Genomic DNA, 55463 nt, shown 5'->3' with positions numbered 1-55463 from the left:
GCCGGGCCGAAGCGGCAGGCGCTGGGTATCGACGTCAGCGCGACACATCACCGGGCCATCACCTCGGGCACTGTGACCGGCACGTGCACGGCCATCCATCTGGGCCGCACGCTCACCACGCACGAGGTCGTTATGACGGACGAGCACGGCCGCCGGCTGTCCACCGCGCGCATCACCAACCTGATCCGCGACATCGGCGCGTAGGCACTGGAGCGCCCAGGCGCTAGGCCGGGCTGCTCCCGAAACGGTAGCGGAGCTCCACGATGCCCCGGCCCAGGGTGTGCGAGGAGATCAGCTCAAGCGGCGCCGTCGGGCCGGTCATCGGCAGGACCGCTTTGCCGCTGCCCAGCACCACGGGAATGATGGAGATGATGATCTCGTCCAGCGCGGAGGCGTCCGCGAACTGGGCCGCCAGGACTCCGCCGCCGACGATCCAGACGTTCCGTTCTCCCGCGGCGGCCCTGAGATCCTCGACGAATTCCGCCACCGGCCCGCGGACAAAGGTCACGTCCGCGCCTTTGGGCACGGAGTGCTCGTGGTGCGTGAACACCCAGCACGGGGTCGCCGGATACGGCCAATTGTCAGGTTCGTGTTTCCGCAGCCAGGCGTAGGTATCCCCGCCCATCACGATGCAGCCGACATCCGCCATAAACGCGTCGTAGCTTTCCTGGCCGCCGGCGAAACCGTCGAACTGGAGCAACCAGTCCAGGTTGTCGTCCCGGGTGGCGATGAATCCGTCCAGCGAGGACCCCACAAAGTACTGGAAATCAGGCATGGCCCCAGCCTAGCCATTCCCGGCCGGGCTGCCCATCCCATCATCCGGAGCGCCGCGGCGCCCCTCTCCGGCTACTTGCTGAAGTAGGGAATGATCAGGTAGAGCCCGAACAACACGGCCAGGCCACAGAGGCCGAAGCACACGTAGGCGAGCGGCCGCACCCACGACGGCTTCGTTTCGTTGACGTCACCGGCGATAGCGGTCAGACGCACCCCGAGGGAGTACAGGACCACGACGGTCACTGCCGCGACGAGCGTTGCGCCCGCCACCTGAACCAGTTCCAGCCACTTCATTACAGTCCGCCCTTCGGCTCGTCCTTGGAGCTACTGACCGACATAGCCTTCTTTTTCTTGCGGAACCGCACAGCCTGGCCGGCTTGATCGACCTCGACGGCGTTGTGGTGTCCCACATGAGACTTCTTCGAGCGCAGGAACATGTACAGCACCGCGGCGGTGCCCGCTACGGCGGCGATGACCACACCCACGACGCCGGTCTGCACCAGCATGGCGGTGAGGGCCCCCACGATTCCCGCGGCGGGGAGGGTGAAGAGCCAGCCGAGCGCAATCCTTCCGGCCATTCCCCAGCGGACGCTGGTGCCACGCCGTCCCATGCCCGACCCGATGACGGAGCCGGAGGCCACCTGGGTGGTGGACAGCGCAAACCCAAGGTGCGAGGAGGCAAGGATGGCCGACGCTGTGCTGCTTTCGGCCGCGAAGCCCTGGGCGGGCTTGACCTCGGTGAGGCCGGAGCCCATCGTGCGGATGATCCGCCAGCCGCCGGAGTAGGTGCCGATCGCGATGGCTAAGGCGCAAGAGGTGATGACCCAGAACTGGGGACCGGAACCAGGGTCCTGGAGGCCCGCGGCGATGAGCACGAGGGTGATGATACCCATGGTCTTCTGTGCGTCGTTGGTTCCGTGCGCCAGGGCAACGAGGCTGGAGGTGAAGATCTGGCCGGTGCGGAAGCCTCCGCGCTTCTGCGTGAGTTTGCTGCCCGATTCCGGGTCGTGGCGGGAGGTCAGAGCATACGCGAGCTTCGTGCAGAGGTAGGCCACGGCGCCGGCGATGATCGGTGCGAAAATCGCGGGGAGGATCACCTTCTGCATGAGGCTCTCGAAGTTGATCGAGTGGATGCCGATGCCTGCGATGGCGGCGCCGATCAGGCCGCCGAAGAGCGCGTGCGAGGAACTCGAGGGCAGGCCCTTGAGCCAGGTGATCATGTTCCAGAGGATGGCGCCCATCAGCCCGGCGAAGATGATCTCCGGGGTGATCTGGATCCCGTCGGACCCTTCCTTGATGATGCCGCCGGACACGGTCTTGGCCACTTCCGTGGAGAGGAATGCCCCCACCAGGTTCAGCACCGCCGCGAGGGCGACAGCCGTTTTGGGTTTGATGGCACCGGTTGCGATGGGTGTAGCCATCGCGTTGGCGGTGTCATGGAATCCGTTGGTGAAGTCAAAAAAAAGCGCCAGCGCTATAACCAGCGCCACCATGATGGTGATTTCCACCTGTTGCCCAATCTGCAGAGTCGACGGTCAGAGGTTTCATTCCCCGCTGCCGGCATCGTTCACCCGGGATATTCCGGGAGGATGTGTGGCGTTCAGCAAAGTTGCCTGACGCGTTAAAGCGTACGGGGCATTGTCATCAGTGCAAAACAAGGCCAGCCGACGGCGCCGGCGCACTTCAACTGCCCGGCACTTCAACTGCCCGGCGATTCCGTCAGCCCTGGTGGAGGTCGGGCGTGCGTCCGGCGTCGATCATCCCGGCGATCTTTTCCTCCAGTGCGGCGAGGGTGGCGTCGGGGAGCACGATCAGTCCGTCCAGTTCGCGCCGCGCCCGCTTGTAGGCCGTCTGCCGCTCCGCCGGTGTCGCGGCGGCATCCGACGCGATCCGCAGCAGCTTCCGGGCCGTTGCGAGGCGTTCCCGTTCCGGTCCGGTGAAGTTGCTGTCCTTGATCCGCCGCGCCTCCCGCTCGGCGACGTCGAACGCCAGCTCGTAGCTGGTGACGGCCTCACGGTACTCCGCCAGCCGCGCCGGCGTCGTGATGTCTTCCGGCGTTCCGGGACGCAGTCCGTCGGCCAGCCGCTTCGCCCGGAGGAATGCGACGGTCAGGGGTTCGCGTACATCGGTCATGACTGGAAACTCGATGAGTTTGCCTACATCAAGCTCGTAGTCGAGCCACCGGCGATTGACAGTGTCGTGGCTGTCCATGAGCTGCAAGACCTGGGACCGGCTGGCCCGTTCCGCCTCCACGGCATTGTTGCGGAGTTTGTAGAGCTCCACCCGGCGCCGGTGCCGGCGTTCGCTGGCCTTGGACCATGACCGCGCCCAGCCGCCGAACAGACCGCTCAGTGGGAAGACAAGCCACCAGAAGTGGCCCACGAAATCGAAGAAGGGCTCCACTGCATCATCCTCCCATCCGGCCCGTGCAGGCTCAAGGGTCCGTCACGGGGAGAGCCCCCTCGGCTGAGGAGGCTCTCCGAGGGACAGCTGCCTGCCCCGGCGGTCAGGCCTCGTGCTTCACCTTGTGCACCCGGGTGACGAGGGTCGGGCACGGCACGTTGAGGAGAACGGCGTGGGCCGTGGAGCCGAGCATCATCCGGGAGAAGCCGCCGCGGCCGCGGCTGCCGATCACAAGGAGGCGGGCATCTTTGGCGGCGTCGACCAGTGCTTTGGCGGGTTCGGTATCAGTCTCCAGCCGCTGGTGGACGACGAGGTCCGGATACTTGTCGCCGAGCCCGGCCACGGATTCTGCCAGGACGATCCGGTCCTCCTCGAGGATCGTTTCGGCGAGGCCGCTCTTCGGCAGCTGGTTTTCGACCCAGCGCGCCGGCCGGCGGAAGGCGAGGACCACGGTCAACTCGTCGCCGCCCTTGTCCGCATCCGCGGCGGCGACGTCGACCGCCTGCAGGGACTCTTCGGAGCCGTCCACGCCGACCACAACGCCGGCGGCCCCTGCTTTGCCCTTCAGCGGGATCACGGCCGTGGGGATTTCCGAGGCAGAGACGATCTGCAGGGCCCGGTCCGTCAGCGGACCGCCGTCCATCCAGTGCTTGTCATGTTCGCCCACTACCACCATGGAGGCCTCGGTGGACACCTCCCGCAGCACGGATCCGCCGCTGCCATGGCGAAGCTGGATGTCAACCTTCACGTCGGGAGCCTGCTCGTTCGCGTCGGCCTGCGCTTTCTGGAGAAGCTCCATGCCTGCTTGCCTGATGACCTCGTGGTACTGGAAGTCCGGCGAAATCCATCGGTCATCCACCGCATGAATGATGGTGACAGGAACCTTGTCCCGGGTGGCCCGCTGCAGGGCCCACGTCAGCGCGGCCTCACTTCCGGCTGATCCGTTGATACCAACGACGATTGGTTTGCTCATTCTGAATCCTGCTCTTTTCCATGGCGCGGTCAATTCTGCATCGCATGATCGGGGCGGCGCGTCCGTAGTCGTCCGCCACTTCAGTGTGCGCCGGGGGGTCACCGCCGGTTAGGGCCTTAAGCCCCTCACTCCCCCTTGCCCGCCCGCATAGCGTCGAGCCATGAAGCAGGCCCCGCTGCCGGAACGCCTGCCGCAGCAGGCCGCTCCGCCCTCAGGACTGTTCCTCGTGACGGGAGCCCTCAGCGGCCTGCTCGCCGCCGCCCTGGGAGTGGCCGGCGGGATGCTGGAAATGGCGCTGACGGGCCCATGGCCTGACGCCGCAGACCCTGGCTACGCAGGGTATCTGGCGGCGAACCGGGCCCCGGTCCTTGCCCAGAGTATGTTGTTCGTCTTCAGCTCAGCTGCTCTGCTCTGGTTCCTCGGCTTCGTCCGGGCCCGGCTGCTGCGGGCGGAACCGGCGCCGGGCGCCGTATCCGGCATCGCCTTCGGCGCCGGCGCGCTGGCCGTGGGCCTGAATATCCTGGGCCAGGCAGCCCAGATCACTCTGACGCTCCCCTCACAGGCCCGGATTCCCACGGACGTCGCTGCCGCCGTGGCGGATCTGTGCCTCGTCACCCTGAACCTGGCCAACCTGCCGGCAGGAGTGATGTTCCTGGCCATCGCACTGCTGTCCTTGCGGTTGGGTGCCTATCCCCGGTGGCTGGGCTGGATTGCCGCGGCGGCGGCCACGGCGGCGTTCGTTTCCACGTTCTCACTGATTCCCGCGGAAGGCCCGCTGTCCCCGACAGGCGCCCTGACAACGGCGCTGCGGCTGGTGCCGCTGCTCTGGTACGTGCCGGCCGCCGTCGTGATGCTGCGCCGGCGCGGCGTCCGGTCGACGACGGCGGATTAGAAGCCGGTGGGCTGGGTTTCGAATTCCGGTTCCCGCGGCGGCCCTTCATGGTGCACGGGCCGCAACGCGGCGGTGTGCTCGAACCAGATCAGCGCGTCGTAGCGCTCGCCGATCCGGGTCGGAACGTAGTTCCCCAGCTCACGCCCGGGATGGTAGACCACGCCGATCGCCCGGTGGCCGAGCCAAGTGGAAAGCCACGGCCCGGACCTGTCCTCACCAAACTCCAGCACCGACGCCACGCCCAGGGCCTCATGCAGGAAGTCCTCGTGGCTGCCCGGGCGCGCCGGCGGCACCGGGAAGATCCTCTCCGGGTGGCCCCACGCTTCCGCGGCGAGCACTTCACCACGGTGCGAGGCGAGGCCCACCAGCATCACACCGTCCGCGGCGTGCCGTTCACGCAGCAACTGCCCCACGTTGACCAGCCCATCCTGGGCCATGTCCGTGGCCCGGGCGTCCCCCACGTGCGTGTTGTGCTCCCAGATGAGCCCCTTGGACTGCGGACCGAGATGCCGGCTGAGCCGGTCGATGGTGTCTGCCATGTGATGGTCACGGATGTTCCAGGACTGGCGGTCACCGCGGACCATGATCCGGTAGTAGTGCTCGGCGTTCGCCGCCACCTCGGCGTTCTGCACTGCATCGAAGGCGGCCTCGTCGTGGTCCCCCGGACCGGACACCCTGTTCCGGACTTCGGTGAGGAGGGCGATCACTTCAGCTTCACAGGACTGTGGCACCAGCCGGGTGCTCCAGGCGTACTGATGCGGATCCTCGTGATGGGGCAGGAAGCACTGCCAGGCGCGCTTGGCTGCCGGGACGGCGTCGGGGTCGTTCTCCTCCAGCCAGCCGATGATTTCGCGAAGCGAATCCCACAGGGAGTACACATCGAGTCCGTAGAAGCCGACCCGGCGGCCCGGCGGCCGGCTGAGATTCCACGTACGGAGCCAGTCCAGGAATGCGGCGACTTCCTCATTTGCCCACATCCACGTGGGCCAGCGTTCAAATCCGGAGAGCAGGGCATGGACGCCCTGGTCCCGCCCGGTCTCGCCGCGCACCCAGCCGTTGATGCGCCAGCAGTCGGGCCAGTCCCCCTCCACCCCGATCCAGTTGTAGCCTTCCTCCTCGATCAGGCGCCGGCTGAGGGTGTCACGCCACGTGTAGAACTCGTGCGTGCCGTGGGAGGCTTCGCCGATCGCGACGAAACGGCAGTCCGCCGCGCGCCGGACCAGCCCGTCCAAGTCCCGGTCGGACGTCAGCGGCCGCGCCAGCGAATGGATCTCGGCGAGGACGGCGGACTTCCTGACGCCGGACGTCACCGGGGGTCCTCGAGTGAGATCTTTTCAAGGTGCTCCGGAACCCTGGCGCGCCATCCCGGTTCGCGTTTGATCCGCAGGCGCAGGGCATCCGATGCGTCCGGTTCGCCGTGGGTGATGTACGTCATCCGGGGTTCCCTGGCGGCCGTCTTCATCCATGCGATGATGCCGTCCGCGTCAGCATGCGCCGACAGGCTTTCCATCTGGATGACCTCGGCCCGGATCGTGATGTCCTCACCGTAGATGCGCAGCTCGCGCCCGCCGGCCGCGAGGGCGGCGCCGCGCGTGCCGCCGGCCTGGTAGCCGCTGAGGATAACGGCGTTCTTCGGGTCCGGCCCGTAGGCGGCCAGGTGGTGCAGGATCCTTCCGCCGGTGAGCATTCCGCTGGCGGAGATGATGATCATCGGGCCGCCCCGCAGGTTCAGCAGCTTGGACTCATCCACCGAGCGGGTGAGCTTGGCCACCTTGTACATGTTCAGGTACTCCTGTTCTTTGAGCCGGTGTTCTTCCGGATGCCGCTGGTACATGCCGGAGGCGTCAATGGCCATGGGACTGTTGAGGTACACCGGGATGTCCGGGATCAGGTGTTTGCCGCGGAGGCGGGACAGGTGCAGCATCAGTGTTTCGGCGCGGCCGACGGCGAACGCGGCGAACAGGACCACGCCGCCGCGCTTCGCAACCCGGTTGATGATGTCCCCCAGCTGGTGTTCGGGATCGGTGGTGTCGTGTTTCCGGTTCCCGTAAGTGGACTCCGTGACCAGGACATCGGCCTCCCCCAGGGGCCGGGGCGGGTTCATCAGCGGGTCGTCCGTCCGGCCCAGGTCCCCGGTGAAGTGCACGGCGTGGGATCCGATCCGCACGCGGACCTGGGCGGCGCCGAGGATATGCCCGGCCGGCAGGAACGTCATGTCCATCCCGCCGCCGAGGTCCAGCGGATCGTCGAAATCGTGAATCTTGAAGCTGTTGAGGGACTTGACGGCGTCGGCGGCGGTGTACAGCGGCAGCGCCGGACTGTGCCTGGACGATCCCCGGTGCGTCGCGTACCGGGCCTCCTCCTCCTGCAGGTAGCCGCTGTCGGGCAGGAGGAGCTTGCACAGGTCCGTGGTCCCGTCGGTGGCGATGACCGGCCCGGTGAACCCGTCCCGCACCAGCGCGGGAACGTAGCCGGTGTGGTCCAGGTGCGCGTGCGTCAGGACAACGGCGTCGATCGAGTGCGGCGGGACGGGGAAGGGCGCCCGGTTGCGTTCACGGCTGCGCTTGTAGCCCTGGAAAAGCCCGCAGTCGACCAGCACCCGTTTCCCGCCGGCCTCCAGCAGGTACCTGGAGCCGGTGACGGTGTCCGTGGCTCCGAGGAAACGCAGGGTGGGCTCCTGATGCTTCATGACGCTCCCGTTCCCGCATGGAATGACCTGCCCCGGGACGCAGGAGCACAGCTGACACGCGGAGGTGATGTACACCCAGCTTCCGCCCGCGCCGCACCCGCACCTAGGGCCGAAAGTCACGAACGCCGCGCGGCCGCACCGGGCCCGCGGCAGGCTCGGCGGCGGCCGCCGCCGCACGCAGTCTCCGGCATCCCCGCGGCCGCCGCCGCATGCGGCCGTGGGCACCGGTAGGATTTTCCGGCGGGCCCTTTGGTTCGCGGACACCCGGCGGATTGAAGCGGCAAGGACTGATCATGAAGAAGAAATCCACGCGGGCTGGCGCCAATGCCAGCGCCGCGGCCCCGCCTGCGGACGGCGCGGGCCACCAGCCGGAGCCCCGCTGGAGCGACCGCCCGTGGACCCGCTCCTACGGGCCCGGTGTGCCGGCGCGCCCGGCCCTCCCCAAGGGGTCGCTCGTGGACCTCGTGGACAACTCAGTGCGCCGCTACGGGTCCAAGGCCGCCCTGGAATTCTTCGGCGCCCGCACGAGCTACCGCGAGCTGGGCACCCTGATCAGCCGGGCCGCCGCCGGCCTGCAGAAACTCGGAGTCAAAGCAGGTGACCGGGTGGCCCTGGTCATGCCGAACTGCCCGCAGCACATCGTTGCCTTCCATGCCGCCCTGCGCCTCGGCGCCGTCGTGGTCGAGCACAATCCCCTCTATACCGACCGGGAGCTGCGCCACCAGTTCGAGGACCACGGCGCCGTCGTCGCGATCGTCTGGGACAAGGCAGTGGAGCGGGTCCGCCAGCTGCCGGCCGACGTCGGGCTCCGCAGTATTGTCTCGGTGGAACTGATCCCGGAGATGCCGCTGCTGCAGCGCCTGGCGCTGCGGCTTCCGGTCCCGGCGGCCCGCAAGGCCCGCGCCGCACTGTCCGGCGGCACGGGGCAGCGGAAGGGCGGGCCGGCTCCTGCCGCGCGGCCGGTGCTGCCCTGGCGCGAGCTCCTTCACGCCGGCGAACTCAAGAAGCGACATCCGCGTCCCGCGGCGCAGGACCTTGCCGTCCTCCAGTACACCTCCGGCACCACCGGCCAGCCCAAGGCCGCCATGCTCAGCCATGCCAATCTGCAGGCCAACGCCGCACAGGGCCGGGCCTGGGTGCCGGGACTCAAGGACGGCCGGGAAACCGTGTACGCCGTGCTGCCGATGTTCCACGCCTACGGACTGACGCTGTGCATGACCTTTGCCTTGAGCATCGGCGCGAAGCTGGTCCTGTTCCCCAAGTTCGACGTCGATCTGGTGCTGAAGGCGCTCAAAAGGTCACCGGCGACCTTCCTGCCGGCGGTGCCGCCGATCTACGACCGGATCGCCGCCGCGGCGGCGGAACGAGGGATCGGGCTGGAAAGCATCCGCTTCTCGATCTCCGGCGCCATGAACCTGCCGGCGGCGACGGTGGAGACCTGGGAGAAGGCGACCGGCGGCTACCTGATCGAGGGCTACGGATTGACCGAAACGTCGCCCATCGCGATCGGCAACCCCTTCGGCCCCAGCCGCAAACCGGGAACGGTGGGAGTGCCGTTCCCGCTGACGGACATCCGGGTGGTGGACCCGAAGAACACCGCCCTGGACGTGGCGCCAGGCGAGGAAGGCGAACTCCTCATCCGCGGCCCCCAGGTGTTCAGCGGCTACTGGAACCGGCCGGACGAAACGGAGGAGGCACTCCTCGACGGCGGCTGGTTCCGGACCGGCGACATCGTCTCGGTCGACAACGACTACTTCGTGACGATCCGGGACCGGATCAAGGAACTCATCATCACGGGAGGCTTCAACGTCTCCCCCAGTGAGGTGGAGGATGTTATCGCCACCTTCGCGGGCGTCTCAGACGTCTCCGTGGTCGGGCTGCCGCGCCCCGGGGGCGGCGAGGACGTAGTGGCCGCCGTCGTGCCGATCCCGGGAACCACCCTCGATCCTGACGCGCTCCTCGCTTTCGCCCGGAAACACCTGACCGCCTACAAGGTGCCGCGCCGGGTGGTGGTGTTGGATTCCCTGCCGCGCTCGCTGATCGGGAAGGTCCTCCGCCGGGAGATCCGGGACACGCTTGTGGCAGGGCGCTGAGGCGGCGGCCTATCCCTGCCGGCCGGCCGCCCGCGGATTGAGTGCCGCGATTGCCGTCGACAGGACAGTGGCGAAGCCGCACCACAGAGCGTAGGGGGCCAGGGACGCCCCGGCGCCGCGGTTGAGTCTGTACGTCCGCCGCACCAGGTCGGCGCTGCTGGCCGTCAGCACGGCGCACTCCGCCGCAGCCAGCCACGGCTGGCGGCTGCGCCAGAAGAGCCAACTCCACGCTGCGTTGAGGACGAGGTTCGCGGCCAGGGCACCCCGGTAGGCGCGGATCTCCTGCTCCGCGGTCTTGCCGCCGGGGACGTCTGGCACATCGTTGCTGTCCAGCGCGACGGCCGAACTCACGGCGAGGTCCGCGTAGAGCGCCGTCCAGACCACCGGGAAGGCGATGGCGGGCGGCTGCCAGTCCGGTTTGCGCAGCCGCCGGTACCAGGCACTCTCCGGATCCGTCGCCACTCCGCCGGCCGCCGCCGTCGCGGCGGTCGCAGCCGCCGTCCACACCACTGTCATCAGTTTCATCACTTCTCCTCGGTTTTCGTCGTTGACGCGGGCTCAGGGTGCAGGCGCTCGCCGATGAACTCGATGGTCCTGTCCAACGCGGCCTTCGTCGGGTGGCCCGGGGTGTCTACCAGGTCCACTGTCAGGACGCAGTGCGCGGACTGGGCGATCCCGAACGGGTTGCCCGGCGAGGAGTCGATTTCGATGCTTTCGAAGCTCTCACCGAATTCGCGCCGCATGGTTGCGAAACGGGCCGCCGGACACCCCCGGTCATTGCTGAACCGCAGTCCCAGGATTCGAAGCCCCTGGCTGGTGCGGTCCTTCATCCGCGCCAGCTCCTCGTCATCCAGCCCGACGGCGGCCCGCCGCCGCGCGGTCAGGCCCGCCGGCAGCGCGGGCTGGCTCATGACCGGCGCCAGGACGGCGGGTTCGAGGGCCATGGCGAGGGCGAAGCTCCCGGTCATGCACATGCCGATCGCTCCGACGCCGGGACCGCCGCATTCCCGATGCGCCTGGGCGGCGAGGGCGCGCAGCCAACCCGTTGCCGGACTGCTCCGGTCCGCCAGCACGGCGAATTCGCGGGCAATGCACACTTTTGCGATGGACTTCGCGATGGCACGGCCGCCCGCTGCTTCGCCGGGCTTCCCGAACATGGAGGGAAGGTAGACGGTGTAGCCCCGCCCGATCAGCCGCCGGGCGAGGTCCAGCACGCCCGGATGGATCCCGGGAACTTCGTGGATCAGGACCACGGCCGGGCCCGCTCCCGCCCGGAAAACCTGGTGGTGGATGCCTCCGTGGCTGAAGGTCGACTCTGTGAAGCCCTCCAGCGTTTCCTGTTGCTCCGGCATGCAAGGCCCCCTTCGGTTCCGGGGCGGCACTGTCCGGTTCACTTCAGCCACCGCGCGTACCGCACATGCTACGGAACAGCGGGGCCGCCGTCGACGGCACTAATCCCTTGCGGCACTCCCGGCCACCTGATAGGCCTGCAATGGGCCTAAAGGTAGGGTGCTTGGTAGTAGAGACGCGCCGGCCTGAACAGGCGGTGGTTGCAGAAGGGAAGTTCACGTGACCCGCAAGAATCCCATGGTCGAGGATAACGACGAAAAGGACCTCGTGGTCGGCGACGGTCCAAAGGACTGGGCCGCCGGCATCCCGGGGGTGCTGCACTCCATGAAGCCCGCGATCGAACACATGGGCCTGAACCGCACACGCAAGACCGTCCTGGCGATGAACCAGAAGGACGGTTTCGACTGTCCCAGCTGCGCGTGGCCGGACCCCAACCACCGCAAAGCCTTCGAGTTCTGCGAAAACGGCGCCAAGGCCGTCACGTGGGAAGCAACGCCGGTGGTCATCGCCCCGGAGTTCTGGGCGGAGCACTCCGTCAGCGAACTGCGGACCCGCTCCGAGTACTGGCTGGGGATGCAGGGCCGACTCACCGAACCGGTGCACAAACCGGCCGGCGAGGACCACTACAAGCCGGTGAGCTGGCCGGAGGCGATCCGGATCATCACGGACAAGCTCAAGAGCCTGGACTCGCCCGACGAGGCAGCCTTCTACACAAGCGGCCGCACCTCCAACGAGGCCGCCTTCCTGTACCAGCTGATGGTCCGCGGCTACGGCACCAACAACCTGCCGGACTGCTCCAACATGTGCCACGAGTCCTCGGGCTGGGCCATGGGCCAGACCATCGGGATCGGCAAGGCCACCGTCAATTTCGACGACTACGCCCACGCGGACCTCATCATCGTTATGGGCCAGAACCCGGGCACCAACCACCCGCGCATGCTGACCGAACTCGAGGCGTGTAAGGACAACGGCGGCGAAATTGTCGCCGTCAATCCCCTGCCGGAGGCCGGCCTGCGCCGGTACAAGAACCCGCAGAAGGTCAAGGGCATCATCGGCCGCGGCACGGAGATCGCCGACCAGTTCCTGCACATCCGGATCGGCGGCGACATGGCGCTGCTGCAGGCCCTCTCCAAGCGGGTGCTCGACGCCGAGGACCGCAACCCGGGCACCGTCCTGGACCACGCGTTCCTCGCCGAGCACTGCGAGGGGCTGGAGGAACTCAAGGAACACCTCAGTCTGCTGGACGAGGACGCTGTGCTGGCTGCGACGGGCCTGCGGACCGAGGAAATCGATGAACTCGCCGCCCGCTACCTGAAGGCCGAGAAAGTCATCATCACCTGGGCCATGGGCATCACGCAGCAGAAGAAGGGCGTGGCCACCATCAAGGAGATCATCAACCTGCTCCTGCTGCGCGGCAACATCGGCAAGCCGGGCGCCGGCGCCTCCCCCATCCGGGGCCACAGCAACGTCCAGGGCGACCGCACCATGGGCATCTGGGAGCAGATGCCGCAGTCCTTCATGGACTCCCTCGGCGAGGAGTTCGGCTTCGAACCGCCCCGCGAACACGGCGTGGACGCCGTGGAAACCATCAACAAAATGCGCGACGGCGGGATCCGGGCCTTCGTCGCACTCGGCGGCAACTTCGTCGGTGCCATCTCGGACACCAACGCCACCGAGGCGGCCATGCAGAACACCGAACTGTCGGTCCAGATCTCCACGAAACTCAACCGGTCCCACACCGTGACCGGCGCGGAAGCGCTGATCCTGCCCACGATGGGCCGCAGCGAGATCGATATCCAGGAGTCCGGCCCGCAGTTCGTCTCAGTGGAGGACACGGTCTGCGCCGTGCACCCCTCCTGGGGCCGGGTCGAACCGGTCTCGCACCACCTGCTCTCCGAGCCGGCCATCGTCAGCCGGCTCGGCAAAGCGCTGGTCGGAGACAAGATTAAGGCCGACTGGGACGGTTACGAGAAGAACTACGACCTGATCCGGGACCACATCTCGCGGGTCGTCGGCGGCTGCGAGAACTACAACGAGCGCATCCGGCAGACGGGCGGCTTCATCCTGGCGAACGGGCCCCGGGACTCCAGGACCTTCCCCACCCCCACCGGCAAGGCGGTGCTGACCGTGAATCACCTGGAGCACGTGGAGAAGCCGGAAGGGACGCTGATCCTGCAGAGCATGCGCTCCCATGACCAGTTCAACACCACCATCTACGGCCACAACGACCGGTACCGGGGCATCAAGAAGGGCCGCCACGTGGTGTTCGTCAATCCGGAGGACATCGCCGAACTGGGCCTGGCCGACGGGATGTTCGTGGACATCCGGGGCGAGTACAAGGACGGTGCTGAGCGTATGGTCCGCCACTTCCGCGTGGTTTCCTACCCCACGGCCCGCGGCTGCGCGGCCGCCTACTACCCGGAAGCCAACGTGCTGGTCCCGCTGAACCACACGGCCGAGGGCAGCAACACGCCCGTCTCCAAGGCCGTGATTGTCCGGCTCGAACCCAGCGCGGACCAGACCCCCGACGGTGCGGCTGCCGTGGCATCCGGCGCCGCCAGGACGCACTAGGGCACCGGCTCCCCCGCGCGCACTCCACGGGACATGCCCCGTCTTTGACGCGACCACTGGACAGAACACCAATATGTCCAGTCCGGCGCGCACAGGCAGGGCATGTCCCGTGTGGCCCAATTCCGGCTCCACGGGACATGCCCCGTCTTTGACGCGACCACTGGACAGAACACCAATATGTCCATCCCGGCGCGCACAGGGAGGGCATGTCCCGTGTGGCCCAATTCCGGCTCCACGGGACATGCCCCGTCTTTGACGCGGCCACTGGACAGAACACCAATATGTCCATCCCGGCGCGCACGGGGAGGGCATGTCCCCCCGGGGCCGGCTCGCGGCCGGGGTTATTGGGCCCGCTTGGCCCAGCCCTTTTCGTCGGGGCCGCCGGACTCGCCATGCTCGCACAATTCGAGGACCTTGTTCGATGCGGCGTGCACGGCGTCCTGCGTGCTCTTCCGGCCCTCGGTGGACGCGGTTCCTGCGGCGTAGCCGACGATGAAGGCGCTGATGGCGTCCGCGTGCGGTCCGACGGATTTCAGTGACTCATCCGCGACCTGGACGATCTTCTCGTGGTCCACTTCGAGGTCAAGGATCTGCAGCGCCTGGATCAGGCGGGCGCTCCAGTGCCGCAGCGTGCTGTCTTCGTCCCGGGGCAAAGTCATTGTTACTCCTCTTCGTAGGGCGCGTCAGTCGATCGCGTACCCCCACAAGGGTTAGCACCGACACCTGCGTTCCGCAACGCGACACAGGCACACCGCGTAGCGAAAAGTCCGTAGCGAAAAATCCGCAGCGAAAAGTCCGCAGCGAAATGTCCGCGACAAAAGTCCGCGGCGAAAAGTCCACAGGGACAGTCCGACGCCGGAGCGGCCTTGTGGAGTTGCCTCAGCTCCACAGCGCGACGTGGAACTTCGACCCGCGGCGCTCCAGGCCCCGCGAGCCGCCGGGGGCCACCATCGCGGCCGTCGCATCCGCGGTCCCGGCGAAGCGCTGCAGCGTCCTGGCCATGGTGGTGGTCCGGCGGTGGTCCAGTGTGCTGGCCCACCACAGGCCGGTGACCGGTGTCCCGACGACGGGCAGCCGCACCAGGACCCCGGCCTGGATGTCGGCCCGGACAATGTGGCCGAGCGCCAGCATGATGCCTTCCCCGGCCCGCACCGCCGCGAGGGCTTCCGTCTCGCTGCTGAGCCTGATGATCTCCGGCGCCACTCCCATGGACGCCAGCCAGCGTCCCTCTTCCGAGCTGTCCTGGATCCCCGCCGGTCCGGCAAACCACGGCCGGTCCAGCAGCCGGGCGACGGAGACCGGTCCGTGCAGCGGAGCCAGCGGATGCGCCGCCGACGCCACCAGGGCGCGCTGGTAGCGCAGGAACGGAACACACTCCAGGCGCAGCTCCGTAACCGCGGTACCGGCCGGCGCCGTCGGCCGGGCACCGAGGGCAATGTCGTAGGCGCGTTCCTGCAGGAGCGAGCCCAGGTCCTCCGCGGACTCCACCACCACGTCCACCGACGCGCCGGGGACGCGCTTGGTGAAGAGGTCCAGCAGCCGGCCCGCCGCGTGTTCGGCAAAGGGAGCCGTCGAAACGATCTTCAGCCGTCCGGCGTCGTTCTGGGCGTTGGACACTTCCCAGCGGGCCTGGTCCGCCAGCCCCACGATGTCCTGGGCGTAGTCGGCCAGCGCCCGGCCGCCCGGGGTCAGCGCGATCCCGCCCCCGGCCCGGACGAACAGCGGATCGCCGAGGTCCTGCCGGAGTGCCGCCAGGGCCGAGGACACCGCCGGTTCGCTGACGCCGAGGGCCTCCGCGGCAGCGTGCAGCGAGCCCAGGCGGGCGACCAGGGCGAACGTGCGGAGCTGGCTCAATGTCATCGACACGGCGTCATAACCTTTCGCTTATGACGATATTGACACTCCGTATCAGGCGGGGCAAGACTGACCTCACACCGGTGCTGCGCGACGTTGCCAGCGCCCTGGAGTGAGGTAGGGACAATGCAGATTCCGGCTCCTTTCGACTATGTGCGGGCCACGTCCGTGGACAACGCACTCGAACTCCTCGCACGCCACGGCCCGGAATCGAGGGTCGTCGCCGGGGGCCACAGCCTCCTGCCGATGATGAAACTCAGGCTCTCCCGGCCCGAGTGGCTGGTCGACATCAATGACCTCTACGAACTCGACTTCATCCTGCGCGACGGCGACAAACTGCGCGTCGGCGCGCTGACCCGGCACACCACGCTGCTGGAGTCGGACGAAATCGCGGCGCTTTTCCCCATCGTCCGGGACGCGGAGGCCGTGATCGCGGATCCGATCGTGCGGAACCGGGGAACCATCGGCGGCTCGCTCTGCCAGGCCGACCCGGCCGAGGACCTTTCCACGGTCTGCGACGTCCTCGGCGCGGAAGCCGTGATCCGCGGACCGGCCGGCGAGCGCATCCTGGCGATGGCGGACTTCCACCGCGGACCCTACGAGACGGCGGTGGGCCAGGACGAACTGCTGTGTGAGCTCCGCTTCCCCGTCCGGCCCCGGTCCGGCAGCGCCTACGAGAAAGTCGAACGCCGCGTGGGCGACTGGGCCGTCGGCGCCGCCGGCGCGTCCGTCACCCTTGCGGAGGACGGCACCATCGCCGACGCCGCCGTCGGGCTCACGGCCCTCGGGCTCGACCACACGGTCGCCGGGGCCGCGGAGCTTCTCCGCGGCCGGCAGCCCGGGGAGGAACTCTTCGCGGAGGCGGCACGGCTGTCCGCGACGGCCTGCGACCCGGTGGCCGACCAGCGCGGCCCGATTGACTACAAACGGCATCTCGCCGACGAACTCACCCGGCGGGTCCTGCGACAGGCCTGTGCCCGCGCCGCCCAGACACAGGAAGGCTGAAGCGGATGCAGATCAGCATGACCGTCAACGGCAACGAAGTCACGTCCGACATTGAGCCCCGCGTGCTCCTGGTCCACTACATCCGCGAGGTCCTCGGCCTGACCGGCACCCACTGGGGATGTGACACCAGCAACTGCGGCACGTGTGTGGTCCTGATGGACGGCCAGCCGGTGAAGTCCTGCACGGTGCTCGCGGCCATGGCCGCGGGACACGACATCCGCACGGTGGAGGGGCTCGCCAGCGGCGGAACGCTGGATCCCGTCCAGCAGGGCTTCATGGAGGAACACGGGCTGCAGTGCGGCTTCTGCACCCCCGGCATGATGCTGACCGCCCGCGCCCTGCTCGACAAGAATCCGCACCCGGACACCACGGAGATCCGGCAGGCTATTTCTGGCCAGATCTGCCGGTGCACCGGCTACGCCACCATCGTCCGGTCGGTGCAGTGGGCCGCCGCCCACCCGGCCGGCGGCGACAGCGACGCCACGGCAGCCGACGTCATCGACGGCACGGACACCGTCATCGAGGACATCCCGGCGCAGACACAAGACACAGAGGTGAAGGCATGACCGTCATCCACGAACGCCCCGTCAACCCGGCGGCCGGCGACGAGAACCGCCCGATCGGCTACGGCCGGATCCAGCGGAAGGAAGACCCGCGGTTTGTCCGCGGCAAAGGCAACTACCTGGACGACATAGTCCTGCCCGGCATGCTGCACGGGGCCATCCTGCGCGCCCCCGTGGCGCACGCCCGGCTGGTCTCCATCGACACCACCAACGCCCTGGCCCACCCCAAGGTCCTCGCCGTAATCACCGGCAAGGACCTGCTCGGCCTCAAGCTCGCCTGGGCCCCCACCCTCTCCGCGGACGTCCAGGCCGTCCTCGTGACCGACAAGGTTCGCTTCCAAGGCCAGGAGGTCGCCTTCGTCGTGGCCGAGGACCGCTACGCCGCCCGCGACGCGCTGGAACTGATCGACGTCGAATACGACGTCCTCCCACCGGTCATGGACGCCCGGAAAGCGCTCGACGCCGATGCCCCCGTGATCCGCGACGAGATCGAGGGCCGGACCGACAACCACATCTTCGACTGGGACATGGGCGACAAAGCCGAAACCGAGGCCGTGTTCGCGAGCGCCGACGTGGTCGTCTCCCAGGAGATGGTCTACCCGCGGGTGCACCCCGCCCCGATGGAGACCTGCGGCGCGATCGCCGACTTCGACGCCGTCGACGGCAAACTGACCCTGTACGAAACCACCCAGGCCCCGCACGCCCACCGCACCCTGTTCGCGATCGTCGCCGGGATCCCCGAGCACAAGATCCGCGTGATCTCCCCGGACATCGGCGGCGGGTTCGGCAACAAGGTGGGGATCTACCCGGGCTACATCCTCGCCGTCGTCGGCTCGATCGTCACCGGCAAGCCGGTGAAATGGGTGGAGGACCGCTCGGAGAACCTGATGTCCACCTCCTTCGCCCGCGACTACATCATGCAGGGCGAGATCGCGGCCACCAAGGACGGCAAGATCCTCGCGGTGCGCACCAACGTCCTGGCCGACCACGGCGCGTTCAACGCCACCGCCCAGCCCACCAAGTACCCCGCCGGTTTCTTCTCCATCTTCACCGGCAGCTACGACATCAAGGCAGCCTACTGCTCCGTCACGGGCGTCTACACGAACAAGGCGCCAGGCGGCGTCGCGTACGCATGCTCCTTCCGCGTCACCGAGGCCGTCTACCTCGTCGAACGGATGGTGGACATCCTGGCCCGCAAGCTCGAGATGGATCCGGCGGAACTGCGGCTGAAGAACTTCATCAAGCCCGAACAGTTCCCCTACGCCAACAAGACCGGCTGGGTGTACGACTCCGGCAACTACGAACCCGCCATGCGGCTCTCCATGCAGCTGGCCGGCTACGACGAGCTCCGCCGCGAGCAGCGGGAAAAGCGCGAGCGCGGCGAGCTGATGGGGATCGGCGTCTCGTTCTTCACGGAAACCGTGGGCGCGGGCCCGCGCAAGCACTTCGACATCGTGGGACTCGGCATGGCCGACGGCGCCGAACTGCGGGTCCATCCCACCGGCAAGGCCGTGGTCCGGCTCTCCGTGCAAAGCCAGGGGCAGGGGCACGAGACCACCTTTGCGCAGATCGTCGCCGAGGAGCTCGGCATCCCGCCGGAGGACATCGACGTCGTCCACGGCGACACTGACCAGACGCCGTTCGGCCTCGGCACGTACGGGAGCCGCTCGACGCCGGTGAGCGGCGGCGCTGTCGCCCTTGTGGCCCGCAAGGTGCGGGAGAAGGCGAAGCTGATCGCCGCGGCCATGCTGGAGACCCGGCCGGACGACCTTGAGTGGGAAAAGGGCCGCTGGTTCGTCAAGGGCGATCCCAGCGCCGGGAAGACCATCTCCGAGATCGCCATGGCCGCCCACGGCACCATGACCCTGCCCGAGGGGGTCGACGGCAACCTCGACGCCGAAGTCACCTACGACCCGCCGAACCTCACGTTCCCGTTCGGCGCCTACATCTGCGTGGTCGACGTCGATCCGGGCACCGGGCACGTGAAGGTGCGCCGCTTCATTGCGGTGGACGACTGCGGCACCCGGATCAACCCGATGATCATCGAAGGCCAGGTGCACGGCGGGCTGACCGACGGCGTCGGGATGGCCCTGATGGAGATCATCGAGTTCGACGCCGACGGCAACTGCCTGGGCGGGTCCTTTATGGACTACCTGATCCCCACCGCGATGGAAGTGCCGGACTGGGAGACGGGCTTTACCGTCACCCCGTCCCCGCACCACCCCATCGGAGCCAAGGGCATCGGCGAGTCCGCCACGGTGGGCTCACCGCCGGCGGTCGTGAACGCCGTCGTCGACGCGCTGGCCCCCTACGGTGTGGTCCACATGGACATGCCCTGCACGCCGGCCCGGGTCTGGGCTGCCATGCAGGGCCGGGCAACGCCGCCGATCTGACATGACGTCGATGGCAGATACCCTCGCGGCCCGGGCGAACGACCTCGCCTCCCGCCGTGAGCCGTTTGTGCACGCCACGGTGGTCCGCGCCCAGCACCCCACCAGCGCCCACGCCGGGGATACCGCCCTCGTGATGCCCGGCGGCGACATTCTGGGCTTCGTCGGCGGGAACTGCGTGGAGTCCTCGGTGCGGGAATACAGCCTGCAGGTCCTGGCGTCCCAGGAACCCCTGCTGCTGCGCGTGGTCCCCGGTGAACCGTCCCGCACCGCCGAGGAAGGCGCGGTGGAGGTGTCCAACCCCTGCCTGAGCGGCGGGGCCATCGAGATCTTCCTCCAGCCCCGGATCCCCGCTCCCCGGGTGCTTGTGGTCGGCACCACCCCGGTGGCGCAGGCCCTGGAGACCCTTGGCGCCGGCGTGGGCCTCGCCGTGGAACTCATCGACGGGGAATCCGCCCGTCCGCAGGCCGGGGACGCGGCACTGATTGTGGCTTCGCACGGCAAAGCCGAGGAAGCCGCGCTCGAGGCGGCCCTGCGCGCCGGGGTCCCGTATGTGGCGCTGGTGGCCAGCGGGACGCGGGGCGCTGCGGTGCTGGAGTCGCTCGACGTCGACCCGGCGCAGCGCTCGCGGGTCTTCACGCCGGCGGGGCTGCGGCTGGGCGCCCGCACCCCCGGCGAGATCGCGCTGTCGATCCTGGCGCAGCTCATCCAGGAACGGGCGACGTCCCGACGCACGGCCCCGGCGGCACTGTCCCCGGACCGGGCGGAGGCGGCTGCAGGGGCCGTTCCACCGACGGCAGTCGATCCCGTCTGCGGCATGACCGTCCCCGCCGTGAAATCCTCACTGCAGATCGAGTACAACGGCGTCACCGTCTACTTCTGCTCCCCCGGCTGCCGCGCGGCCTTCCGCAAAGATCCGGAGCGTTATGCCCTCACCCTCTGAACACACCCCCGCACAGCACCGGACGGCAGGGCTGGTCCTCGCGGCCGGGGCCTCCCGCCGCCTGGGCCGGGCCAAGCAGTTGCTCCCCTACGGGCACGGGGTACTCCTCGACGCCGTGCTGGAGACCGCCCGGCACTGCGGCTTTGACCAGACGGTGCTGGCCCTGGGCGGCTCGGCCGCGGAAGTGCAGCGCACTGTCGACACCACAGGCTGCGACATCGTGCTCAATCCGGACTTCGGTGCCGGCTGCGCCTCCTCGATCGCCGCCGGCATCAAGGCGCTCCACCCGGACACGGACGCCGTGGTCCTGCTGCTCGGTGACCAGCCCGGTGTCGTGGCCGTCAATGCGCGGGCACTGCTGGAGCTGCTTTTCACCGGAGAGCCGGCAACTTCCGGGCAAATGGGCCAAGACTCCCCCGGCATCGCCGTCTGCCGCTACGCCGACGGCGTCGGCCACCCTATGGCGTTCACCCGGCGGATGTTCCCGGAGCTGTCCCGCCTGCACGGCGACAAGGCGGTCTGGAAACTGCTGGAGCAACGGGCGGACGACGTCGTCGAACTCGCCGTGCCGGGGGCGGTGCCCCTGGACGTGGACACGGAAGACGACTATCGGCGCGTCCTGGCCGTTCTGGCGGGGGCGCTATGAGCACACCGTCTCGCACCGGAGCGGAGGAGGACGTCCAGCGGCGGATCCCCGACGTCGCAACCCTCATCTCGGCGCTGGACAGCAGCGACTACCTGGCCGACGTCGGGCTGGCCACGGCACTGTTCCTCGCCGTGCGGCTGCCGCAGCCCATCCTGCTCGAGGGCGAGGCCGGCGTGGGCAAGACCGAGGCGGCGAAGGCCCTGGCCGGGCTGTTGGACACGCCCCTGTACCGGTTGCAGTGCTACGAGGGGATCGACGCCGGTGAGGCCCTCTACGAGTGGAACCACCAGCGGCAGCTGCTCGGGATCCGGCTGGCCGAGGTCCGTGACGCCGCGGTCACCGAAACGGACCTCTTCGGCCCGGAATACCTGCTGCGCCGGCCGCTGCTGCAGGCGATCGAACATCCCGGTCCTCGCCCGGCCGTCCTTCTGCTGGATGAGATCGACCGCGCCGACGCCGAATTCGAAGCCTTCACCTTCGAACTGCTCGCCGAGGCCGCCGTCACCATCCCGGAACTGGGCACCATCCGGGCCACCCACCCCCCGATCGTCATCCTGACCTCCAACCGGACACGGGACCTGCACGACGCGCTGACCCGGCGCTGCCTGTACCACTGGATCGACTATCCCGGCCCGGAACGGATCGCAGAAATCGTCCGCCGCCGCGTGCCCGCCAGCAGCGGCCCATTGGCGCTGCAAGCCGCCGCGGTGATCACGAAGCTGCGCACCCTGGACCTCGCCAAGCCGCCGGGGATTTCAGAGGCGATCGACTGGGTGTCGGCGCTCGCCGTGCTGGGCATCGACCGCATCGACGCCGCAACGGCGGACCGGACCCTGGGCTCGATCGTCAAGAACCGCGACGACCTGGAACTGGTCGGCGCCCGCGGGGCTGACTGGCTCGTGGCCGGGACGGGCGGGTGAGCCCGGTGATGGCCGGGACCACACCGGACACGGCCGCCGCATTCCCCGTGGTGGAGGGAGCCGCCGTGGCTGCGGCGTTTGTCACCGCCCTGCGCCGGGCCGGGCTGTCATGCTCCCCGGACCGGGCGGTCCGGCTGGCCGAGGCCCTCCGCCTGGTCCCGCCGTCCGACGTCGAATCGCTCTATTGGGCGTCCCGCGTCGTGCTGGTGGCCTCGCGTGAGCAACTCCCGGTGTTCGACGCCGTCTTCGCCGCGGTATTCCGCGGCGGCTTCGACCCCTCCGCCCCGGCCCGCAAAGCCGCGGCACCGGCCGCGTCCCCGGCTGCCCTCCCCGAGGAAGCACGCACCCGTCCTTCCCCGGCCGAGGACCGCGCCCCTGGACGCGCGCCGGCCCACCTGCCCACTGCACCGGCCATTGCCTCCGCCGGACCGGACAGCGCCGGGGACCGCAACGTCCCCGAACGGGAAGCCGTGCTGGCCATGGCCTCCACCGAGGAGCGGCTGCATGGGATGAACTTCGCCCGGCTGACCGAGGCGGAAGTGCTGGAGATCCGGCGGCTGGCGTCCCGGCTGCTGCTCGCCACGCCCACGCGCCTGAGCCGACGCACCCGCAAGTCAGCCCACAGCAGCGCCCGCCTGGATGTCCGCGCCACCGTCCGCGCCGCCCGGCGCTCGGGGAGCGACACCACCCGACTGTTGTATGCCCGGCGCAGGGAGCAGCGCCGCAAGCTGGTGATGCTGTGCGATGTTTCCGGTTCCATGGAACCGTATGCGCGCATCTTCGTCTCCCTTCTGCAAGGGGCAGTGGCGACGGCCGGTGCCGAGGCCTTCGTCTTTTCCACCCGGCTGACACGCCTCACCCGGCAACTGGCGCTGCGCGACCCGGACGAGGCCCTGGCCCGCGCCGCAGTGGCCGCGCCGGACTGGGCCGGCGGGACCCGGATCGGTGACAGCATCCGGCATTTCCTCGACGAGTACGGCCGCCGCGGGCTAGCCCGGGGCGCGGTAGTGGTGATCTTCTCCGACGGCTGGGCGCAGGAGGACCCCGACCAGGTGGCGGTCCAAATGGCGCGGCTGCGGCGCCTGGCGCACCGGATCATCTGGGTCAATCCCCGTAAGGCGGCCCCGGGCTACCGGCCGCTGGCCGGTGGCATGGCAGCGGCCCTGCCCTACTGCGACGCGTTCGTCAGCGGACACAGCTACACGGCTTTGGCGGAAGTGGCGGCCGCAATCCGCGGCGACGGCCGGACATCACTCAAGGGAAGAGGGACCCAATGCAGATAAACAGCGAATTCTCGGTCGTCGCGCCGATCGACACGGTCTGGGAAACCATCATGGACTTTGAACGCGTGGCCGGCTGCGTCCCCGGCGCCCGGATCCTGAACAAGCTTTCGGACGACGCCTACCAGGTGGGCATGACCGTGAAGCTCGGCCCGGTCAACATGCAATACAAGGGGCTGCTCAACGTCATCGAACGGAACGCCGCCGAACACCGCGCCGTGCTGGGCGGCAAGGCCCAGGAAACCCGCGGCCAGGGCACGGCCGAGGCCACGGTGACCCTGCTCCTGACGGAAGTGGCCGGCGGCACCACCCGCGGCACTGTCAGCGCCGATCTGTCGCTGTCCGGCAAGGCCGCCGCGATGGGAAAGGGTGTGATCGGCAGCGTGACGGAACAGATGATGGGCCTGTTCGCCGGCAACCTGCAGTCCATGATTGCGGCTCCCGGCGAAGCCGGAGAACAAGCGGCAGCCGGGGCGCCCGCGCCCGGGCTGGACGCGGAGGCTGAAGCGGCAGCCGCTGCGGCGAAGGTTTCCGCAGCGACGGCCCCCGCCCCGGCGGCGGAACTTCCGGGCGTGCCGCCGGGTGCCGTTCCCGCGGCACCCTCACGGGCATCCGCGCCCTTACCGGTGCCCGCCCCCGCCGGCAGCCTGGACGCGCTCAGCCTCGCGAAGGGGATCGCGGCGGAGCAGCTGTCCAGCCCGGGGAAGGTTCTGGCCCTCGTGGCGGTGGTGGCGTGCGTCTCGTACTGGGCGGGCCGGTGTTCCGCGTTCCGGCTGATCCGGGCGATCGGGAGGCTGAAGACCGACCGTGCGTGATGTCCTGGCAGCCCTGATGCCCGGCTGGCGGAAAGGTGACACCGCCGGCCTGGCCACCGTCGTGAGCACGTTCAAATCGGCCCCGCGGCTCCCCGGCGCGTCCATGCTCGTGACTGCCGACGGCGAAGCGGTCGGCTCGGTCTCCGGCGGCTGCGTCGAGGGCGCCGTGTACGAGCTGGCCACGCAGGTCAAGGCGGACGGCACCCCCGTCCTGGTGCGGTACGGAATCAGCGACGACGACGCGTTCGCCGTCGGCCTGACCTGCGGCGGGATCATCGACATCTTCGTCGAGCCAGTGTCGCGGCACAGCTTCGCCGAACTCGACGCCGTCAGTGCGGACATCGCCGGCGAGCGCCGCGTCGGCATCGCCACGGTGATCGAGCACCCCGACAGCAGTTGGTTGGGCCGGCACCTGATCGTGCGGCCGGACGGCTTCGAGGGCGACCTCGGTTCCGAGCGGGCCAACCATGCAGTGGGCGATGACACCCAGGGGTTGCTGGCCGCCGGCCGCTCCGGCATCCTGAGCTACGGACCAGATGGGGAGCGTCTGGACGCCGGGATGCGCGTCTTTTTCGCAAGCTACGCCCCGCCGCCGCGAATGCTGGTCTTTGGCGCGATCGACTTTGCCTCGGCGCTGGCCCGGCTGGGCACCTTCCTGGGCTACCGCGTCACGGTGTGTGACGCCCGGGCAGTTTTCGCGACGCCCGCGCGCTTTCCCGATGCCGCCGAGGTAGTCAACGCCTGGCCGCACCGCTACCTTGCCGGGCAGCTGGAACAGGGCCTGGTGGATGAGCGCACGGTGATATGCGTCCTCACCCACGATCCGAAGTTCGATATTCCGCTGCTGGAGGTAGCCCTGCGCGGCCGGCCGGTCGCCTTCATCGGTGCCATGGGTTCGCGCCGGACGCATGCGGACCGGATCGCCAGGCTGCGCGAGGCCGGCCTGGGCGCCGAGGAGCTTGCCCGACTGCACAGCCCGGTGGGCCTGGACCTCGGCGCCCGGACCCCCGAGGAGACAGCCGTGTCCATCGCAGCGGAGTTCATCGCGAAGCAGTGGAGCGGGAGTGGGGAACCCCTCCGGCGGCTCGGCGAGCGCATCCACCACGACGAGCAGCATTGACGGGGCACCGTGTTCGGAAGCGAGTTCCTGCGCTGGGGGCTGACGGCTCTGTTGCTGGCAGCGTCTCTCTATGCGGTGTTCCGCGCCGGCCGCCCGTCGCCTCCCGCCAACCGGGTGGGGTTTGGGCTCCATGCCGGGATGATGTTCGCCATGGTGCTGATGGTCGTTCCCGGACTCCAGTGGCCCGCACTCCCCCAGATCCTGCTCTTCGGCCTCGCCGCGTGGTGGTTCGTCCTCCGGGCCGTCGCCTGGCGGCCGGCGCCTGCAGGGATGCATGCGCCCGCCGCCAGTCCGGGGCGCGGCCGCGCGGAACGAGCCGGCCGCGGCAGCCTGCTGTACGACGCGCTGACCATGGCCGCCATGGCCTACATGCTGGTGGCCATGGACCTACACGGCGCCTATGGAACGCTGGCGGTTTCTGATGCCGCAGGCATCCCTGACCAGGCGCCGCACCACGCTGGCCCCGCGGTGGCGCTGTCCCTGCCGGGTGCCCTTCCCGTGGCGGAGCAAGGCTGGGTGAGCCAGTCCGCCGTCGTCCTGGCGCTCGCCTTCGGGCTTGCGGGAGCCGTGTGGTGCCTGCTCCTGTTTCGGCGGCTCAGCACCCCCGGCCGTCCCCGCAGCGGGGAAGCGCTCCTGGAACTCGCGGGCTCAGCGTCCATTGCCGTTATGTTCGCGGCGCTCGCGGCATGACGCCGGCACGGGCTGCATCCGGATAATCAGCTGCCGACAGTTGCCGCCACGGGAGAGAGCAACTCCCGGTAGCGCGCGGCGTGCGCCGCCAGCTCCTCGGCCGACACCTGACGCGCGGAATGCAGAACCAGGGGTTCTGCCATGTTCAGCCCGCAGAGGTGCGCGGTGGCTTCCAGGGGCCGCAACAGCTCGGTCATGGTGAAGCGGTTGTGCCCCTCGGCCGTGTATGACGATGCCGGGCCGCCGGTGGAGGTGACCAGCTGCAGCCGCTTACCGTGCAAAGCGTCCCCGCCGGCCCCGTAGGCGAACCCGTAGGTAAGGACCTGGTCCATCCATTCCTTCAGTACCCCGGGAACGGAGTACCAGTGCCAGGGGAACTGCAACACGATGGTGTCGTGCTCGCGCAGGAGCTTCTGTTCCCGGCCGGCGTCGACGCGCCGGTCCGGGTAAGCGGATGGGAGTTCACGAATGGTCACGCCGTCGAGGTCCCTGACGGCGTCGGTGAGTTGTGCCGTAATCCGGGACGCCGCCAAGTCTGGATGGGCAACGATGACGAGGGCGCGGTGTGGAGTCATGGATGGATTGTGCTTCTTTCAGAATCGGATCCGAGGCCGACCAGGGCCATGCTGACCTGCCAAAGACGGTCAGCATCGGACTGGCTGTAACTGCGTTTCGATGATCTCTTGGGCTTGCTGTTGGCAAAGTACTGGCCAGTGAGGTTTTCCAGCTCCGCAGCCGAGGCGAGATGGATGGACGTCAGGGCACCCTGCTCCGGAGTTTTCATCCACCGCTGGACCAGCGGCGTCAGGAACGCCTGCACTGAACCGGGGTCCTCGCCTCCGAAGGCCGTCGCCACAACTCCTGGGTGCAGCGCGTTGGCGGTGACCCGGGTGCCGGAGAGCCGGGAGGCCAGTGCGTAGGTGAACAGGACATTCGCCAGTTTCGACTGGTTGTACGCCCGCTGCCCGGAGTAGGACCGCTCGGCCTGCAGGTCCGCAAAGTCCATGCGGCCCATGGCCTGGGCTCCGGAGGAGACTGTCACCACCCGGGCCGGTCCGCTCTCCTTCAACCGCTCGAGGAGGAGGTTGGTCAGCAGGAACGGCGCGAGGTGGTTCAGGGCGAGAGTGTGCTCGAGCCCGTCGGCCGTGAGGCGCCGGGTGTTCCAGAACCCACCCACGTTGTTGACGAGCACGTCGAGCCGGTCCAGGGTTTGCAGCACGTCGCCAGCCAGGCGGCGGACCTCCTGTTGGGAGGAGAGGTCTGCGATGAACACGTCGACCGGGGCCGAGGCAACAGCGCGGATTTCCTCCGCCGCCCTGGCGGCCCGGGCGGCATCACGTCCGGTGACGGCAACCCGGGCACCCCTGGCGGCCAGTCCCAGCGCTGTGGCCTTGCCGATCCCGCCGGTGCCTCCGGTGATCAGGACAGATTTTCCTGCCATTGATTGCATTCGGGTCTCGCTCTCGGTGCTCGTTCGCCGGACACACTTCCGTCAGCGGACCTAGACAGAATTGTCTGGTCGGCCCCGAAGCTATCAGACAGAACTGTCTGTGCACAAGCGTCGGCGACTGCCGGCTGGACGCGCGGCACCGCGCCGCCCGCCGTCGGGCGTAAGCTCGTGCCATGGCGAGATACTTCGATGTTCACCCCGAGAACCCCCAGGCACGGTCCATCACCCAGGCGGTGGAAATCGTCCGTTCCGGCGGGCTGATCGCCTATCCCACTGATTCCTGCTACGCGCTCGGCGCGCAGCTGGGGAACAAGGATGCCCTGGACCGCATCAGGACCATCCGCCACCTCGACAACAAACATCACTTCACGCTGGTCTGCAAGGACTTCGCCCAGCTGGGCCAGTTCGTGCAGATCGACAATGACGTGTTCCGCAACATCAAGGCCGTCACACCGGGGAGCTACACGTTCATCCTGCCAGCCACCAAGGAGGTCCCAAAGCGGCTGCTGCACCCGAAGAAAAAGACGGTGGGCGTTCGGATCCCGGACAACAAAGTGGTGCAGGCATTGCTGGCTGAACTGGGCGAGCCGCTGCTCTCCAGCACGCTGCTGCTGCCGGATGAGGAAGAACCGCTGACGCAGGGCTGGGAAATCAAGGAACGGCTGGAGCACGTGGTGGACGCAGTCGTCGACTCCGGCGACTGCGGCGCGGAGCCGACCACTGTCATTGACTACTCCAGCGGCACGGCGGAAGTCGTCCGGCGCGGCATGGGCGACCCGTCGCGCTTCGAATAACCCCGCCGGGGGAACCTACGCGGAAGCGGTCCCGGCCGAACCGGCGTCGCCCGACGCCCGGTTCCGGAGCAAGCGGCGCGACAGATCCACTACGGCGACAAGCCCTGCGAGGGGCGTGAGCACGGCCGCGACGTAGACGAAGAGCAACCAGCTGAGCGTCGTCAGCAGCGTCTGGTGGTTGCTCAGCAGGGAGAGCCCGCCGAGGAGCCCGATGCCCCAAAACAAGACCACGCCGGCCAATACCGCTGCCGCGGGGAAGTACTCGCTCGAGACAGTGGTTTTCACGGTGCTCTGCAAAATCATCAAGGTTTTCATGGACCCTCCTCATGCCTGGCGGTGGAGAGAATCCGCCGGGGTCATTCCAAGTATGGGGCCCGCCGCAACCGGATTTTCGTCGAATGCCCGCGACGTGACGAAGCTAACGAACGTCGCTGCGAATTCCTTCGCCGAGCCTGCCCTGAACCGCCGGGCGGTGGAACTGCGGCTCCACATCGCGCCCATCGTCCTGGGTGCGGGCGAGCGGCTGCTGGGACGGCGTCGCGAACCAGCTTGAACCTGAAAATCTGATTTCCCCTCGTCAGAGGGCGTGAAATGCCGAGCCGGCGGCACGGGAAACGGGGATCCTGCGCATACGATCTTGTGATGCCTCGCCTTACCGCTCCGGACGTCAGATACCACTCCTCCTGGCTGGAAGGATCAGCTGAATTTTCCGGCGCCCGCAGGGACGGCGGGGGCGCGGAGGACTGGCCGCTGGAAGAACTCAGGGATGCCCTGACATTCCACCGGTTTGTGGAGGCGCTTGCTATGGATGCATTGCCGGAGAGCCCGCGGAAGCCGGGATACGTGCCCTGCACCTACCTGTGGGTCGTGGAGGGTGACACGTTCCTTGGCTCTCTGGCGATCAGGCACGAGCTGAACGAATTCCTCCTCAACGAGGGTGGGCACATCGGCTACAGCATCAGGCCTTCCGCGAGACGCCGCGGCCACGCGGCTGCCGCGCTGGCCGACGCCCTGCTGGTAGCGCGAAACCTGGGAATTCCCCGGGTTCTGCTCACCTGCGATGACAACAACACCGGCTCCCGGGCGACCATCGAAAAGAACGGCGGCGTATACGAGGACACCCGCAACGGCAAACGACGCTACTGGATCGATACCGCCTAACCGGTCACCCGTTGATGACGGTGCGGTTCCCGTGTGCTTCTTGCACGGTCAGGGTCATCGTCCTGCATGACCCGGAGTGGACAGCCACCCTCTTCCGCACTCCATATGAGCCCACCTGATCCCGGCCGCTGGTACCTGTCCGCCTCAGCGTCCTGGGCGGTCGGCAGTCCGCAGAGTCTGCCGGTAACCTGCGGAGGAGCTTTTGTACGCATGGCCCCCGAGGACGCAGGACGATGGCCGCAGTGACGCCGATGTCGGCGGATGGGCGCACTCGTTCCGGCGGGCCCCGGGGGCACGCGTTCCAGCGCTCAGATTGCTTCCGGCTATTTCTCGAGCGCGGGGATTCCGAGCCGGGCGCAGACTTCGGCTGGGCCGGGGATGACGGCGACGGTGTTGTCGACGACGCACGCGGTCAGGAATGGAACGTAGTGTCCCAATGCCAGGTTGTCCGGTCCGGGGTAGAGGGGATTGCCATTTTGGTCCATGTTCGCGTCCTCAGGGACGATACGGTCGCCCCTGGGACCTTGGGGAGGCGACACGAAACCGTCCGGGATGAGGTCATCGGTTTCTCCGCTTTGGTTCATTGTCCCGATATCCCACGCTTTGCTGCATTGGTTGATGGGGTCGTTGATCTGTTTCATTCCGGCGTTCTTATCGTCCGGGTTTGGGTTGTTCTCCGTGTCGAAACCTGCGATGAAAGTCCCGGTGGTGATGTAAGGAGGCCTTGTCTCCCCGGGCGAGCCGATGACGGGCATTCTGGTGGTGATGTCGGCGTGGTAGTAGCAGCGGATGTCCCGTTTATCCTCCACTGGTGCCAATGACACGTAGACGCCGGCGGCGGTGGTGCCGGCCAGTGCCAGCCCGGCGAAGGTCAGCATTGCGGGTTTGCGCCACTGGGGGGTCGGCTTGGGCGTCCGGCGGGCCTCCTGGACGAGGAGGTTCTGGACGCGGTTTTTGGTGTCTTTCGGGTAGGTCACTTCAGACAGGTTCATGAGAGCCTCGCTTCAACGATCGTCGTGTCGAGTTGTTCCTTGGGCTCCAGGTCCCGGTTCGTGGCAGCCAGCTTGGCCCGTGCGCGATGCAGTCTCGATTTCACTGTCCCGATTCGGACGCCGAGGGTCTTGGCGGCCACTTCCTGGCTAACTCCGTTCATCAGGCACAGGATCACGACGTCACGTTCCCCATCGTTCAGCCCCGCGGTCGTGTCAAGCAATTCGCGGACGGCACGTTCCGCGTCGAGCCTCGAGGCGACTGCCTCCGCATGGTCTGCTGCAGGTTGGCCGTGCCGGGGATCGGAGTGTGGCAGCCTGGCCAGGAAGTCGGCGTGCCTCCTCGATCCCCTGGCACGATTGCGGTTCGCGTTTGTTGCCACGCCGAGCAGCCACGGCAGGACAGTGTCCCTCTCCGGTCTGAGTCTGTTGCGCTGCCGCCACGCCTCCAAAAAGGTGATCGAGACGAGTTCCTCCGCGTCGTGCCAGGAACCGCACCGGGACAGGCAGTACCGAAAGACCGCATCGGCGTGCCTGTCGAACAGGACCCCGAAGGCGTCAGCATCGCCTGCACTGCACTTACGCCACAGGTCTTCGTCGGTGTCCCCCATTAGCCTCATGCCTTGTAGTGTCCGCAGGACCCGAAAAGGTTCCCGCTCCGCCAAAATAGTTTTCGCCGTTCCCGGCCAGACTCCGAGTCCCGCCCCTGCCCAGCACTGAGAGTCAAAGCTACGGCAGTCGGAACACTAAGGACGGAAAGCGGAAGCTGCGCCGCAGCGCGGATCTGATCCTCCGTCAGATGCAACATGTTGAGGCATGCCCAATGTCGGCGCCCGGAGCTACACTGAAGCATCGAACATATATTCGAATATGGGTGTAGCGAGGGTGTGTTGTGGGCGTAATCATCGGGCCCCGCGTGATAGACGCGGGCACTTCTCTACTGTCGGTCCTTATCTCGCCGGTGCCGGTTGCCGCCGGCTACCCTTCTCCCGCGCAGGACTACTTTGACGGCCGCATCGACCTCAACGAACACCTCATCAAGGACATCACCAGCACCTACGTCGTCAGGGTGTCCGGGGACTCCATGGAGCGTGCCGGGATCAGCGACGGCGACGAGCTGATCGTGAACCGCGCCCTCGAGCCGCGCGACGGCTGCGTCGTCGTCGCGGTCCTCGATGGCGAGCTCACAGTCAAGAGACTGCGCATCACGGCGTCCGGCGTGGTGCTGCAGGCCGACAACCCGCGGTACCCGGACATCAGGGTGCCGGCACTGTCGGACCTGGTCATCTGGGGCGTCGCGACCCGTTGCCTGCACCATGTCTAGGGCCATGCCGGGCCGGGGCAGCGTGGCCCTTGTTGACGTGAACTGCTTCTATGCCAGCGCCGAACGCGCCTTCGACCCCTCGCTGGAGGGCCGTCCGCTGGTGGTGCTCTCCAATAACGACGGCTGCGCGGTCACCCGCTCCCCCGAAGCGAAAGCACTCGGAATCAGCCTCGGCGAGCCGTGGTTCAAGCTCGCACCGCGGGCAAAGGAATGGGGGCTGGTGGCTCGGTCCAGCAACTACGAGCTCTACGGGGACATCAGCGCCCGGGTGATGGAACTCCTCGGCCGCTACTCGGCCTGGCTGGAGGTCTACAGCATCGACGAGGCCTTCCTCGGCGTCAACGGCACCCCGGAGGAACTGCAGCGGCTGGGCCACACGATGAAAACCGCAGTGCGCCGCAACGTCGGCGTCCCCGTCTGCGTCGGCATCGCCGGCACCAAGACCCTGGCGAAACTGGCCAACAAGTGGGCCAAGCACAATCCGGCGTTCGACGGCGTCTGCCACTGGGACGCTGTTCCCGCCGCCCGGCGGGAGAAACTCATGGCGGGCCTGTCCGTGGTCGAGCTCTGGGGAGTGGCAGCACGGCTGACCAAACGGCTGAACGCACAGAATATCCACACGGTCCTGGACCTCGCCCGCGCAGACCCCATCAAGATCAGGGACCGCTTTTCGGTGGTGCTGATGCGGACGGTCCTGGAGCTCAACGGAACACCGTGCATCCCCCTGGAAGAGGAACGGATCGGCCGCGACCAGCTCATCTTCAGCCGTTCCTTTGCCACACCGATCACCACCGGCGCCGGGGTGCGCCAGGTGCTGGGCATCTACGCCCAGCAGGCCAGCGCCCGGCTGGCGAAGCACCGGCTCCAGGCCAAGCTTCTGACGGCGTTCGCCGCCACGTCCTTCTACGACCCGCAGGACAACTCGTACCCCACCGTCTACGTGCCCCTGCCGATGCCCACCGCCGATCCCGTCCTCCTGGCGAGAGCGGCGTACGCCCTGCTCCCCCGGATTGACGACGGCGTCAAGTACGTCCGCGCGGGGATCATGGTCACCGATCTGCGCCCCACCGGCAACCAGGCGCCGCTGGCAATCTTCGAAAATCCGCACGAGGAACGAGGCATCGGCCCACTGCTGGAGGACGTCAGCCGGAGATACGGGCGGGGGTCGATCGGCCTCGGCTTCGCCGGGATCCGGGGCGGACCGGATTGGAGCATGAAGCGGGACATGCTGTCCCCGCGGTACACGACGCACTGGGCAGAACTCCCCGTGGTCAAAGCCGCGTGACCAGTCTGGCGGGCAACACCGGCTGCGGGAAAGGCTCCGCGCGAACCGGTCAGACGGCGACGGCCAGCGCCTGCTGCAGGAACGAGTCGAGGACCCTGCCGGCGTTCTCCTGCATGCGCCGGGATTCCTCGGCGGGGTGCTGCGTGCACTTGGGTCCGTGCAGCCGCTCCCCCAGGTACAGCAGCGCCGCAAGGACTTCCGAGAGTTCGGTGTTACCCTCGGCGCGCTGTCGGAGCAGCCTCAGGTGGGCGGCCTGCAGGGCAGGGCCCGGAGTGCAGCCCAGGTCGCGGTCAAACAGCCGGCGGCAGCGCTCATAGGCCGACAGCCCCTCCACCGGAAGACCGGCCTGTTCGTATCCCGCAACAAGAATGGTCCACGCACGTTCGTTAAGCGGTTCGGCCTGGACAGCGGACTGCGCCAGCGAAATGGTCAGGTCTGGTTTGTCCAGAAAGGCCGCGGTCTCGGCCGCGAGGACCTGGGCGGCGACCTTCTCGGCAGCATGCCGCAACCGGGCCTCTTCGGCCCAGTCAGCCACCAGTTCAAAACCCAGCAACGGCTCGGCGGCCATTTCCAGAGCCTGCATGGACAGCGTATGGGCCTCGGCCGGAGCGGCATGCCGGGCCGCATTGAGCAACTGCTGGAACGCCGAGAGATCCAGTTCCACCAGTTGAGGGTCCAGTACGTAGCCGCTGTTCGCGGTGCGCAGCGGACCCGTCTTGGTGTTGCCCGGCTGGATCGCCCTGCGAATGCCACTGACGTAGCTCTCCAGGGTGGCGACGGCGCCGCCGCTGGCCCGGGGCCCCCACAGGATCTCCACAAGGCGCGTTTTGGAAACAGGTGTCCCCAGATTCAGCAAAAGAATTTCCAGAATGTGCCGGGGCTTGCAGCCACCCAGGTCCGCAGCCGTGAGCACTGCGCCATCTCGCCGGATCTCAAATGCGCCGAATAGTCGTACAGAAATTACCGGCGTTGCGCCGCGCAAGTTATCCACATCGATCTCCGATTTCCCCATTTAGAACTTAATCATTATTCGGAGAGCCGGAAAGAATTATTGGAACGTCGTGCTGAGACTCGCTTCCATCCGACTTTCTAGGGAAACCGTGACATGCAAAACAGGGGACAACAAGCAATGAAGCTACCCGTTCCTTTACCGTGCGTAAAGTCGAGTACACCCTGGGAACGCCACCAAGTAACTGGCGAATTTAAAGTGAGTACTCCGGTCGATTGGCAAGTATCACGGCTGTCCGCCGACGGTACGGTGTCGAGTAGGCAATCCCGGGACCTGGCAACTGTCGCCGCAGGCCAGACGCAGACCGGAAGCGACCGTCTTTTGGCCACTCTCGTGTCGCCCGCGACAGCCGGCATCCCACGACTGCGGGCGGAAATAAACCCATCCGCCATACCAGTGAATGCCGCACCGGTCCGGCAGGGAAATTTCAATATTCTGCCTTTTCCCTTGGAAATTGACGAGCGGTGGAAGGTCATTTTCCAACTGCAAAAAACAATTCAGAAGGCCATTGCCGCATCATGTGCCCGGCTTTTCAGCGTGCAGCTCGGAACCGAAACTTCCTGGTCACCCCTTGGAAACGGCAAGTCCAGAATACGCTCCATGACACGCCGCCCGGAGGGCAGTTCATACCGCAGGCAATCGGCCGCTAGGCTCAGAGGAGACCCGCCTTTGAGCCACAGGAGAACCCGCGTGAACCCAGCGTCCGCTTCACCCGATCCGCTGTCGCCGTTGGGCCTGAGCTGGGGCATCAAGCGCAGCTTCGTCGACTACATCGCCAGCCTGCCGGACGGGTCCGTTTCAGCGACCGACGGGGCAACCGTGGCCGGAACTTCGCTGTTCTGCTTCAGCCCCGAAACCTCCGATTACGACGTCGCGCGCGGTACCGGCGTGCTGCGCTTCCGTGGCGACGTTCGGCTCGCCGGGCACCACGGCATGCTCCTGGTCCGGCTGCTGGACCCCTGGGTCACCTTTTCCAGCGGCAGCGGCGTGCTGTCCATCAGCACCGGGGACGACAGCGGCCAGGACCGCACCGCCGTCGGCTTCCTCAGCCCCTCGAAACCCCGCGACGCCGGCGGTTTCCTGGTCTGGGATCACGTCGACGTCGTGGTTTCTCCGGACGGGTCCGAACTCTTCGACGGCCAGTATGCGGCCGGGCAGCCGATGGATCCGCTCGTCATCCGGGTTCCCGGCTAAACCGAAGAGGGAGGACATTCATGGTGGAATTCGCGGACGATGTCGAAACGGCCCTGCAGCACGTGCTCGCCGGGCTGGCCGCGGGATCGATGCCCGGGGACAAGGACTGGGCTGCCTTCCGGCGCCGCCTGGATGCCCACCTCCCGGACCTCGCTCTGCTGTTCCACAGTCTCTACGGGAGCCGCACGGAATGGCTGGATCAGTTGACGGCCCTGGTACAGCAGGCCGCCCGTTCGTGGGCGGAGCGGCCAGCGGAGCTCAAAGCCCTCGACGCCGCCCGCGAGCAGGACAGCGGCTGGTTCCTGTCCAACGAGATGCTCGGCGGGGTCTGCTACGTGGACCGCTACGCCGGAAACCTGGACGGCGTCCGCCGCCGGATCCCGTACTTCAAGGAACTTGGCCTCACGTACCTGCACTTGATGCCCCTGTTCCTGGCGCCGGAGCCGCACTCCGACGGCGGCTATGCCGTCTCCAGCTACCGTGAAGTCAACCCCTCGCTCGGCACCATGGAGGAGTTGCGCTCTCTTGCCGCCGAGCTGCGGGCCCACGGCATCAGCCTCGTCGTGGACTTCATCTTCAATCACACCTCCGATGAACACGCCTGGGCCCGGAAGGCCGCCGCCGGCGATCCCGGCTTCAGCGACTACTACTGGATCTATCCCGACCGGACCATGCCGGACGCCTTTGAGGAACAGGTACGGGAGATCTTCCCGGACGATCACCCGGGCTCGTTTGTGCCGATGCCGGACGGGCGCTGGGTCTGGGCGACGTTCCACACCTTCCAGTGGGACCTGAACTACGCCAACCCTGAGGTGTTCCGGGCCATGGCGGGCGAGATGCTCTTCCTGGCCAACCAGGGTGTGGACATCCTCCGGATGGACGCTGTCGCCTTCATCTGGAAGCAGCTCGGAACGCCCTGCGAGAACCTCCCCGAAGCACACCTGCTGCTGCGGGCGTTCAACGCCGTGTGCCGGTTGGCGGCGCCGTCCCTCCTGTTCAAGTCCGAGGCGATCGTGCACCCCGACGAGGTGGCGCAGTACATCGATCCCGCGGAATGCCAGCTCTCCTACAACCCGCTGCAGATGGCGCTCATTTGGGAAGCCATGGCCACACGGGACGTTTCCCTGCTGGCGCAGGCATTGGACCGGCGGCACAACATTCCCGAGGCAACATCCTGGGTCAACTACGTCCGGAGCCACGACGACATCGGCTGGACGTTTGCCGACGAGGACGCCGCCCAGCTGGGCATCAACGGCTTCGACCACCGGAGGTTCCTGAACTCCTTCTACGTCAACCGCTTCCCGGACAGCTTCGCCCGGGGCGTCCCGTTCCAGGACAACCCGCGGACGGGAGACTGCCGCATTTCCGGCACGACGGCGTCACTCTGCGGGCTGGAGGGCGGCACCGGCCAGGCTGTGGACCGCATCCTGCTGGCGCATTCGGTCTCATTCAGCACCGGCGGCGTCCCGCTGCTTTACCTGGGCGACGAGGTGGGACAGCTCAACGACTATGGCTATGCCCTCGAGGACGGCCACGGCACCGACAGCCGCTGGGTCCACCGCCCGCACTATCCCGCTGCCCGGTACGCCCGGCGCCATGACCCCTCCACTCCGGAGGGCGCGGTGTTCGCCGGGCTCCGGAACATGATTGCCGTCCGGTCCCGCACGCCGGAACTGGCCGGGACCAGGCTGCTGGATTTCGACACGCAGAACCGGGGTGTCCTCGGCTATCAGCGGCCCGGCGACGGGACCAGGATCCTGGCGCTCGCCAACTTCAGCGACCTGGCCCAGACAGTGGCCGCGGTGACGCTCTCCGGATTCGCCGCGGACGCCTTCGATCTCCTGACCGGGACCCGCCTGGGGCTTGGCCAAGGGATTGTGCTCAAACCGCAGCAGTTCGTCTGGCTCAGGGTTACGCCACTGTCCTGACTCTAGGCGTCCCTCGGGGCCTTCAGGACCTGGGAAGGGGACCCGAACAGCCAGCCGGAAACGTCGCTGCGCAGGACCAAGTGGGGCCCTCCGGTGGCACTCACGCTGCCGGTCGGAACGTAATACCCGCGTCCGGCACCCGGACCACCGGCTGCACGGTCCAATGCATCCGTAAGGTGTCTGGGCAGGTGACCCGCGGGCCCCAGAGCCCGGAGGCCGTCGAGTTCTTCCGGCGTGAGCCGTCCGAGCACTGCTGCGATATCGGCCATCATGATTCCCTTCGGGCGGGTGGTGCCTAAGGAACCAGCCTAGGTTCGCACCATGAACGGCGCATTAACTCCGGACGACCATCCTCGAACACCTCGCGGGCCGGGACGCGGCGACGGGCCCGTCTCGCCGGCCACACGCACGTGTCATGAGCGTCACTGCATGCCGCCCCTTTACACCCAGCAAATTAACGGGTAGATGCTGTACGGTTCAATCCCGGGAAACCCAGAACAACGGAATCGAGAATCAACCAGGTGGCAACCGATTATGACGAAGTCCGATCAGACGTTGCGGAATCACGCAACGCCTCACTAGAGGCCCTTCGCTCCGCGAACGCGCCGGACGCCCGCAGCGTCACCCGTGAGCTCGACGAAGCTGACACCTCCGAGGGCGTGGAACTGCCGGGCGCCGACCTGTCCGGCGAGGAACTGACGGTCACCGTCATTCCACAGAAGGAAGACGAATTTACGTGCTACTCGTGCTTCCTGGTCCGGCACCGCTCGCAGCTCGCACGCGAAAAGGCGGGTCATTCGTACTGCGCTGACTGCATGAGCTAGCAGGCGTTCAGCTTCACATTTCCGCAACAACACCGCCGGGCATGCCCTGCATGGCAGGTTGCTATACGCTCCTCACAGACGATGCGGGGCGTGCCGGCACGTAGCCGGAGGCGGAACTCATGCGGGACTGGATCACTATGCCGGAGGGACCTCCTCCGATGGCGGATGACGCCGCCGCTGATGGCCAGCTCCTCATCGACAGCTCCGGCATTGGCAGCCCTGGCACCGGTCCTGCCGGTACCGGGGCTGTCCCCGTTGGCAGCGAAGGCCGGCGCCCCGGACGGACCTGGAGCCTGAAGGCCGAATGGTCCAGGGCCTTCGCCCTCATGCTGGTGGCGCTTCTCCTGGGGGCCCTGGCCACGGTTGTCGGCGTCAGGGCCGTAGCGGACCAGATTGAGGAAACGGCCGCCCGCCTGCATCGTGAATCGGAGACCGTCGCGGATCTGCGCTCTGCCCTCGATGCCCATGAACAGGCCGGCCATCGCCTTTTGTCCAGTGCGCAGGCCGACCGCTCGGCGTACCGCCAACAGCAGCAGGACGTCACCCGCCGCTTCGAGGACGCCATCCTCCTGCTGCCGGCCGAGCGGGACATGCGCGCCTCCGCGAGCCGGGCCCGCGACGAGTGGCAGGACGGCCTTGCGGAGCACGGACTCTGGGGCAGCCAGGTCGAGTCCCTCACCGGAGACCGCGTGGCCGATTCACCCGGCCTCGCCGCGTCCGGCGCGGGCGTCCGTGCACTCCTGGACCGGATCCAGCGCTCCGCCCTTGAATCGATGGACTCCGGCCTGGCCTACGGCGCCGAACTCCAGCAGATCGTGATCGCAGCCCGCAGCGCACTTTTCGGACTGGCGGCCGCAGGCGTGGTCTACTTCCGCGCCAGGATCGTCAAATTCCTGATCCGGCCCGTGGAAGCCCTGCGGCATGGTGTCCTCAGGCTGCAGTCGGGTGACTACAGCCACCGCATCGACGTCGTCCGTCGGGACGAGCTGGGCGAGCTGGCCGACGCCTTCAACTCCATGGCCGCCGCCGTCCACGACAGCCACCTCGCGCTGACCCACCGTGCCACCCATGATCCGCTGACCGGGCTCGCAAACCGTGCGGCCTTGACCGAGCGTCTCGCAGCGACTTTCCAACCCGGTACGGACCGCCGCTCCCGGCACGAGGGGCTGTTGATCATTGATGTCGACGACTTCAAGGACGTCAACGATTCACTCGGGCACGAAGGCGGCGACGCCCTGCTGGTCCAACTGGCCGGCCGGCTGCAGGGCTGCGTGCGGTCCCACGATCTCGCCGCCCGCCTCGGCGGCGACGAGTTTGCGATTGTGGTCAGCGACGACGCCGATGGATCCGTCACCGCCGGGATCGCGGAGCGCATCCATGACACACTCCGTGCCCCGTTCTCTGTCGGGGAAGTCCGGTTGAAGGTTTCAGTCAGCATGGGAGCTGCGCGGCGCCGCCCGGAAACCGGCGATCCCGCCGAGCTGCTGCGGCAGGCCGACTTCGCGATGTATACGGCCAAACAAAACGGCAAGGGGCGCTATCAGCGCTTCGACGCCGCGGGCTATGACAGGATGACGCACCGCGCCGCCCTTCGGGCCGACCTGGCTGCCGCAGTGACCCAGCGGCAGCTTCGGCTCGAGTACCAGCCCGTGGCCGACCTGCGCACCGGCGAAATTCTGGGCGTGGAGGCGCTGGTGCGGTGGGATCATCCAACGCTGGGGCTTCTGGAGCCCGGCGAGTTCATCCCGCTCGCCGAAGAGACCGGCGACATCGAAGCGATCGGCTGCTGGGTGCTGAGCACCGCCAGCCGCCAGGCCGCCCGGTGGCGTGACTCGATGGCCCACTGCCACGACCTCTGGGTTTCCATCAACCTCTCCACCCTGCAGCTGCCGAGCCCCCGGAACCTCGCCGCGATCGAGAACATCCTGCGGGACCCCGGCGCGCAGGCGGACAAAGTGGTACTGGAAGTCACCGAGACGGCCCTGGCCAGCAGCGTCGACGGGGGCATCACCGCCCTCAACCGGCTGAAGGGCTTCGGCGTCCGCATCGCTATCGACGACTTCGGGACCGGCTACTCCTCGCTGAGCGCCCTGGCCGAACTGCCCGCGGACATCCTCAAGATCGACCGGTCGTTCCTCTCCGGCAGTTCCGCCGACGCACCGTCCGCTGCCATGCTCGAGGGCATTCTAGGCCTCGCGCGCAGGCTCAACCTCGACGCGATCGCCGAAGGCATCGAGGACCCCGCGCAGCTGGCCCTGGTCCGCGGCCTGGGCTGCCGCCTGGGGCAGGGATACCTGCTGTCCCGTCCTGCGCCGGCAGCGCTCATCGAGGCCCTCCTTGCCGCAGGCGCCCGCCTGCAGCCCCCGGCCGGAGCGGACACCCCGGACTCCTGAGCCGGCCCGCCGACCGGAACTCCTCCTGCGCACCGGGTCAGCCGCGGGCGTGCTGCCCCAAGGCGTTCTTGAGCACAGCCAGCAGCGCCGGCGTGGGCTTCTGAATCATGGCCTCATACTGTGGGTGCTTTCCCAGGTACTTCTTGATGTAGGGACACACCGGAACGATCTTCAGGCCTGCGGCGACCGTCTCGTCGAGAGCGTGCGCCGCGAGCCGTCCGGCCAGCCCCTGGCCGCCGTATCCGTCCTCGATGACCGTGTGGTAGAAAATGCGGTGGGTTACACCGTCGTCGACGTAGGCAGCCTGGCCGACTGCGGAGTCGCCGTCGAGCACTTCAAAGCGCAGGCGTGCCGGATTATTGCGGATGGTGATATCGCTCAACGACTTCTCGTTTCTGGCGCGCGGAGTGCGCAGCGCACGGTGTCCGTACCGGGCATCAGTCGCGGGGGCGGAGCCGGGCGTTGGGGAGGGCGGGGGCCGGCAGCGGTGCCGGTTCGCCCGGAGGGAACGTGCCGAAACGCGGGCCGCCATTGTCGCCACCGGATTCCGGATGGACTGACGGAGGGGCCTCGACGCCGATTTCCGCTTGCCATTGAGCCCGGAATCCGACGATTTCTTCATGGTTCCGTCCCACGAAATTCCACCACATGACGATCTTCTCGCCCAGGGGCTCGCCTCCGATCAGCAGCACGCGCAGGGGCTCGACGCCGGCCTCCAGGGTCAGGGACGTGCGCCCGACGGGCAGGTAAGCGAGGTGGTCCTTGGCAACCGGACGGCCATCCACCAGGGGAGCTCCGGCGTCCACCAGCAGACCGTGCTCAAAGGACGGATCCGTATCCAGCGTCAGCCTGGCTCCCGGTTCCAGGCGAATCTCGGCGCCGAGCAGCGGCGTGTGGGTGGTGACCGGCGAACTGGCGCCGGCGATCGATCCCAGAAAGACCCGGATGGTCCAGCCGGGACCGGACAGCGGCTCGGGGCGGAAATGCTCGAACGTGGGCTCCATCCCGCGCGCCCGGTCCGGCAGCGCCACCCACAGCTGCGCACCATGCAGTACCTCCGTGGCCGGCGTGGAAAACTCCGAGTGGCTGATGCCGCGTCCTGCGGTCATCAGGTTAACCTCGCCGGGCCGCACGGCGGCGTGGAAACCGGCCGAGTCGCGGTGCTCGATTTCACCGGTAAACAGCCAACTGACCGTTTGCAGTCCGGTGTGCGGGTGGCGCGGCACGCGCATGCCCCCGGAGTCGCCCACCCGGTCCGGGCCGTAATGGTCCAGGAAGCACCAGGCGCCGATGAGGCTACGCTGGCGCTGGGGCAGGGTCCGTCGTACGTCCATGGCCCGCGGCCCGCCCAGAGGGACCTGGCGGGGAACCAGGATTTCCACGCTGCCGCCGTCGCTATCCGTCCCGCAAAGTATCTCCTGAGGGGCCACCTCGGTATTGCTCATGCCACCAGCCTAGCCGTCTCGCAGGCGTCATGATGGAGTCATGACCATCCCCGAGTCTCCCGTCATGATCGCCGTTGGCGAGTCCACCGTATCGGGCGTCTATGCCCGCCCTGAGCAGCCATCTGCCACGCTGGTGGTCGCCCACGGCGCCGGAGCCGGCATGGAACACCCGTTCCTGGCCGGTTTCACCCGCGCCGTCAATATACTGGGCATCGCCACGCTCCGCTTCAACTTCCCCTACCGGGAAGCCGGCCGGAAGTTCCCGGACCGGCCTCCCGCTGCCGTCGCCACGTGGCGGGCGGCCATGGCCGAGGCTGCTGGCCGGTCAGCGGGCGAGCCGCTCTGGGCCGCGGGCAAGTCCTTCGGCGGACGCATGGCCTCCATGGCGGTTGCCGAGGGGATGCCGGCGGCAGGACTGATCTATCTGGGCTACCCGCTCCATCCCCCGGGCAAGCCGGAGAAACTCCGGGACGAACACCTCTACGGGCTGACGCTACCCATGCTCTTCCTGCAGGGCACCCGCGACCCGTTCGCCGCCCCCGAACTACTGGAGGCCGTGGCGGCCCGGATCGGCCCCTCGGCAACGCTGGAGTGGCGGGACGGCGGCGGCCACACTTTCGAGGTCGCCGGAACCAAACGCAGCGCGGAGGACGTCGGAGCCTCGCTGGCGGCGTCCGCCGCGGCCTTCATCACCGCCCACGGCCCCGGCTAAGGCGTCCGCGGCCTCACAGCCAGGCGGCCCGGCGCAGCGGCGGCTCGGCACCCCCGGGCCGCTGGACGAGGATCTGGTTGACGCCGGTGATGCCCGACTCGAAACCCAGCGCGCTGGCGGCCATGTAGAGCCGCCAGACCCTGGCCCGCCCCTCTCCTACCGCCTGCACGGCGTCACTCCAGTGATCCTCCAGGTTCTGCACCCAGGCCCGGAGGGTGAGCGCATAGTGCCGGCGCAGGGCTTCGACGTCGAGCACTTCCAGTCCGCCGGCCTCCAGCGCCCCCACCATCTCCGCGAGGCCCAGCATCTCGCCGTCCGGGAACACGTAGCGCGGGATGAACGAGTCCGGATCCGGCGCGGTGGGGCCCGCGTTCCAGGAAATGGCGTGGTTGAGCAGCCTGCCGCCCGGCCGGAGCAGCCCGTGCAGCCTGGCGACGTAAGCGGGCATCTGCTCGCGGCCCACGTGCTCGGACATCCCGATGGAACTGATCGCGTCGAACGGCCCGTCGTCGACGTCGCGGTAGTCCTGGACGCGGATGGCCACACGGTCCGTCAGGCCGGCCTCTGCCACCCGCTTGCCGGCCATGGTCGCCTGTTCGCCGGAAAGCGTCACGCCCACGACGTCGACTCCGTAGTTCCGGGCGGCGTGCAGGGCGAAACTCCCCCACCCGCATCCGACGTCGAGCACCCTCATGCCCGGCTGCAGTCCCAGCTTCCGGCAGACCAGATCGATTTTGGCGTCCTGCGCGGCTTCGAGCCCGGTCCGTTCGTCCTCCCACACCGCGCAGGAGTAGACCATGGACGGGCCAAGGACAAGAGCGTAAAAATCGTTGCCGACGTCGTAGTGGTGGGAAATGACCGCCGCATCACGCGTCCGCGTATGCCGCCGGCCGGCGCGGACCACCTTCGCTTCCTCCGGCGGGGGTGCCGGGTTGGGTCCAAGGGCGCCCAGCAGGGCGGCGTTCTTCAGGATTGTCGCGAGTTCGCGGACGGTCGGACGACGGAACGGACCGGGCTCGGCGAACTTGCCGGTGGAGCTGAGGGCGGCGAAACTGGCGAAGACGTCGCCCGGGGCGTCCACATCCCCTGCAACGTAGGCTCGGCTGAGGCCCAGCTGACCGGGAGACCACAGCATCCGGCGCAAAGCCCGCCGGGACCGGAACTCAAGGACCGGCGCGCCGGCCGGTCCGGCCTCCGAGCCGTCCCAGGCTTTCAGCCGCAGCGGGATTTCCTCGGCGCCCAGGACGATGGCGAGCACTTCCGCCAGCCGCGGCGCCACCCCGGTCTGTTTCGTCATGATCATGGCCTCTCTTCCGGTGCGATAGTCCGGTCCCAATCTATTTCGACGCCCGGCGGGAAAATAGGGGTCGGAAGGCCCTGCCGGCCACGGCGTTGCAGGACATAAGCGGTCCAGGATCTACGCGTTCCACGGCATAGCGACTCCGGGGCGAACGGCTCTGGCGCTCCCACGGGCTGCACGCCTATCGTCGTAGCCATGACTGAAGCACTTTCGTCCCTTACGGAGACGTTCAAGAATGTGGGTGTGTCCCGGGCCTATGGCCCGGCCGTCAAGGTGGACGGGCAGGAAATAATCCCGGTTGCCCTGGTGACCTTTGGGTTTGGCGGTGGCGGAGCCTCCGAAGCCGAAAGCATCGCCACCGACGGCGGCCCGGAGAATGCGGCCGGAGGAGGAGGCGGCGGCTTCGTGCTCCCGCTCGGCGTCTACAGCCGCAACGGGAGCGGGCAGGTGGCTTTCCGGCCCAACACCATCGCACTGCTCGCGGGGCTGGCACCACTTGTCTGCGCCGTCGGGTACACCGTGCGGGGGATCCTCCGGGCGCAGCGGCGGTAGTTTTCCGCTGCCAGTCTCTAATGGCAGACTGGTCTGGGCCGAGTGGCCGGGACTAGCGGAGACGACGTCGAAGAGGAGACCACGTGGAAACGATGCGGGACACGGACGTGCCGCAGTGGTGGGGAGCGCTCGGACTCCCGGGCCTGATCGACATCCACACGCATTTCCTCCCGGAACGGATGCTGCAGCGCGTGTGGGCGCATTTCGATGAGGCCGGTCCACTCATCGGCCGGCCCTGGCCCATCACCTACCGCTCGGACGAGGCCAGCCGGCTGGCCCAACTGCGCCGGCTGGGGCTGCGGCATTTCACCGCGCTGACCTACGCGCACCGCCCGGGCATGGCGGCGGACCTCACCAACTTCGCGCTCGAGCTGGCCGCAGCCGAGCCGGACTGTGTCCCCAGCGCGACGTTCTACCCCGAAGAAGGCGTCCTGGCGCAGGTACAGTCGGCCCTGGAACTCGGCGCACGGGTGTTCAAGATCCACGCGCAGGTGGGCGGCTTCGATCTGCGCGAGCCGATACTCGACCCGGTGTGGGGCGTATTGGCCGAGGCCGGCATCCCGGTGGTGGTGCACGTCGGCAGCGGGCCGGTGCCACGGCCGGGGTTCACCGGCCCCGACAAGCTCGAGGGTGTGATGCGGCGCCATCCCCGGCTGACCGCCGTCGTCGCCCATCTGGGGGCACCTGAGTATGGCGAGTTCCTGGACCTGGCGGAGCGGTATCCGCGCGTCCACTTGGACACCACTATGGTTTTCACGGACTTCTTCGAGGCGGCCGCCCCCTTCCCGCCTGAGCTCCTGGCACGGCTGGCCGGGATGCCCGACCGGATTGTGCTCGGCAGCGACTTCCCGAACATCCCGTATCCGTACGCCCACCAGCTGGAAGCGCTGGAACGGCTCCGGGACAAGGAACCCCGCCTGGACGACGACTGGCTGCGGGGCATCTGCTGGTTCAACGGGCAGCGGCTGCTGGGCGTCTAGTCCGCCTAAGAACTAGTCCGTGGTCCTGGCCCGGCTGGGCTGGACCCGCATGGGCTCACCCGGCATCTTGGGGAAGTCCGGCGGGAAGGGCAACTCCCCCAGCCCGGCAGCCAGGTCACGCTCCCACCACTCCAGCAGAACGTCGATCGTGCCAGGGTTCGCATGCATGGCCGCCCACGGGTCCCCCGTGGCCTTGAGCCGCTGCGGCACGGTAACGATAGTGAAATCCTTGGTGCTGACGTGCTCCAGCTCCTCCCAGCTGATGGGGCAGGACACCGTGGCACCGGGCAGGGCGCGCGGGCTGTAGGCCCCGGCCATGGTGCGGTCGCGGTTCGCCTGGTTGAAGTCGACGAAGATCCGTGTTCCCCGTTCCTCCTTCCACCAGGCGGTGGTGACTTTCTCCGGCATCCGCCGCTCCAGTTCGCGGGCGGCGGCGATCACCGCATGCCGCACGTCGAGGAACTCGCGGACGGGATCGATCGGGGCGAACACATGGAGCCCCCGGTTGCCGGACGTCTTGATGAAGGATTCCAGCCCCGCCTCGGACAGCACGGCCCGCAGTGCCTGCGCGGCCGGGACCGCCTCCTCGAAGCCGGTGCCGGGCTGCGGATCGAGGTCGATCCTGAGCTGGTCGGGATTGTCCGGGTTGCCGGCCCGCGACGCCCAGGGGTGGAAGACCACCGTGTTCATCTGCACGGCCCAGACTGCGGCGGCAACCTCGTCGATCACAAGCTGGGGGTGCGAGCGGCCGCTGGGGTAAACCACCATGACCGACCGCACAAAGTCAGGGGCGCCCCTGGGCGGGTTCTTCGAGAAGAACTGCTCGCCGTCGATGTCGCCGCCGAACCGCTGGAGCGTCACGGGACGGCCGCCGTTCGCCGCCAGAAAAGCATCCCCGACGTCGACGATGTACCGGGCGAGATCCAGCTTGGTGAGCCCGAGCTGCGGCCAGAGGACCCTGCCGGGGCTGGAAATCCGCAGCTCGCGCTCTCCGCTGGGGCTGCTGACAGTGACGGTGGCTTCTTCCCTGACCATGGGGACACGGTACCCCCAGGCCAGGCGTAACTGAATAGCCGCTGACGGCGGGCGCGCGGAGGACTACGGTGAATCATGGACACCTTGCCGTCCCGGGACGGCCCCGTTACGTCCCTCTGCACCGACCACTACGAACTGACCATGTTGCAGGCCGCCCTCCACTCCGGGGCGTCCGGGCGGAAGACCGTGTTCGAGGCGTTCGCCCGCGCGCTGCCGGAGGGACGGCGGTACGGGATCGTTGCCGGAACGGGCCGGCTGCTGGAGGGCATTGCCAGTTTCCGCTTTGGCCCGCCGGAGCTGGAGTTCCTGGCAAGGACCGGCGTCGTCAACGGCGATACCCTGCACCGCCTCGCGGACTTCCGGTTTTCCGGCGACGTCTGGGGCTACCCGGAAGGCGAGGCGTACTTCCCCTACTCTCCTGTCCTGATTGTGGAATCCACGTTCGCCGAGGCGTGCATCCTGGAAACCCTGGTGCTGTCCGTCCTCAACCACGACACCGCCATTGCCTCGGCGGCCTCCCGGATGGTCAGCGCGGCAGGTGGCAGGCCCTGCCTTGAAATGGGTTCCCGCCGGGCCCATGAGGAAGCCGCCGCCGCGGCCGCCCGCGCCGCCGTGATCGCGGGCTTCGTCGCCACCTCGAATCTGGAAGCCGGCCGGCGCTTCGGCCTGCGGACCGTCGGCACGGCGGCACACTCCTTCACCCTCCTGCACGACACCGAACGTGACGCATTCCGGGCGCAGCTGGAGTCGCTGGGACCCGGGACCACGCTGCTGGTCGACACGTACGACGTCGAGACGGCCGTCCGTACCGCCGTCGAGCTCGCCGGGGACAAACTGGGCGCGGTCCGGCTCGATTCCGGCGATCTGGTGGCACAGGCGACGTGGGTCCGTGAGCTGCTGGACCGGCTGGGCAACGTGCACACGAAGATCGTGGTCACGTCCGATCTGGACGAATACTCCGTCGCGGCGCTCCGGGCCGCCCCGGCCGACGCGTACGGCATCGGCACGGCGCTCGTGACGGGTTCCGGCGCCCCCACCGCGGGCATGGTCTACAAACTGGTCAGCCGCACCAACGACTCCGGGGAGTTCGTCGCCGTCGCCAAGAGCTCCAAGAACAAGATCAATGTTGGCGGGCGGAAGTACGCGGTGCGCCGGCTCGACGGCTCGGGCACGGCCACCCACGAAGTTCTGGGGGTGGGCCACCCGCCGGCGGAAGGACCCCGCAGCAGGCCCCTGCTGCGGCAGTTCATCCGGGCTGGAGAGCTTCTGCCCGGATGGACCGGGGCGGAGGCTGTGGCACGGGCCCGGGAGCGGCACAGCGCGACCATGGCCGAACTGCCCGACGTCGTCAACCGGCTCCAGCGAGGCGAACCGGCCATTCCCACGATTTATGCGTAGGGTAGCCGCCGGGCCGCCCGCCGAAACCGTGCCGGCAGGACTGCAGGCGCGGCCGACGGGTCATTGCGGCGCTCCAGCTCATCGGTGACAAGCTGCAATAGTCTTCCGGCCGACTCCGAGAGATCCCGGCCGGTGTCCGGTGAGGCCAGCTCAACGCACTGCAGCAGCGCCGAGCGGAGCCGCACCAACTGCGAGGAGGGGACCAGGGGCCAGCGGCGGAAGGAATCGAACATCAATTCCGCACCGTGGCTATGCGTAAGGGAACCGCCGAGAGCAGCTGCGGGCCTCATACGGCACCCGCCCGGCCGGGCTTGCCTGTTCCGGGCAGCTGGCCCTCCGGTGACACGAGTGCGGCTTTCGAGCCGAGATCGACAGCGACGTTGATGTCGAGTTTGCTGGTCATAATAAATATCCCCTGTGAAGCATGAACGGCCGACTTCCTGACCGCTATCAGGATACCCAACACGCCGTGAGCCACGTCACAATGGCGTAACAGCCGCCCGGAATCAGCCCCTGCTCTTGGTCCGGGCGGTCGCCGGAGCCGTCCACGGATCCTCCGGCCAGGGATGCCGCGGGTACCGGCCCCGCATCTCGGCACGGACCTGCGCATAGGGCCCGGACCAGAACGACGACAGGTCGTCCGTCACGGCCAGGGGCCGCCGGGCGGGCGACAGCAGGTGGAACAGCACCGGCACCCTGCCGCCCACCAGCCGCGGCGTCCGGTCCCAGCCGAAGCATTCCTGCAGCTTGACGGCCACCACCGGGCGGCCGCCGACGTCGTCCACCTCCGGGTAATCGATCCTCACCCAGGAGCCGCTCGGCACTTCCAGCCGTTCCGGCACCAGCTCCCCCAGCCGGCCGGCTTCGGGCCACGGCAGAAGCCGCCGCAACGGCTCGGCCAGGTCGATAACGTTCCTGGCGGCGCCGCCCGCCAGCGCCTGCAGTTCCGGTGCCAGCCACTCCTCGAGCCGGGCCAGCAGCGCCTGCTCCGACACGTCCGGCCACGGGTCCCCGAGTTCTCGACGCACGAGAGCAAGCCGGCGGCGCAGCGCGTCCGCCGCAGTGGACCACCCGATGCTTCCCAACCCGTCTTTTTCCAGCGCCCGGGCAACCGCAGCCCGGCCTTCCTCGGCTGAAGGGCGCACCGGAGTGGAGGAAAGGACAATCGCGCCCAGCCGGCGTTCCTTCCGGGCCGTGACCCGGCCCTGGCTGAACCGGGCCTCCACGGTGTCGCTCAGGAGATGCCGGGCAGCGGCCGCGGCCGTGTCCGCCGCCAAGGGCGCCGCGGACCGGATGACAGCGCCGGTGCCGGCCGCGTCGCGTCCCTGGGCCCGGGAGACCTCGGCGACGGCGAGCCATTCGTGTCCGGACAGCGAGCTTCCGGCCGGAAGACCGGCCCGCGTGCCGGAGCTGAGCAGGTACCGCTCCGGCCCTTCGCCGGAGACCCTGCGAGCGACACGGTCCGGGAACGCGAGGGCGACGACGAAGCCGACCGCCTCCGCCGCGGTCACCTCCGCCGGCATGGCAGGAGCAGCGACACCGGATCCCTCCTGGCGCGCGATCGTCTGCATCCGCCGGACGTCCTCCGCCCAGCGCCGGGACGCCGGATCCTTGCCCGCCCGCAGGGCGGCCAGGAGGCGCGGGAGATCGGCGCCCGGGGCTCGCTGGTCCCCGGCGACCAGAGCGACAGCTTCCGCGGCCATGCGGTCACCCACGACGGCGGCACCGTCCAGCAGGGCCCGGGCCAGCCGGGGGTCGGCGGGAACCCGGGCCAGTGCCTTGCCCAGATCGCTGGCGAGGCCGTCCGCACCGACCGCACCGAGCTCTCGCAGCACCTCGACGGCCTCGTCCATCGCAGCCTTCGGCGGAACGTCGGGTAGCGACAGTCCACGGCCGCCGGGAGACCCCCAGCAGGCGAGAACCAGGGCTGCCCCGGTCAGGTCAGCGACGGCGATCTCCGGCGTCGGGTGGGCCGGGGCCGCGCCGTACGTCTTCTGGTCGTAGCAGCGCACCACCCGTCCAGGTCCCTGGCGGGCCGCCCGCCCGGCCCGCTGTTCGGCGGAGGCCCGGGAGCAGGACACGGTGACGAGGCCGGACATACCCCGGCCGGCGTCCCGTCGGGGCTCCCGCGACAGCCCCGAATCGATGACCAGCCGGACTCCCGGGACCGTCAGCGAGGATTCGGCAAGGGACGTCGCCACGATGATCCGCGGGCTTCCGCCGGGTTCCCGCCCGGAAACGGCGCGGTCCTGCTCCGCGGGGCCCACCTGCCCATGAAGCTCCAGGATCTCCGCGCCCGCCCGGCCGCGCAGCCGGCCGGCGACATAGGACACTTCCCATGCCCCCGGTACGAACACCAGGGCGTCGAGGTCCGTGCCGGAGGCGAGTGCCTGGGCGTGGGACGAGGCAGCTGTGTCCGCCACATGGTCCAGGAAGGTGCGCGTCACCCCCCGCTCATCCAGCCGAGGCGCCGCGGCCGGCACCCACTCCACCTCCAGCGGATACAGCGCGGACGGACAGTCGACGACGGGTGCCAGCCCGCCGCCGTCGTGGTTTCCGGTGTCTCCCGCTTCGCCAATCAACGCGGCAAAGCGCGGCGCGTCCAGGGTGGCGGACATGGCGACAAGCGTGAGGTCGCCACGCAACTGGCGGACCTCGCTAAGCATGCCGAGCAGCAGGTCGGACTCGAGTCCGCGTTCGTGCACTTCGTCGAGGATGACGGCGCTGACGGTTTCCAGTCCCGGATCGGCGAGCAGGCGGTTCAACAGGATGCCCGGCGTGACAAATTCAATGATCGTGCCCGGGCCGGTCTGGCGCTCCCCGCGGACCGTGTACCCCACGCGGTCCCCCAGCCGGCTGCCGTCCAACGCTGCGAGGCGCCGGGCCGCCGAACGCGCTGCAACCCGGCGCGGCTGGGTGACAATGATGCGCGGACGGTTCTCCCGTCCCGGGCCCGGCACGGCGCCCAGGGCGAGGTTGGCCAGCAACGGCGGAACGAGAGTTGTTTTGCCCGTTCCCGGAGGCGCCTGCACCACGGCGGTTGCATTGGGGACCCGTGCCCGCAGCACGTCTGCCAGCTCGCCAAGGGCGCGCCCGAACGCCAGGCCGGCACCGATTGCCCCCAGATCGAAGGGCACGGGAGCAGGGGCCGGCGGAGAAGTCACGCTTCCATTGTGCCTACAAAGCCGGGACGCCGGGTTCCGCCTCGAACTGGTGCGTGGCCCTCGGGCGTTGCGGCACCGGATCAGGGGCCTCAAGACCGGGACCTTTGACTCATCCCGCTGGCTCGCCAGCGGGCCTAGGCTGTGCCATGACCGACTCCGAGGTGCTCGAAGTGGAGCGAAAGTACGACGTCGGCGAGGGCGACGAGTTGCCGGTTCTGGAGTCGTTGCCGGGGGTGGACCGGGTGGAGGCACCCGAGGACGAGTCGCTTGACGCCGTCTATTTCGATACCGCGGGGCTGGCGCTGTCGTCCCGTGGGATCACGCTGCGCCGGAGAACCGGTGGACACGACGACGGGTGGCACCTGAAGCTCCCTGTCGCGGTGGGGGAACGTCAGGAATTCACGGTGCGGTTGGGCAAAAACCCGGAGTCGGTGCCCCGGAGGCTGCGACGACTCGTCCAAGTCCATACGAGGGATCATGACGTGATTCCGGTTGCGAGGCTGAAGACCAGGCGCACTACGCAGCGTCTCTTTGCGGCCGACGGGACCGCCCTGGCTGACTTCAGTGATGACCGGGTGGATTCCCAAACCCTATTGGCGCCCCAGGAACGGGCCACCTGGCGGGAGTGGGAAATCGAGCTCATCGACGGCCCCAAGGGGCTACTCAAGGGAGCCGACGCGCTGTTCGCTTCGACGGGCCACCATCCGTCGGCGCTGCCCTCCAAGCTCGCCCGCGGCTTGGGCAGGAAGTATCCTGCTGGCGCGGACCCTGCCCCCGGTCCGGAACCCACGGGGCCGGCGTCGGCAGTCCTCCTTTCCTACCTGAGGCAACAGGTCGAGGCACTCAAGAATCATGACCCCGGAGTCAGGGAAAACGCGCCGGACGCCGTCCACCAACTCCGGGTGGCCGCCCGCCGGATCCGATCCGCGCTGGCGACCTTCCGGAAACTTGCCGATCCGGACGTCACTGGATCCCTGCGTTCAGAGCTTCAATGGCTGGCAGGCACCGTGGGAGAGGCCCGGGACAACGAGGTAATGCGGGCGCGGCTGCTGGAATTGATCGGCGCCGAACCGCCGGAGCTGCTACTGGGGCCGGTAGCGAAGATCGTCGAGGAGCACTTCGATGCTGCCGCTCACCGTGCCCGCGCGAAGGGTCTCGCTGCCCTGAAGAGTTCCCGCTACTTCCGCCTCCTCGATGCTTTGGACGACTTCCTGGTGGACCCTCCGTTGACCGAAACAGCCGGGAAGGACGCCCTTCCGACAGTGGGTCGGCTCGTCTCGAAGCAGCGCAAGCGCCTGAAAAAGGAGGTGCGTGCCCTCGACGCCGAGTCCTCCACTCCGGCCGCAGACGCCGCCCTCCACGAAGTCCGGAAGAGCGCAAAGAGACTCCGCTACGCGGCAGAAGCGGCCACCCCGATTTTCGGGAAGCGCGCCTCCACTCTTGCGCGGGCCGCGGAGGAGATCCAGGAGCATCTCGGCGATCACCACGACAGCGCTGTCACCCGGGACCTGCTGCGCGAATTGGCCGCCAGCGCTCCCGGCACCAGTGCTTTCACCTATGGCCGGCTGCACGCACTTGAAGAACTGGCTGGCGAGGAATCCCGCCGGAAATTCTTCGGCGTGTGGAGCTCGTCTCCCCCCGAGCCCCTCCGCTGGAAGTAGGCGCCTGCGGGCCCGCAAGGCGTTAGCGACCCGGCCGTGGAATGACCAGCACGGGAGTGCGTTGCTGACCGGCCAGATCCATTCCGACCGATCCCTCCAACATCCGCTCCATGGCAGCAAGCCGCCCGGGCCGTTGCCCGCCGACAATGAGCAACGAGGCGTCCGTGCTCGCTGCAAGCCGGCCAAGGGCCCGGGCAACGGCTCCGTTCAGCACCCGAAACGACCACTCCTCGCCAGGCGGCCCCAGGAGAACCTGGAGAACCCCACGAACGTGGCCGGACGGGAAGTCAGTCTCACTGTTGTCGGCCGGATCCAACGATGCGCTTGCCCGTACGTCTTCGGGTTCCCACTCCGTAAGGTAACTGGCCGGATCCACGTAAGCGCAAATTAAATGTGCGCCCAGCGTAGCCGCCAGGTCGGCGGCTGCGCGGATCAACTGCCCGGACGGTTCCCAGGCCACGCCCAGCACCACCGGGCCGTCCGGCCACCCCTCCGGCGGGGTCGCCCGGTTGTACTCAGCAGAACCCATCACAGCAGCCCTGCACCGGGCGCCATCAGTACGTCCATATCGTCAGGATAGCCATGGTCCGGAAACGTGCCCAGCAAGTTTCTAAGTCTGCGCGCCTGCCAGTGCTCCGCTTCCCGGGGAATCGCGGATGGTCCTGCTACTTTTGCCGCAACGGCTGCACCGAAGCAGGGGCTGTCCGGGCGATGGGTTGACCAGTGATGCCCCGCGCACGAGAATGCGAACCATGAGTGACCATCGCAGCCTTTCCGAGCCGGTGCCGTTCACCGCCGATGACTTCGCCGAGAGGTTGCGGCGAGCAGCCCACGCCGCCCAAGATGCCGGGCTCGACGGCATCCTGGTCACTCCCGGACCCGACCTGCTGTACCTCACCGGGTATGCACCCGTGGCCATCACTGAACGCATCACCATGCTCGTGGTCCCGGTCGACGCGGAGCCCGCCATGATCGTTCCGAGGCTCGAGAGGCCCGACGCGGAAGCGGCCGCCAGCGCCTCGATTCTACGGATCACCGACTGGACCGACGGGAGCGACCCCTACACGGAATCTGCGAGACTGTTGGCCGGCACCGGACGTTATGCCGTCTCTGACTCGGCCTGGGCCATGCACCTCCTCGGACTGCAGGGTCGGTTGCCCAAGTCGTCCTATGTCTCGATGACGACCGCCCTGCCGATGCTTCGGGCGATCAAGGATGACGACGAGATCGAGCGGCTCGCGGCGGCCGGCGCGGCAGCAGACCAGGCGTACGAGGAGATCGTCAAAGTGCGGTTCGCCGGGCGCAGCGAGACCGACGTCGGCTCTGATCTCGCCAACCTGCTTCGCCAATTCGGTCATTCGCAGGTGGACTTCACCGTCGTCGGTTCGGGTCCGAATGGGGCTAACCCCCACCACGAGATCGGCCCGCGGGTCATCGAGGACGGAGACATGGTGGTACTCGACTTCGGCGGCCTCAAACACGGCTACGGCTCAGACACGACGCGGACCGTGCACGTTGGCGAACCCACCGCCGAGGAGCGCGAGGTTCACGACGTCGTCAGACACGCACAGCAGGCCGGGTTCGAGGCCGTGCGGCCAGGCGTCGAGTGCCAGGAGATCGATCGCGTGTCCCGGGCGGTGATCACCGAAGCCGGCTACGGCGACTACTTCATTCACCGCGTCGGGCACGGAATCGGCCTGACCACACACGAGCCGCCGTACATGGTGGAGGGCGAAACCCAGATCCTCCACCCCGGCATGTGCTTCTCGATCGAACCCGGAATCTACCTGCCCGGCAGGTTCGGCGTACGGATCGAGGACATTGTGACGGTCGTTCCCGACGGCGGACGGCGACTCAACCAGACCTCCCACGAGATGAGAATTGTCCACTAGTCGCCGGCGCCTACCGGACCCTCGTGTGCAATCCGCTGGCGGCGGTCCCCGGCGTGCGTAAAGCTATGGCCGGCCGTACCGGACATCCAGTCCGCCGCATCAGTCGTTTGTTCCGGGCATTTCTCCCGGCGGGTGTCCTGCTTCTGGCTGCCGGGGCCTCAGGTTGCGCGCCCTCCTTCCCCGGGAACGGGGAGCCGCCGTGTTTCCCGCCGGCATTTACCGTGACTCCCTTAAGTGCGAAACCGGGCGATACTGTCACCGTCACAGCGCCGGACGCCGACTGCGACCCACGCTACGGCGGGAAGGCCCGCATCCAGGTGACCATGACCGACGTCGCCGGCGTGGAGGTCTTGGCTGCGACCGCCCCAATGGACGGCGCCGGCGGCTTCACCTATTCCTTTGAAGTACCGGCGAGGACCGCAGCCGGAGAGTCGCTCATCACGGCGATGCCGTTCAACATCGACTGGTGCGACGACACGGGCAGGAACAACCGGGTCACCGGGGCAGGAGCGGCGCTCACCCTTGAGCGGGTGTCGTGCGTGATACCGATGAAACCGCTGACCATAGAGCGGTAAGCCCCGGTAGTCCCCAGGACGCCGTGGATTAGTCCACGCACTGGCCCCGACACAGCCCGGGAAGCCTCCGCCCTGACCCCTACGCGGCCGAGGATAGTCGACTGCCGGCGCGTTTGAGGGTCTTCGCTTGGTGTCGGAGTTTGCGGCGGTGGTGGCTGGCGTCGGCGGCCGGCGCGGCTCTGTTTGGCATTGATGGCGCACCTGTCAGACCCGTCCCGGGCAGAGGGGGTGCGGTGGAGTGGTAGCTGTGGCCGGTGGGGGTCCGGATCTCGAGGGTGTGTCTGGGGCCGGGCCGGGGTGTGGCGGTCCAGCCGGGGGGTTCTTTGGTGTGGTTGCAGGCTTCGCAGAGGCCGGCGCCGTTGGCCTGGGTGGTGGGTCCGCCGCGGTGCCAGGGGATGATGTGGTCGAAGTGGCGGATCGGGGCGTC

55 protein-coding genes (1 of these 55 running past the window's edge) are annotated in these 55463 nt (G+C 68.1%); 30 read left to right on the top strand and 25 right to left on the bottom strand.

Features of this window, described 5'->3' with window-relative positions; all coding sequences use genetic code 11:
- Positions 1 to 204, top strand: the final stretch of a protein-coding gene (locus AC6EUH_RS13035) for a hotdog fold thioesterase (protein ID WP_156367669.1). Its footprint begins 261 nt before the window's first position; the window shows 204 of its 465 coding nt (coding positions 262-465); its start codon lies beyond the left edge, outside the window; the stop codon is at positions 202 to 204.
- 19 nt (positions 205 to 223) lie between these two features.
- Here AC6EUH_RS13035 and AC6EUH_RS13030 read toward each other — a convergent pair whose 3' ends face one another.
- The 5 genes from AC6EUH_RS13030 to AC6EUH_RS13010 form a co-directional block, all read right to left on the bottom strand.
- On the bottom strand, positions 224 to 775 hold the full coding sequence (locus AC6EUH_RS13030) for a dihydrofolate reductase family protein (protein WP_056433908.1): 552 nt from the start codon (positions 773 to 775) through the stop codon (positions 224 to 226).
- Positions 776 to 846: 71 nt separating this feature from the next.
- On the bottom strand, positions 847 to 1068 hold the full coding sequence (locus tag AC6EUH_RS13025) for a hypothetical protein (protein ID WP_499738893.1): 222 nt from the start codon (positions 1066 to 1068) through the stop codon (positions 847 to 849).
- Positions 1068 to 2282 (bottom strand): inorganic phosphate transporter, encoded by a 1215-nt coding sequence (locus AC6EUH_RS13020; RefSeq protein ID WP_499738892.1) that lies wholly within the window; start codon positions 2280 to 2282, stop codon positions 1068 to 1070. The genes AC6EUH_RS13025 and AC6EUH_RS13020 overlap by 1 nt, the downstream gene beginning before the upstream one ends.
- A 211-nt stretch (positions 2283 to 2493) precedes the next feature.
- Positions 2494 to 3177, bottom strand: coding sequence for a hypothetical protein (locus AC6EUH_RS13015; protein WP_056433900.1), 684 nt, complete (start codon positions 3175 to 3177; stop codon positions 2494 to 2496).
- A 103-nt stretch (positions 3178 to 3280) separates the two neighbouring features.
- Positions 3281 to 4150, bottom strand: coding sequence for a universal stress protein (locus tag AC6EUH_RS13010; RefSeq protein WP_056433898.1), 870 nt, complete (start codon positions 4148 to 4150; stop codon positions 3281 to 3283).
- Positions 4151 to 4310: 160 nt separating this feature from the next.
- Here AC6EUH_RS13010 and AC6EUH_RS13005 point away from each other — a divergent pair, with 160 nt between their 5' ends.
- Positions 4311 to 5042: a hypothetical protein gene (locus AC6EUH_RS13005; protein WP_499738891.1), complete on the top strand. Its 732-nt coding sequence runs from the start codon at positions 4311 to 4313 to the stop codon at positions 5040 to 5042.
- On the opposite strand, the gene AC6EUH_RS13000 is transcribed toward AC6EUH_RS13005, so the two are convergent.
- Complete coding sequence (locus AC6EUH_RS13000; RefSeq protein WP_499738890.1) at positions 5039 to 6352, bottom strand: erythromycin esterase family protein; 1314 nt, start codon at positions 6350 to 6352, stop codon at positions 5039 to 5041. The genes AC6EUH_RS13005 and AC6EUH_RS13000 overlap by 4 nt on opposite strands.
- Positions 6349 to 7731 (bottom strand): MBL fold metallo-hydrolase RNA specificity domain-containing protein, encoded by a 1383-nt coding sequence (locus AC6EUH_RS12995; protein WP_499738889.1) that lies wholly within the window; start codon positions 7729 to 7731, stop codon positions 6349 to 6351. The genes AC6EUH_RS13000 and AC6EUH_RS12995 overlap by 4 nt, the downstream gene beginning before the upstream one ends.
- 293 nt (positions 7732 to 8024) lie before the next feature.
- Between AC6EUH_RS12995 and AC6EUH_RS12990 the strand changes: the two genes are divergently transcribed.
- Entirely contained in the window at positions 8025 to 9824 is a 1800-nt protein-coding gene (locus AC6EUH_RS12990; protein WP_499738888.1) for a long-chain-fatty-acid--CoA ligase, read from the top strand.
- A 9-nt stretch (positions 9825 to 9833) separates the two neighbouring features.
- Here the strand turns inward: AC6EUH_RS12990 and AC6EUH_RS12985 are convergent, their stop codons facing one another.
- Together AC6EUH_RS12985 and AC6EUH_RS12980 are read right to left on the bottom strand one after the other, a co-directional pair.
- Positions 9834 to 10349 (bottom strand): TspO/MBR family protein, encoded by a 516-nt coding sequence (locus AC6EUH_RS12985; RefSeq protein ID WP_499738887.1) that lies wholly within the window; start codon positions 10347 to 10349, stop codon positions 9834 to 9836.
- Positions 10349 to 11176, bottom strand: a complete 828-nt coding sequence (locus tag AC6EUH_RS12980; RefSeq protein ID WP_499738886.1) for a dienelactone hydrolase family protein — start codon at positions 11174 to 11176, stop codon at positions 10349 to 10351. The genes AC6EUH_RS12985 and AC6EUH_RS12980 overlap by 1 nt, the downstream gene beginning before the upstream one ends.
- A gap of 217 nt (positions 11177 to 11393) precedes the next feature.
- On the opposite strand from AC6EUH_RS12980, the gene AC6EUH_RS12975 reads away from it, so the two are divergent.
- Positions 11394 to 13745, top strand: coding sequence for an FdhF/YdeP family oxidoreductase (locus tag AC6EUH_RS12975; protein ID WP_499738885.1), 2352 nt, complete (start codon positions 11394 to 11396; stop codon positions 13743 to 13745).
- 341 nt (positions 13746 to 14086) lie between these two features.
- Here AC6EUH_RS12975 and AC6EUH_RS12970 read toward each other — a convergent pair whose 3' ends face one another.
- Positions 14087 to 14404, bottom strand: a complete 318-nt coding sequence (locus AC6EUH_RS12970) for a DUF6457 domain-containing protein (RefSeq protein WP_056426893.1) — start codon at positions 14402 to 14404, stop codon at positions 14087 to 14089.
- A 220-nt stretch (positions 14405 to 14624) separates the two neighbouring features.
- Positions 14625 to 15605, bottom strand: a complete 981-nt coding sequence (locus tag AC6EUH_RS12965) for a LysR family transcriptional regulator (RefSeq protein ID WP_499738917.1) — start codon at positions 15603 to 15605, stop codon at positions 14625 to 14627.
- A 120-nt stretch (positions 15606 to 15725) separates the two neighbouring features.
- Between AC6EUH_RS12965 and AC6EUH_RS12960 the strand changes: the two genes are divergently transcribed.
- The 10 genes from AC6EUH_RS12960 to AC6EUH_RS12915 are packed head-to-tail and all read left to right on the top strand — an operon-like array spanning position 15726 to position 25971.
- Positions 15726 to 16604: an FAD binding domain-containing protein gene (locus tag AC6EUH_RS12960; RefSeq protein WP_499738884.1), complete on the top strand. Its 879-nt coding sequence runs from the start codon at positions 15726 to 15728 to the stop codon at positions 16602 to 16604.
- 5 nt (positions 16605 to 16609) lie between these two features.
- The gene (locus AC6EUH_RS12955; RefSeq protein ID WP_056426903.1) at positions 16610 to 17170 is read left to right on the top strand and encodes a (2Fe-2S)-binding protein; all 561 of its coding nucleotides are present in this window, start codon (positions 16610 to 16612) and stop codon (positions 17168 to 17170) included.
- On the top strand, positions 17167 to 19560 hold the full coding sequence (locus tag AC6EUH_RS12950) for an aerobic carbon-monoxide dehydrogenase large subunit (RefSeq protein WP_499738883.1): 2394 nt from the start codon (positions 17167 to 17169) through the stop codon (positions 19558 to 19560). The genes AC6EUH_RS12955 and AC6EUH_RS12950 overlap by 4 nt, the downstream gene beginning before the upstream one ends.
- A 10-nt stretch (positions 19561 to 19570) precedes the next feature.
- Positions 19571 to 20500, top strand: a complete 930-nt coding sequence (locus AC6EUH_RS12945; protein ID WP_499738882.1) for an XdhC family protein — start codon at positions 19571 to 19573, stop codon at positions 20498 to 20500.
- The gene (locus AC6EUH_RS12940; protein ID WP_499738881.1) at positions 20484 to 21146 is read left to right on the top strand and encodes a nucleotidyltransferase family protein; all 663 of its coding nucleotides are present in this window, start codon (positions 20484 to 20486) and stop codon (positions 21144 to 21146) included. The genes AC6EUH_RS12945 and AC6EUH_RS12940 overlap by 17 nt, the downstream gene beginning before the upstream one ends.
- A complete protein-coding gene (locus AC6EUH_RS12935; protein WP_499738880.1) occupies positions 21143 to 22066 on the top strand; it encodes an AAA family ATPase in 924 nt (307 codons plus the stop codon). Before AC6EUH_RS12940 ends, AC6EUH_RS12935 begins: the two co-directional genes overlap by 4 nt.
- Positions 22063 to 23349, top strand: a complete 1287-nt coding sequence (locus tag AC6EUH_RS12930) for a vWA domain-containing protein (RefSeq protein ID WP_499738879.1) — start codon at positions 22063 to 22065, stop codon at positions 23347 to 23349. The genes AC6EUH_RS12935 and AC6EUH_RS12930 overlap by 4 nt, the downstream gene beginning before the upstream one ends.
- Positions 23340 to 24161: an SRPBCC family protein gene (locus tag AC6EUH_RS12925; RefSeq protein ID WP_499738878.1), complete on the top strand. Its 822-nt coding sequence runs from the start codon at positions 23340 to 23342 to the stop codon at positions 24159 to 24161. The genes AC6EUH_RS12930 and AC6EUH_RS12925 overlap by 10 nt, the downstream gene beginning before the upstream one ends.
- Positions 24154 to 25281, top strand: coding sequence for an XdhC family protein (locus tag AC6EUH_RS12920; protein ID WP_499738877.1), 1128 nt, complete (start codon positions 24154 to 24156; stop codon positions 25279 to 25281). The genes AC6EUH_RS12925 and AC6EUH_RS12920 overlap by 8 nt, the downstream gene beginning before the upstream one ends.
- A 9-nt stretch (positions 25282 to 25290) precedes the next feature.
- The gene (locus AC6EUH_RS12915; protein WP_499738876.1) at positions 25291 to 25971 is read left to right on the top strand and encodes a DUF5134 domain-containing protein; all 681 of its coding nucleotides are present in this window, start codon (positions 25291 to 25293) and stop codon (positions 25969 to 25971) included.
- 26 nt (positions 25972 to 25997) lie between these two features.
- On the opposite strand, the gene AC6EUH_RS12910 is transcribed toward AC6EUH_RS12915, so the two are convergent.
- Together AC6EUH_RS12910 and AC6EUH_RS12905 are read right to left on the bottom strand one after the other, a co-directional pair.
- Positions 25998 to 26546, bottom strand: coding sequence for an NAD(P)H-dependent oxidoreductase (locus AC6EUH_RS12910; RefSeq protein ID WP_499738875.1), 549 nt, complete (start codon positions 26544 to 26546; stop codon positions 25998 to 26000).
- Positions 26543 to 27412, bottom strand: coding sequence for an SDR family NAD(P)-dependent oxidoreductase (locus AC6EUH_RS12905; protein WP_499738874.1), 870 nt, complete (start codon positions 27410 to 27412; stop codon positions 26543 to 26545). Before AC6EUH_RS12905 ends, AC6EUH_RS12910 begins: the two co-directional genes overlap by 4 nt.
- Positions 27413 to 27594: 182 nt before the next feature.
- Between AC6EUH_RS12905 and AC6EUH_RS12900 the strand changes: the two genes are divergently transcribed.
- A complete protein-coding gene (locus AC6EUH_RS12900) occupies positions 27595 to 28215 on the top strand; it encodes an L-threonylcarbamoyladenylate synthase (RefSeq protein WP_499738873.1) in 621 nt (206 codons plus the stop codon).
- A gap of 15 nt (positions 28216 to 28230) precedes the next feature.
- On the opposite strand, the gene AC6EUH_RS12895 is transcribed toward AC6EUH_RS12900, so the two are convergent.
- Entirely contained in the window at positions 28231 to 28530 is a 300-nt protein-coding gene (locus AC6EUH_RS12895) for a hypothetical protein (RefSeq protein ID WP_235500128.1), read from the bottom strand.
- 94 nt (positions 28531 to 28624) lie between these two features.
- Between AC6EUH_RS12895 and AC6EUH_RS12890 the strand changes: the two genes are divergently transcribed.
- Positions 28625 to 28768, top strand: a complete 144-nt coding sequence (locus AC6EUH_RS12890) for a hypothetical protein (RefSeq protein WP_156367511.1) — start codon at positions 28625 to 28627, stop codon at positions 28766 to 28768.
- A gap of 89 nt (positions 28769 to 28857) precedes the next feature.
- Positions 28858 to 29376, top strand: a complete 519-nt coding sequence (locus AC6EUH_RS12885) for a GNAT family N-acetyltransferase (protein ID WP_499738872.1) — start codon at positions 28858 to 28860, stop codon at positions 29374 to 29376.
- A 323-nt stretch (positions 29377 to 29699) separates the two neighbouring features.
- Here the strand turns inward: AC6EUH_RS12885 and AC6EUH_RS12880 are convergent, their stop codons facing one another.
- Both AC6EUH_RS12880 and AC6EUH_RS12875 read right to left on the bottom strand, forming a co-directional pair.
- A complete protein-coding gene (locus AC6EUH_RS12880) occupies positions 29700 to 30368 on the bottom strand; it encodes a hypothetical protein (RefSeq protein WP_499738871.1) in 669 nt (222 codons plus the stop codon).
- The gene (locus AC6EUH_RS12875) at positions 30365 to 30985 is read right to left on the bottom strand and encodes an RNA polymerase sigma factor (RefSeq protein ID WP_499738870.1); all 621 of its coding nucleotides are present in this window, start codon (positions 30983 to 30985) and stop codon (positions 30365 to 30367) included. The genes AC6EUH_RS12880 and AC6EUH_RS12875 overlap by 4 nt, the downstream gene beginning before the upstream one ends.
- A 272-nt stretch (positions 30986 to 31257) precedes the next feature.
- On the opposite strand from AC6EUH_RS12875, the gene AC6EUH_RS12870 reads away from it, so the two are divergent.
- Positions 31258 to 31689 carry a LexA family protein gene (locus tag AC6EUH_RS12870; protein WP_056426942.1) on the top strand — a complete coding sequence of 144 codons (432 nt, stop codon included), beginning with the start codon at positions 31258 to 31260 and terminating at the stop codon, positions 31687 to 31689.
- Positions 31690 to 31693: 4 nt separating this feature from the next.
- Entirely contained in the window at positions 31694 to 32974 is a 1281-nt protein-coding gene (locus AC6EUH_RS12865) for a Y-family DNA polymerase (protein WP_499738916.1), read from the top strand.
- A gap of 49 nt (positions 32975 to 33023) precedes the next feature.
- Here AC6EUH_RS12865 and AC6EUH_RS12860 read toward each other — a convergent pair whose 3' ends face one another.
- On the bottom strand, positions 33024 to 33986 hold the full coding sequence (locus AC6EUH_RS12860; protein ID WP_056426945.1) for an AfsR/SARP family transcriptional regulator: 963 nt from the start codon (positions 33984 to 33986) through the stop codon (positions 33024 to 33026).
- 687 nt (positions 33987 to 34673) lie between these two features.
- On the opposite strand from AC6EUH_RS12860, the gene AC6EUH_RS12855 reads away from it, so the two are divergent.
- From AC6EUH_RS12855 to AC6EUH_RS12840, 4 genes are all read left to right on the top strand, one after another.
- Complete coding sequence (locus AC6EUH_RS12855) at positions 34674 to 35177, top strand: HtaA domain-containing protein (protein WP_056426947.1); 504 nt, start codon at positions 34674 to 34676, stop codon at positions 35175 to 35177.
- Between the two features lie 20 nt (positions 35178 to 35197).
- Complete coding sequence (locus AC6EUH_RS12850) at positions 35198 to 37105, top strand: amylosucrase (RefSeq protein WP_499738869.1); 1908 nt, start codon at positions 35198 to 35200, stop codon at positions 37103 to 37105.
- 521 nt (positions 37106 to 37626) lie between these two features.
- Positions 37627 to 37929: a DUF4193 domain-containing protein gene (locus tag AC6EUH_RS12845; protein ID WP_056426952.1), complete on the top strand. Its 303-nt coding sequence runs from the start codon at positions 37627 to 37629 to the stop codon at positions 37927 to 37929.
- Between the two features lie 158 nt (positions 37930 to 38087).
- Positions 38088 to 40322 carry a putative bifunctional diguanylate cyclase/phosphodiesterase gene (locus AC6EUH_RS12840; protein ID WP_499738868.1) on the top strand — a complete coding sequence of 745 codons (2235 nt, stop codon included), beginning with the start codon at positions 38088 to 38090 and terminating at the stop codon, positions 40320 to 40322.
- A 37-nt stretch (positions 40323 to 40359) separates the two neighbouring features.
- Here AC6EUH_RS12840 and AC6EUH_RS12835 read toward each other — a convergent pair whose 3' ends face one another.
- Positions 40360 to 40704, bottom strand: coding sequence for a GNAT family N-acetyltransferase (locus AC6EUH_RS12835; protein WP_499738867.1), 345 nt, complete (start codon positions 40702 to 40704; stop codon positions 40360 to 40362).
- A gap of 55 nt (positions 40705 to 40759) precedes the next feature.
- The gene (locus tag AC6EUH_RS12830; RefSeq protein ID WP_499738866.1) at positions 40760 to 41767 is read right to left on the bottom strand and encodes a pirin family protein; all 1008 of its coding nucleotides are present in this window, start codon (positions 41765 to 41767) and stop codon (positions 40760 to 40762) included.
- 40 nt (positions 41768 to 41807) lie between these two features.
- Between AC6EUH_RS12830 and AC6EUH_RS12825 the strand changes: the two genes are divergently transcribed.
- On the top strand, positions 41808 to 42479 hold the full coding sequence (locus AC6EUH_RS12825; protein ID WP_499738865.1) for an alpha/beta hydrolase family protein: 672 nt from the start codon (positions 41808 to 41810) through the stop codon (positions 42477 to 42479).
- Positions 42480 to 42492: 13 nt separating this feature from the next.
- Here the strand turns inward: AC6EUH_RS12825 and AC6EUH_RS12820 are convergent, their stop codons facing one another.
- Positions 42493 to 43776, bottom strand: coding sequence for a class I SAM-dependent methyltransferase (locus AC6EUH_RS12820; protein ID WP_499738864.1), 1284 nt, complete (start codon positions 43774 to 43776; stop codon positions 42493 to 42495).
- Between the two features lie 198 nt (positions 43777 to 43974).
- Between AC6EUH_RS12820 and AC6EUH_RS12815 the strand changes: the two genes are divergently transcribed.
- Together AC6EUH_RS12815 and AC6EUH_RS12810 are read left to right on the top strand one after the other, a co-directional pair.
- The gene (locus AC6EUH_RS12815; protein WP_499738863.1) at positions 43975 to 44331 is read left to right on the top strand and encodes a hypothetical protein; all 357 of its coding nucleotides are present in this window, start codon (positions 43975 to 43977) and stop codon (positions 44329 to 44331) included.
- A gap of 92 nt (positions 44332 to 44423) precedes the next feature.
- Positions 44424 to 45311: an amidohydrolase family protein gene (locus tag AC6EUH_RS12810; RefSeq protein WP_499738915.1), complete on the top strand. Its 888-nt coding sequence runs from the start codon at positions 44424 to 44426 to the stop codon at positions 45309 to 45311.
- A gap of 12 nt (positions 45312 to 45323) precedes the next feature.
- On the opposite strand, the gene ligD is transcribed toward AC6EUH_RS12810, so the two are convergent.
- The gene (ligD, locus tag AC6EUH_RS12805; protein WP_056426965.1) at positions 45324 to 46346 is read right to left on the bottom strand and encodes a non-homologous end-joining DNA ligase; all 1023 of its coding nucleotides are present in this window, start codon (positions 46344 to 46346) and stop codon (positions 45324 to 45326) included.
- 75 nt (positions 46347 to 46421) lie between these two features.
- Between ligD and AC6EUH_RS12800 the strand changes: the two genes are divergently transcribed.
- On the top strand, positions 46422 to 47744 hold the full coding sequence (locus tag AC6EUH_RS12800) for a nicotinate phosphoribosyltransferase (protein WP_499738862.1): 1323 nt from the start codon (positions 46422 to 46424) through the stop codon (positions 47742 to 47744).
- Here AC6EUH_RS12800 and AC6EUH_RS12795 read toward each other — a convergent pair.
- Positions 47735 to 47977 carry a hypothetical protein gene (locus AC6EUH_RS12795; RefSeq protein ID WP_499738861.1) on the bottom strand — a complete coding sequence of 81 codons (243 nt, stop codon included), beginning with the start codon at positions 47975 to 47977 and terminating at the stop codon, positions 47735 to 47737. The two genes, AC6EUH_RS12800 and AC6EUH_RS12795, sit on opposite strands and share 10 nt — an antisense overlap.
- A gap of 273 nt (positions 47978 to 48250) precedes the next feature.
- Complete coding sequence (gene hrpB / locus AC6EUH_RS12790) at positions 48251 to 50908, bottom strand: ATP-dependent helicase HrpB (protein WP_499738860.1); 2658 nt, start codon at positions 50906 to 50908, stop codon at positions 48251 to 48253.
- Between the two features lie 146 nt (positions 50909 to 51054).
- Between hrpB and AC6EUH_RS12785 the strand changes: the two genes are divergently transcribed.
- Complete coding sequence (locus tag AC6EUH_RS12785; RefSeq protein WP_499738859.1) at positions 51055 to 52569, top strand: CYTH and CHAD domain-containing protein; 1515 nt, start codon at positions 51055 to 51057, stop codon at positions 52567 to 52569.
- Between the two features lie 22 nt (positions 52570 to 52591).
- Here AC6EUH_RS12785 and AC6EUH_RS12780 read toward each other — a convergent pair whose 3' ends face one another.
- A complete protein-coding gene (locus tag AC6EUH_RS12780; protein ID WP_499738858.1) occupies positions 52592 to 53098 on the bottom strand; it encodes a universal stress protein in 507 nt (168 codons plus the stop codon).
- A 223-nt stretch (positions 53099 to 53321) separates the two neighbouring features.
- Between AC6EUH_RS12780 and AC6EUH_RS12775 the strand changes: the two genes are divergently transcribed.
- Both AC6EUH_RS12775 and AC6EUH_RS12770 read left to right on the top strand, forming a co-directional pair.
- Positions 53322 to 54461: an aminopeptidase P family protein gene (locus tag AC6EUH_RS12775; protein ID WP_499738857.1), complete on the top strand. Its 1140-nt coding sequence runs from the start codon at positions 53322 to 53324 to the stop codon at positions 54459 to 54461.
- Between the two features lie 221 nt (positions 54462 to 54682).
- Positions 54683 to 55036, top strand: a complete 354-nt coding sequence (locus AC6EUH_RS12770) for a hypothetical protein (protein ID WP_499738856.1) — start codon at positions 54683 to 54685, stop codon at positions 55034 to 55036.
- Positions 55037 to 55115: 79 nt separating this feature from the next.
- Here AC6EUH_RS12770 and AC6EUH_RS12765 read toward each other — a convergent pair.
- Positions 55116 to 55463, bottom strand: a 348-nt coding sequence (locus AC6EUH_RS12765; RefSeq protein ID WP_499738855.1) for an HNH endonuclease, incomplete at its 5' end; no start/stop codon positions are given.

The sequence above is a fragment of the Arthrobacter sp. 001422645 genome (assembly GCF_059816125.1).
Note: the sequence above shows the minus strand (reverse complement) of the source record. Positions and strands in the feature narration are given on the sequence as shown.

What these genes read in the sequence shown, in the direction of transcription:
- AC6EUH_RS13030 (WP_056433908.1), bottom strand. Translation starts at nt 775, where the DNA reads ATGCCTGATTTCCAGTACTTTGTGGGGTCCTCGCTGGACGGATTCATC.
- AC6EUH_RS13025 (WP_499738893.1), bottom strand. Translation starts at nt 1,068, where the DNA reads ATGAAGTGGCTGGAACTGGTTCAGGTGGCGGGCGCAACGCTCGTCGCG.
- AC6EUH_RS13010 (WP_056433898.1), bottom strand. Translation starts at nt 4,150, where the DNA reads ATGAGCAAACCAATCGTCGTTGGTATCAACGGATCAGCCGGAAGTGAG.
- AC6EUH_RS13005 (WP_499738891.1), top strand. Translation starts at nt 4,311, where the DNA reads ATGAAGCAGGCCCCGCTGCCGGAACGCCTGCCGCAGCAGGCCGCTCCG.
- AC6EUH_RS12995 (WP_499738889.1), bottom strand. Translation starts at nt 7,731, where the DNA reads ATGAAGCATCAGGAGCCCACCCTGCGTTTCCTCGGAGCCACGGACACC.
- AC6EUH_RS12990 (WP_499738888.1), top strand. Translation starts at nt 8,025, where the DNA reads ATGAAGAAGAAATCCACGCGGGCTGGCGCCAATGCCAGCGCCGCGGCC.
- AC6EUH_RS12985 (WP_499738887.1), bottom strand. Translation starts at nt 10,349, where the DNA reads ATGAAACTGATGACAGTGGTGTGGACGGCGGCTGCGACCGCCGCGACG.
- AC6EUH_RS12980 (WP_499738886.1), bottom strand. Translation starts at nt 11,176, where the DNA reads ATGCCGGAGCAACAGGAAACGCTGGAGGGCTTCACAGAGTCGACCTTC.
- AC6EUH_RS12970 (WP_056426893.1), bottom strand. Translation starts at nt 14,404, where the DNA reads ATGACTTTGCCCCGGGACGAAGACAGCACGCTGCGGCACTGGAGCGCC.
- AC6EUH_RS12965 (WP_499738917.1), bottom strand. Translation starts at nt 15,605, where the DNA reads ATGACATTGAGCCAGCTCCGCACGTTCGCCCTGGTCGCCCGCCTGGGC.
- AC6EUH_RS12960 (WP_499738884.1), top strand. Translation starts at nt 15,726, where the DNA reads ATGCAGATTCCGGCTCCTTTCGACTATGTGCGGGCCACGTCCGTGGAC.
- AC6EUH_RS12955 (WP_056426903.1), top strand. Translation starts at nt 16,610, where the DNA reads ATGCAGATCAGCATGACCGTCAACGGCAACGAAGTCACGTCCGACATT.
- AC6EUH_RS12950 (WP_499738883.1), top strand. Translation starts at nt 17,167, where the DNA reads ATGACCGTCATCCACGAACGCCCCGTCAACCCGGCGGCCGGCGACGAG.
- AC6EUH_RS12945 (WP_499738882.1), top strand. Translation starts at nt 19,571, where the DNA reads ATGGCAGATACCCTCGCGGCCCGGGCGAACGACCTCGCCTCCCGCCGT.
- AC6EUH_RS12940 (WP_499738881.1), top strand. Translation starts at nt 20,484, where the DNA reads ATGCCCTCACCCTCTGAACACACCCCCGCACAGCACCGGACGGCAGGG.
- AC6EUH_RS12935 (WP_499738880.1), top strand. Translation starts at nt 21,143, where the DNA reads ATGAGCACACCGTCTCGCACCGGAGCGGAGGAGGACGTCCAGCGGCGG.
- AC6EUH_RS12925 (WP_499738878.1), top strand. Translation starts at nt 23,340, where the DNA reads ATGCAGATAAACAGCGAATTCTCGGTCGTCGCGCCGATCGACACGGTC.
- AC6EUH_RS12910 (WP_499738875.1), bottom strand. Translation starts at nt 26,546, where the DNA reads ATGACTCCACACCGCGCCCTCGTCATCGTTGCCCATCCAGACTTGGCG.
- AC6EUH_RS12905 (WP_499738874.1), bottom strand. Translation starts at nt 27,412, where the DNA reads ATGGCAGGAAAATCTGTCCTGATCACCGGAGGCACCGGCGGGATCGGC.
- AC6EUH_RS12900 (WP_499738873.1), top strand. Translation starts at nt 27,595, where the DNA reads ATGGCGAGATACTTCGATGTTCACCCCGAGAACCCCCAGGCACGGTCC.
- AC6EUH_RS12895 (WP_235500128.1), bottom strand. Translation starts at nt 28,530, where the DNA reads ATGAAAACCTTGATGATTTTGCAGAGCACCGTGAAAACCACTGTCTCG.
- AC6EUH_RS12885 (WP_499738872.1), top strand. Translation starts at nt 28,858, where the DNA reads ATGCCTCGCCTTACCGCTCCGGACGTCAGATACCACTCCTCCTGGCTG.
- AC6EUH_RS12880 (WP_499738871.1), bottom strand. Translation starts at nt 30,368, where the DNA reads ATGAACCTGTCTGAAGTGACCTACCCGAAAGACACCAAAAACCGCGTC.
- AC6EUH_RS12875 (WP_499738870.1), bottom strand. Translation starts at nt 30,985, where the DNA reads ATGAGGCTAATGGGGGACACCGACGAAGACCTGTGGCGTAAGTGCAGT.
- AC6EUH_RS12865 (WP_499738916.1), top strand. Translation starts at nt 31,694, where the DNA reads ATGCCGGGCCGGGGCAGCGTGGCCCTTGTTGACGTGAACTGCTTCTAT.
- AC6EUH_RS12860 (WP_056426945.1), bottom strand. Translation starts at nt 33,986, where the DNA reads ATGGGGAAATCGGAGATCGATGTGGATAACTTGCGCGGCGCAACGCCG.
- AC6EUH_RS12850 (WP_499738869.1), top strand. Translation starts at nt 35,198, where the DNA reads ATGGTGGAATTCGCGGACGATGTCGAAACGGCCCTGCAGCACGTGCTC.
- AC6EUH_RS12840 (WP_499738868.1), top strand. Translation starts at nt 38,088, where the DNA reads ATGGCGGATGACGCCGCCGCTGATGGCCAGCTCCTCATCGACAGCTCC.
- AC6EUH_RS12830 (WP_499738866.1), bottom strand. Translation starts at nt 41,767, where the DNA reads ATGAGCAATACCGAGGTGGCCCCTCAGGAGATACTTTGCGGGACGGAT.
- AC6EUH_RS12825 (WP_499738865.1), top strand. Translation starts at nt 41,808, where the DNA reads ATGACCATCCCCGAGTCTCCCGTCATGATCGCCGTTGGCGAGTCCACC.
- AC6EUH_RS12820 (WP_499738864.1), bottom strand. Translation starts at nt 43,776, where the DNA reads ATGACGAAACAGACCGGGGTGGCGCCGCGGCTGGCGGAAGTGCTCGCC.
- AC6EUH_RS12815 (WP_499738863.1), top strand. Translation starts at nt 43,975, where the DNA reads ATGACTGAAGCACTTTCGTCCCTTACGGAGACGTTCAAGAATGTGGGT.
- AC6EUH_RS12810 (WP_499738915.1), top strand. Translation starts at nt 44,424, where the DNA reads ATGCGGGACACGGACGTGCCGCAGTGGTGGGGAGCGCTCGGACTCCCG.
- ligD (WP_056426965.1), bottom strand. Translation starts at nt 46,346, where the DNA reads ATGGTCAGGGAAGAAGCCACCGTCACTGTCAGCAGCCCCAGCGGAGAG.
- AC6EUH_RS12800 (WP_499738862.1), top strand. Translation starts at nt 46,422, where the DNA reads ATGGACACCTTGCCGTCCCGGGACGGCCCCGTTACGTCCCTCTGCACC.
- AC6EUH_RS12795 (WP_499738861.1), bottom strand. Translation starts at nt 47,977, where the DNA reads ATGTTCGATTCCTTCCGCCGCTGGCCCCTGGTCCCCTCCTCGCAGTTG.
- AC6EUH_RS12785 (WP_499738859.1), top strand. Translation starts at nt 51,055, where the DNA reads ATGACCGACTCCGAGGTGCTCGAAGTGGAGCGAAAGTACGACGTCGGC.
- AC6EUH_RS12780 (WP_499738858.1), bottom strand. Translation starts at nt 53,098, where the DNA reads ATGGGTTCTGCTGAGTACAACCGGGCGACCCCGCCGGAGGGGTGGCCG.
- AC6EUH_RS12775 (WP_499738857.1), top strand. Translation starts at nt 53,322, where the DNA reads ATGAGTGACCATCGCAGCCTTTCCGAGCCGGTGCCGTTCACCGCCGAT.